This is a genomic window from Acetatifactor muris, assembly GCF_024623325.1.
GTDB lineage: Bacteria > Bacillota > Clostridia > Lachnospirales > Lachnospiraceae > Acetatifactor > Acetatifactor muris.
This window is the reverse complement of record NZ_JANJZD010000013.1, coordinates 1-57671: the sequence shown is the minus strand read 5'-3', so window position 1 is coordinate 57671 and position 57671 is coordinate 1. Positions and strand designations below refer to the sequence as shown.

Sequence of the window (57671 nt, the reverse complement as noted above, 5' to 3'; positions counted from 1 at the left end):
GTACTGATCACTCCGGATAACCAGGAGCAACTGGAAAAAGCCATATTGAGAGTATGTAGAGATAAAAGAGTATTGGAAAAAATGAGCATGGAATCCAGAAAGCTTTATGAGGAAAGATACTCTTTAACAAGCATGTTTGAAAAATATATTTCATTGATAAATGAAATAATGAAAGATAAGTCATTGTGAATTTAGGTGGATTAAGATGATTATTACAAGAGCACCATTTAGAGTAAGCTTTTGTGGGGGAGGCAGCGATCTCCCTTCTTTTTATGAAAAATACGGCGGATGTGTACTTAGTACAACAATACGCAAATACATGTACCTTACATTGCACAATTATTTTTACAAAGATCAAATTGTGTTGAAATACTCTCAGACAGAAATTGTAAAATCATATGGCGATATTCAGCATAAGTATTTTCGGGAATGTCTAAGATCTATGGATATTACCGGCGTTGAAATCAGTTCTGCGGCAGATATACCTGCAGGAACAGGTCTGGGGTCTTCCAGTTCTTTTACAGTCGCTCTTTTACAACTATTGCATACATATAAGGGAGAATTTATCAGCAAATATAAACTGGCAAAAGATGCATGCGACTTGGAAATTAATAAGCTGAATGAACCTATAGGGAAACAGGATCAGTTTGCCGCTGCATTCGGTGGTTTGAATTATTATGAGTTTCTTTCTAATGGTTTTGTCAAAGTTGAACCAATTATCATGCAAGCCAGCAGTTACAAAAGACTGGAAGAAAGACTTCTGATGTTCTATTTGGGAGGTACACATTCCGCATCAAACATTTTAAAAGAGCAATCGGAGAATATGAAAAACATTGACAAGGCAAAAATACAGCGGCAGATGTGTGAGATTACAAGGATATTAAGGGATGAACTGCAAAAAAATAATGTAGAAGCAATGGGCGAGTTGCTCAGAGAAAATTGGGAATTAAAGAAATCGCTGGCGAAAGGCGTTTCGAACACATTGATTGATGGCGTCTATGAAAGAGCAATGAAAGCCGGAGCGACGGGCGGAAAACTTTTAGGCGCCGGTGGTCAGGGGTTTATGTTGTTTTATGTGCCAGAAGACAGGCAGGAGGCTGTAGAGAAAAGCCTTGCGGACTTTCGTAAAATGAATTTTGAAATGGATAATTCCGGTGCATCGATTATTCACGTGGATAGGGACGATTTCTGAAAGGTGAGGACATTTTATGAAAATAAAACAGCTTATTCCCAAATTCTTAAGAGAAGAGATTAGGATGAGAAGACTGAGGAACCGGTTTCCTCATTGCATGATAGACTCTATTAATGTGTCCTTCGATGCAATATTGGAAGCTCGCGTCAACATAGGGCAAAATAGTGTGGTTGAGGCTGGTGTCAAAGTTGGAAGGTATAGTTATGTTGGTTCCTGTACGCATATCATTTCTGCGGAGATAGGGGCGTTTTGTTCCATTGGAAACTTTTGCTCAATAGGAACATGGGAACATCCGCTTTGTTTCTTGACGACGTCGCCAAGGATTTTTAGGGAGATAATAGACGAAGCACATTTATATCATGATAAGCCCAAGCCTGTAACCATCGGAAATGATGTATGGATTGGAAACGGGAGTTATATTAGGGGGGGTAAAAGTTGGAAATGGGGCGGTAATTGGAGCGTGCACCGTGGTGACGCATGATGTGCCTGATTTTGCGATTGTTGTGGGCAACCCGGGCAGAATTTTGCGATATCGGTTTGAAAATGCATCCGTTGATGTTATTAATAAAATGACTTGGTGGAATTGGGAGGACGAAAAAATATTTGCATCCAAAGATATTTTTTGTCAAAAATGGGATGAACTTAGCGGGGAGGATATGAATTAATGGCAGTTTTAGTTGCAGGAGGGGCAGGATTTATAGGAAGTCACCTAGTGGACAGATTACTTGCTGAGGGTGAGGACGTGGTTGTGGCAGATAAGTTGTGTTTTGGCGACAGGAATATAAGGCATCTGTTGGATGACAGTGAACTGGGAAGGAAGGGGCGTTTTCGGTTTTATATGCTGGAGCTTGCAGATCAGGAATGCGTGGACAAAGTGTTTGCGGAGAATAAGATTGATACGGTTTATCATTTGGCAGCAAACTCTGATATTCGAAAGGGCGGTGAGGAACCGGCAGTTGACTGGAGTAACACGCTCAAGACCACAAGGACAATTTTGGAAGGGATGAGAAAGGTAAATGTCAGGAATTTATTTTTTGCTTCAACATCGGCCGTATATGGTGAGCGATTTGATGAAAGACTGAGTGAGACAACCGGCGGATTACAACCCATATCCTATTACGGAGGAGCAAAGCTTGCATCAGAAGCGTTGATATCTTCTTACACGTATATGTGTAATCTTCATTCGGTTGTTTTTCGATTTCCGAATGTCATTGGCCCGCGCCTGACACACGGAGTTATTTTTGATTTTATGAATAAGTTGAAACAATCCCCTCATAAACTTAAGATTCTTGGGAACGGTACCCAATGCAAGCCTTATATATATGTGTCTGATCTCATTGATGCCATAGCACACCTCACAAAGGAATGGAAGTCGGGGCAGGATGTCTTTAATATCAGTGTGAACAGTGCGGGTACTACTGTGACGAGAATTGCGGAGATCGTGGTGGGGGAAATGGGGCTGGATGGAGTGCAATTTGAATATACCGGCGGTGATTGCGGTTGGAAGGGAGATGTTCCCAGATTTGAATATGACATATCCAAAATCCTTGCTACAGGTTGGAAGCCAAGGCATACCTCGGATGAAGCAGTAAGGCAGACTGTAACTGATATGATAGCGGCGAAAATGTAAAATGGAAGTTTATGAGGGGGAATAGTAAATGGATTACACAAGTGGAATCAAGGCATACCTGGAGGAAGAAAAGCGGGTTATCGACAATTTGAATATTGATCATATTAATATGGTGATGAATATCTTTGAAAATGCGCGGCTGCAGGGGCAGCGCATTTTTATCTGCGGAAATGGCGGCAGTGCTTCTACAGCATCTCATTTTACGGCGGATTTTAACAAAGGCGTCAGCGAAAAGCTGGACAAGCGGTATGATTTTGAATGTCTTTCAGATAACATTCCCACAATGATGGCTATTGCCAATGACGTTTCATATGAAGAAGTTTTTCGCGAACTTCTGAAAAATAAGCTACACGAGGGTGATGTAGTGATTGGCATCTCCGGTTCTGGAAACTCTAAAAATGTGGTGAATGCTATTTCTTATGCAAAAGAGCATGGCGCTAAGACCGTAGTGTTTGTGGGATATGATGGGGGAAAACTGATAGGTATTGCGGATCACCATGTTCACATAAACGTGGATAATATGCAGATTACAGAAGATATTCATATGATTCTGGACCACCTGATGATGTATACGCTGACTCATAGGGAATGAGAAGGGAACATACCTTATGAACCAAAAGAGCTTGATTAAGAACTCAATCATATTGTTTATAAAAAATGTTGCTGCAATAGTGGCTCCAATGGTCATGTATAAATATGCTGCAATAAAGCTTGGTGTTGCAAATGTCGGCGCTGTTGAATTTGTTAAATCTCTAAACAGCTATTTTTTATTAATTGCAATGATGGGAATCAGTACTTTTGCAATTAGAGAATGTTCGAAAGTTAGAAACAATCAAAAAGATATAGTACATATAGCGTCTCAACTCTATGCGATCAGCATAGTGACAACTTTTTTTTCTTATGTAATATTTGTTTTTTTGGCAACGTTTGTTGAATTCTTTCATCCATATAAGAGACTAATATACATCTATTCTATAAGCATTCTTCTAACTACCTATGGATTAGAATGGATTTACAATATTTATGAAGACTTTGCAACAATTGCATTAAGCACAGTTATTTGCGAATTTATTGCAGTAATAGGGGTAATACTGTGTGTGCGATCGGTCCAGGATATTGCAGCATATACTTTTTTCCTGATGATTGCGGCAAATGGCTACGATATATACACTCACTTTCATGCACGAAAGCATGTAAGGCTTACCCCTCGTTTATCCAGAGAAAGCGTTCAATATTTTAAGCCAATAGCAATTATATTTTTTACAAATGTTGCGTCAGCAATATATACTAATGCCGATATTACTATGGTAGGCTGGTTGCGTGATGATTCGGAGGTGGGGATATATAGTGCTGCGGTAAAAATTTACAATGTAATTCATGTCATGGTGTCAGTAGGAATTATTGTAGTTATACCTAGATTGACACAATATTTACATAGCTATTTCTGTAAAGAAAAAGGGGCTTATTATGTATTACTGAATAAAGTAGTTAAGGCATTTTATATTTTTGTTATATTTTGCTCGTCTATCTGTGTTTTGTATGGAAATGACATGATACTCTTTGTTTCAGGAGAGGAATTTACAAATGCGTTCAGACCGTTAATTGTATTGGCGGTTACTTTGTTATTTGCCACAGGCAATATGATAATGAGTTCTGCAATATTGATTCCGATGGATAGGGAAAAAGTTACTTTGACAGCAACGGTAACAGGTGCGTCATTGAATTTGATATTGAATTTAGTCTTTATACCTAAGTGGGGGTGCTTTGGAGCAGCAATCACAACACTGGTATCGGAGTTTATGGTTTTTGTTATCACCGTATACAGTAGTCGGGATGTTTTAAGAAACATGAGAATATCCTTAATGAGAGATATTATGCCGCTGACAATCGGATTACTATCAAATGGTACTGTTTATTTCATTGTTAAATTTATACATTGGAGTTCAAGGTATAAATTCTTTTTTGCAGCCATTATTTCCGCATTGCTTTATTATATTACACATTTTGTTTTTAGAAATGAAATAGTAAAAGAAGTAAATCGTTTTCTTTGGGGAAATATAAAATCAAAAAGCAAAAAGAGTTAATGGCGTAGGTACGTTGGCTGTCATGAAATTCTTCAGATTTTGAAAGTATTATTAAATGAAGAGACATGAAATGTAGAGATTCAGAAACAATTTGTTGATTTTAATATGTAAGAAGAGGGCGAAGAAGTAATGTATAAAAACAAAATTTTGCCTTTAATCCTGCCAAAGGGGAAGCAAGGGAAAAAATATTATTGACTTGTGTATAGATGAAATGGCTGATTTGATTATCGCTAAGAATCATTTAAAGAATCAGAATATCTGAAACTATTCATAAAACAGTTCAGGGCAGTAATGCAGAAATGTATTGGGGCATAAATTAATTTAAGGAGCAGGGCAAGACAGTGAAAGTAGTTATAATGGCAGGAGGCAAAGGAACGCGCATTACTTCTGTAACAAAGAAATTTGCTGTGCAATATCCAGAACTATATAATGAAGCACCTGATATACCCAAACCACTTTTACCGATAGATGGAATACCAGTGCTGGAAAGGGAAATATGTTCCCTTCGCGAACAGGGATTTGATAAGATAATTATTACGGTTGGATACCTTTCATCGATTATTATGGACTACTTTGGCGATGGGACTTGTGTCTCACGTGCTACAGGAAAACCATTTGGAGTATCTATTTCCTACTTTAATGAGGCAATTCCGCTCGGAAATGCAGGAGCACTTTATAAAATATATGATGACCTAAAGGATGGTGCTGATGAAGACTTTTTGCTTCTAACTGCGGATTCTGTATTTGATGTAAATATTAGGCGCTTTGTGGAATATCATAAGAAGAAAGGGGGGTGGGCAACACTTTTTACCCATCCCAATTCTCATCCTTTTGACAGTTCGGTAGTTGTTGCTGATATGGATTGCCGGGTAATAGAATGGCTTGCCAAAGAGGATAAAAGACCAGTATACTTTAAAAACAGGATTAATGCAGGATTGCATATATTGAATAGAAAAGTGCTGGACATAGCGGTGAAGAATGGCACAATAGTTCCTGAATTGATTGGGACAAGTAACTCGCAGGGGAGCGTTGTGAAAGTTGACTTGGATCGTCAGCTACTCAAGCCATTGTGTGGGGATAAAAACAGTGGAGCAATATTTTGTTATGATTCACCTGAGTATGTTAAAGATATGGGAACGCCAGAACGGTTTGAGCAAGTATTATGTGACTTCAAAGTAGGAATGATAAAAAGGAAGAATCTTCAGTACAAACAAAGAGCCTTTTTTTTAGACAGAGATGGAACAATAAACAAGTATAAAGGTCTTATAAGAAGTGTAGACCAGATTGAGCTAATAGATGGGGTGGCTGAGGCGGTAAAAAGAATTAATGCTTCGGGGAGCCTGTGTATTATCATCACAAACCAACCAGTGGTTGCAAGAGGAGAAGTATCAGATAAATTATTGGGTGAAATTCATGATAAGCTGGAAACAGAGCTGGGCAGAGCGGGAGCATATATTGATGCTCTTTATTATTGTCCGCATCATCCGGATAGAGGATTTACAGGTGAAATTTCTTCTCTTAAAATAAACTGTAATTGTCGAAAACCTAAGATAGGACTGGTGGTTAAAGCGGCAAAAGATTATAATATTGACTTGACCTCTAGCTGGTTTATTGGCGATAGCAGGAATGATGTACTATGTGGTAAAAATGCAGGAACAAAAACGGTACTGCTGATTGGAAGTGACACAGATAGCAATCAACATGATGGCAATAAAGAAAATGGTCAGTTTGGACAAGATTTAACCTGCAACTCACTCATAGAAGCGGTAGAGCAGATTTTATAGCAATCGATAATGAGATTGGATGTTTGAAAAATGCAGGATGCTATATTATGTCATACTCAGGCAAGGGAGGTAATCAATGAGCAGTACGATAATACAACCCTTGAGTATAATCAGTTCAGAGATGCAATGATAACATATACCTAAGGGAGATTGGATGTAATAGATCAATTATATTCAATAGATGAAATGCCATCTTTCATAAGCGTTGCTGATGCTCTTGAAAATATACGGCAGAGTAAGAAAGTTAGACAATGTATGCCAGAAAAGCATTTAGCCTGCGTTATAAAATAGACTTTTTGATAATACGAGAGGTTTAGAATATGTCGAAACTGGTAAATGGCGAGACGGCAATTGATACTAAAACACCTCTTGAGTGAGGAATTAAGTGGTTAGTTTGGTGACTAAGTATGGACAAATTTAATATGCTAGTGGGTAGCAGTTTGATTGCAACTTCTGAAGCAATGCAAAAAATTGATCATAATGCGAAAGGTATCTTATTTCTGACAGATGAGCGAGGAGTGCTTGCTGGCTGTGTGACAGACGGCGACATAAGGCGCTTTCTCTTGGCCGGAGGGAAAATGTCTGACAACATTATGCAGGCGGCTAATTGTAAGCCTAAATTTGCATATACGCAATCAGAAGCAAAATTGATGTACCATGAACAGAATTATATTGCAATTCCTGTTATAGATGAACAGGGGCGGATGATAGATGTCTATACCCGAGATAAACAAAAAAGCAGAGAGAGGGCAGCATTAGATATTCCGGTAGTAATCAATGCAGGAGGAAAGGGAACCAGACTGGATCCATTCACCCGGGTACTGCCCAAACCGTTGATCCCTGTGGGTGACCTGCCGATTATAGAACACATCATGAAGGAATACCAATCCTATAACTGCAATGAATTTCACATTATTGTAAATTATAAAAGAGATCTGATGAAGGCCTACTTTGCAGACAATGAAAATCATTATAATATTACTTGGTATGATGAGGCAGAGCCGTTGGGTACAGGCGGTGGGTTAAGTCTCCTGCGGGGAAGATTCAGGGATACATTCTTTTTTGCCAACTGTGATGCTCTTCTGACAGCTAACTACGAGAGTATGCTGAGGTTTCATAAGGAAAACAGGAATACCATCACCATGATCTGTGCATACAAAAATATCGACATTCCGTACGGTGTTGTGGAAATGGGCATAAATGGGACAATTAAGGACATGAGGGAGAAGCCGCTCATGTCTTTTTTGACGAATACTGGTATCTATATTGTCGAACCAGAAGTAATCGAAGATATGGAAGATAATGTACCAATCGGTTTTCCTGACATAGTGGAAAGGGAGAGGCAGAAGGGAAAGCGGGTTGCGGCTTTCCCGGTCAGTGAGAAAGACTGGATGGATATGGGGCAACTGCCGGAACTTGAAAAGATGCGGATCAAACTATGTGGAGAATAGTAAATGGAAGATATTGTTCTGATCGGCGGCGGAGGGCACGCGCTAAGCGTAGCAGATGCCATTGTAAACGGTGTGAACTATAAAATTATGGGATATACCGATGTATCTGACACCCATATTCCTCTTCGTTATCTGGGGACGGATGATATACTGAAAAGTTTATTTGAAAGAGGAGTTATGAATGCTGCTATTACCGTGGGTTATCTGGGGAAAAGCAACATAAGGGATAGATTATATTATATGGTAAAACAAACAGGAATTCGACTGCCTGAAATCATCGATCCCAGTGCAGTCATTTCAGCCACAGCGGATATAGGCGAGGGGGTTTTTATTGGTAAGAATGCGGTTGTCAATGCAGGGACAAAAATCGGCAAGATGTGCATTATCAACACAGGGGCAATTATTGAACATAATAACCGGATTGGAGAGTACAGCCATATTGCAGTAGGAGCTGTGCTTTGTGGGGATGTCCATGTGGGAGAGCATACCTTCATTGGAGCAAACGCAACAATTATACAGGGAGTTCAGATCGGGATGAATGTAATCATAGGTGCAGGAAGTATTGTGATTGGAAATGTGCCGGATAACGGCCGGGTTATCGGCGTGGGGTAATATGTAGCCGCCATTTGAAGAAGGCAGCTTTTACAATAAATAAAGATTGTGAGGCTGCATGATGAAGAAGGATATTGTTATTGTAGGTGCAAGTGGGTTTGCGCAGGAAATAAAGTGGCTTATCGACCGGATTAATTCCGCAACACCCTGTTGGAATTTTCTTGGCTACATAAATAATTGTGCCAGTGACGGTAATGTTATTGGAAATGATGACTATTTATGCAATTATTCCAAGGAATTGTATGTTGTCATTGCCATAGCAGATACGGCGTTACGTTGCAGGTTGGCAGCACTATTTCACAAAAACGGATTGCTGAAATTTCCCAATTTGATAGATCCCAGCGTAATAATGTCTGAAGCTATTTTGACTGGAGAGGGAAATATTATATGTGCAGGATCTGTATTAACAGTTGGAATAGAGATTGGTAATTTTTGTATCATTAATCTTGATTGTACCGTAGGCCATGGAGCTGTTGTTGAAGATTTTGTAACTGTGAATCCCAGCGTCAGTATTTCAGGCAATGCCCGACTTTCTAAAGGAGTCAGTATGGGGACAGGAAGCCAGATCCTTCAAGGCAGATGTGTTGGTGAGAATACGGTCATAGGAACTGGTTCGGTAGTTTTAAGGGATATACCAAACGACTGTACAGCCGTGGGTGTGCCGACAAAAGTCATAAAGGACAGGAGAAAGTAACAATGCGGACATTGATTATTGCAGAGGCTGGAGTAAATCATAATGGTAACCTGGAGTTTGCAAAAAAATTAGCTCTAACGGCTAAGAATTGTGGTGCAGACATTGTGAAGTTTCAGACTGCAAAGCTGGATGCACTGGTTTCAAAACATGCCCAAATGGCGGATTACCAAAAGAAAAATATCGGATCGGAAATGAGTCAGCGGGATATGTTAAAAAAGCTATTGCTGACATATAATGAATTTGTTGAACTGTCTGCATATTGTAAAGAAATTGATATGTGCTTTATATCTACACCTTTTGATATGGAAAGTATTTTTTTTTTGGAAGAGCTTGGATGTAATATGTGGAAAATTCCTTCCGGTGAGATCACAAACTATCCCTATTTGGTGAAGATTGCAAATACAAGGAAGGACATTATCCTGTCAACAGGCATGAGCACCCTGCAGGAGGTTGCAGAGGCACTGGCTGTCCTGCGGGAGAACAGTGCCGGTAAGGTCACCCTGCTGCACTGTACCACTAATTATCCTACGCCAATGGAGGATGTGAACCTGAAAGCAATGCTTACGCTGAAGGATAAATTCGGCTGTCCTGTGGGCTATTCTGACCACACCAGGGGAATCGAAGTGCCGATTGCCGCGGTTGCATTGGGGGCTATGGTGATCGAGAAGCACTTTACATTGGACCGTACGATGGAAGGCCCGGATCATAAGGCAAGCCTGGAGCCGAATGAACTGGAGGCAATGGTAAAGGCTATACGCAACATAGAAAAGGCGATGGGTGATGGGGGTAAGGCACCATCTGAATCAGAAAAAGCCAATATAGCCGTTGCCCGCAAAAGCATCATTGCAGCAGCCGACATCAGAGCTGGCGAAATACTGACGGAAGAAAACCTGACTACGAAACGACCGGGAACAGGTATCAGTCCCATGAGGTGGAATGAGGTCCTTGGGACCAGGGCAGTCCGGGATTTTGAAGAGGATGAATTGATAGAAATATGAAAAGAATAGTGGTTCTCACGGCGACAAGGGCGGAGTATGGTCTGCTGAAGCCAATTATGGAAAAATTAAAGTCCGATCCGTATTATGACACGCGGATTGTAGTTACCGGTATGCATCTTTCACCGGAATTCGGCATGACGGTAAGGGAAATAAAGTCAGATAACGTACCGATTGACAAGAAAATAGAAATCGTTCTCAGCTCGGATACACCGGTGGCATTATCAAAAAGCATGGGGCTTGCCCTGATAAGCTTTTCAGAATATTTTGAGGAGTGCAGGCCGGACGCCTTGATGGTTCTGGGAGACCGTTATGAGACGCTGGCAGTATGCTGTGCGGCGATGAATGCCAGAATACCAATTTTTCATTTACATGGAGGCGAGACAACCGAAGGAGCGATTGATGAGGCAATCAGGCACAGCATAACGAAAATGAGTTACCTTCATTTTACAAGTACGGAAGGTTACCGTAAGCGTGTCATCCAGATGGGGGAGGCACCGGACCGGGTGTTTAACATAGGGGCGATGGGTGTTGAAAATGCTTTAAACATCCCATGTATGTCAGTAGTGGAACTGGAGGAAAGCATAGGCTTTGCGCTTGGAGAAAGGTATGCAGTGGGTACTTTTCATCCGGTTACTTTGGAAAAGGCTACTGCCGGAAGGCAGATGGAGGAATTGCTTGCTGCAGTGGATCAGCATAAGGATATACGATATCTTTTTACTGGGGCTAATTCAGATACGGATGGGCGAAACATCAATCAAATGCTGAAAGACTATGCGAAATGTAATGATAATTTCTGCTTTGTGGATTCCCTTGGAATAAAACGCTATCTTAGTGCCTTGAAAAACTCTTTGTTTGTAATTGGCAATTCATCAAGCGGTCTTGTGGAGGCACCGTCATTTAAAATTCCTACCATAAATATCGGAGACCGGCAGCGTGGAAGAATATCCGGTGAAACAGTGATTCACTGTAAACCTGAGCGAGATGCTATTGGGGAAGCCATCCATAAAGCTATGGATGGCTCGTTTAGAGAGGCAATAAAAAAAGCCGGAAATCCGTACGGTGACGGTCACACATCAGAAAAGATTGTAGAGATAATTAAGGACTATTTTGTAAATGACCGGATAGATATCAAGAAGAAATTTTTTGACATTAGTTTTGAAATATAGGGTAGGGAGGTGCATGGTGTGAACGTGCTGGTGATCGGTCTTGGCTCTATGGGGAAAAGACGTATCAGATTATTGCGGGAACTGTATCCTGACTTTGGAATTTTCGGTGTGGACGGGAGGGCAGACCGCAGACAGGAAGCGGAGAAGCAGTCAGGTATTGAGTGCGTGGACTCTGTGGTTGAGGCGGGCAGAAGATTTCCTGTTGCCGCTGCATTTGTATGCACGTCGCCCCTGTCACACAGTTCGATCATTACGGAATGCCTTCAAAACAGATGGAATGTCTTTACGGAGATTAATCTGGTGGCGGACGGTTATGAGAGAAATATGAAGCTTGCCCGGGAAAATGGATGCAGGCTTTTTTTGTCTTCCACTTTTCTTTACCGTGAGGAGATTCGTTACATCAGAAAAAGGGTGGGGAAGGAGCAGCGGTGGAATTATATTTACCACGTGGGGCAGTATCTGCCGGACTGGCATCCTTGGGAGAGCTACACGGATTTTTTCATCGGCGATAAGAGGACAAACGGATGCAGAGAAATCATGGCGATCGAGCTTCCGTGGCTAACCCGGACATTTGGGAAAGTGATCCGGACGCATGTGTTGGCTGATAAAATGACGGGATTAAACATAGATTACCGGGATAATTATATCGTCCAGACGGAGCATGAAAGCGGTAGCAAGGGAGCGCTGATCATTGATGTGGTTTCCCCGGAAGCCGTCAGGAAGCTGGAGATTTACGGAGAGCATAGATACATACAATGGAGCGGAACGCCGGATTCTCTGCAAGAGTATAATGCGGAAACGGACAGGCTAGAACGGGTGGTCTTACAGGAAGCAGAAGAGCATAGGGACGGTTACAGGACGTTCGTGGTGGAGAATGCTTATAAAAACGAGATCAGGGAATTTATAGAGTTAGTGGTGAATGGGCGGCAGCCGGAATACGGTTTTGCGCAGGATCTGGAAATATTGAAGTTGATCGATGCGTTGGAGGAAGAGGCGTGAAATCGTTGAAGATTTGTTTTACAGGTATAGGTTCTATTGCCAGGCGCCATATAAGAAACTTGCGGACGGTCTGCAGAGGGCGGGGGATAGAGTTAAGGGTTGACGCGGTGAGGCGAAGCGCATGGGCTGACAGGAAGGATGACGAGCTTCAGCTTGGCAGAGTATATACGAGTTATGAGGAAATGGACTCCGAATATGATGTAGTTTTTATCACAAACCCTACGGAGTATCATATCGAGACTCTGAAAAATATCATGAAATACGGAAGGAATTTCTTTATTGAAAAACCGGTTTCTTCCGTGAGCCAGATAGAAGAAGCAGTAAAGCTGCGGCTGAAAAAAGATGCCGTTTACTATGTGGCCTGCCCGCTGAGATACAATGCAGTGATTCAATATCTGAAGGAGAATGTGGATTTTGGGAAAGTCATATCCATACGAAGCATTTCATCCAGTTATTTGCCGGAATGGCGTCCGGGTACGGACTACCGGCAGACATACAGTGCAAGCAGAAGGCTGGGAGGAGGCGTTTCCATTGATCTCATTCATGAATGGGATTATCTGACGTTTTTAATCGGAATGCCTCAGAAGATATTTTATCTTTATGGGAAGAAATCGGCACTTGAAATAGACAGTGAGGATTACGCCATCTATATGGCAGAGTATGAGGATAAAATTGTTGAGCTCCATTTGGATTATTTCGGAAGGAAGACCATTCGCCAGGTTATGATCCTGACGGACGAGGATACCGTCTGCGGAGATCTTATAAACAATAGGATAGAATTTATGAAGACAGGGGAAATCATAGATTTTCATGAGAGGCGGGATGATTACCAGATCAGGGAGCTGGAACACTTTCTGGATATGATTGAGGGCAGGGCAAAATCTGACAGTGATATTGGACATGCGGTCGAGGTATTGAAGCTGACGCAGGGGAGGATAGAGGTAGAAAAATGAGAATACTTTTTACGATTTGTGGAAGAGCGGGGTCTAAGGGAATCAGGAATAAAAATATCAAATTGTTTGTGGGGAAGCCGCTTCCGTATTATACGCTGTCTGCAATAGATCTTTATCTGGAGAAGCATGGTGAAAATGAATGTGACATAGTGGTAAATTCCGACAGCCAGGAACTTCTTTCTATGATGAGCAGTAACGGAATCCGTCCTGTTGAGCTGATTGAGCGAAACAGGGAGTTGGGCGGGGATACGATTAGCAAGATAGACGTGATGCATAACTGTCTGGATATTATGCAGAGTCGGAAGAAATACGAATATGACACTGTGGTGGATCTGGATATAACATCCCCGCTTCGCAGAATAATCGATATAGAAAACCTGATAGAAACACATATCCGCACCGGGGCAGATGTGACTACCTCTGTTGTGGTGGCAAGAAGGAATCCTTATTTTAATCAGTTGAAAAGAACGGAAAAGGGATTCCGTAAGGTTTGTGCATCGAACTTTACCGCCAGACAACAGGCACCGGATATTTATGACATGAATGCGTCCTTATACGCGTATTGTCCTGAATATTTAAGATCGGGCAGGCAGGTGTTGGACGGGTATGTAGAGGTAATAGAAATGTATGATACGGGCATTCTGGACTTAGATCATGAGAATGATCTGGAACTGATGGAGGTCATTGCGGAGTATCTTTTTAAACATAAGGATGAGTTCAGGGAGATTTATGAGAATTGTTAGAGGTGGAATCAGGTATGTTTAATCTGGATGAATTCATATGCACATATGTAACAAAGCGCCCGAGGTCCATGTTCGAGGCGGATATTTCTGATAACAGCGATGAGCTTTCAGATGCAATAGAGGGAAAAAGCGTCCTTGTCATCGGCGGGGCGGGAAGTATAGGGTCATCCTTTATCCGGGCAATTCTAACCTTTCGGCCCTCGGAGCTGGTGGTTGTGGATACCAATGAGAACACGCTGACGGAGCTGACGAGAGATTTACGGTCTTCCGGAAGCTATGTGCCGAGTGTTTTTCTTCCGTATCCCATGGACTACAGTTCCGTTACTTTTTGGCGGATGTTCAGGGCACATAGGGGATTTGATATTGTGGCGAATTTTTCTGCCCATAAGCATGTCCGTTCCGAGAAGGACATTTATTCGGTGGAAGCATTGCTACGAAATAATGTGATCCATGCCAAAGGCTTGCTTGACCTGCTGGAGTCCTGTCCGCCAAAAGTTTATTTTTGTGTTTCAACGGACAAGGCGGCAAACCCTGTGAATATAATGGGAGCAAGCAAGCGGATTATGGAGGACCTGATCTTTTCCTATTCGTCTTCTTTTCCGGTAAAAACGGCAAGGTTTGCCAATGTGGCATTTTCAAACGGATCATTGCCCCAGGGATTCCTGGAGCGGATTAACCGGGGGCAGCCGCTGTCGGCCCCTTCGGATGTAAAGCGGTATTTTGTATCGCCTCAGGAGTCGGGCCAGATTTGTATGCTGTCTGCCATGCTTGGCGGAAATCGTGCCATTTTCTTCCCGAAGCTTCAAGAGCAGCAGATGATGACATTTGACAGGATCGCAGAAGAGCTGCTGATCTCCATGGGTTATGAGATTGACTGTTGTGGCAGCGATCAGGAGGCCATAGAGAAAAGCAAAAAGTGGCAAGCAGGGATGCCGTATCCGGTGCATTTCAGCCCCTCGGACACAAGCGGGGAGAAGGCGTTTGAGGAATTCTATGTGGAGGGGGAAAAGGTAGATCTGGAGCGGTTTCGAAGCCTTGGGGTGATTACGGATAAGCCAGTACCGGATAAGTCTGCCGTGACGGATTTGATTACCTGTCTTGATGAAGCGTTTGCATCCGTGCATTGCAGTAAGGCGGAGATTGTAAATATCGTCAGGGGGTACCTGCCGAATTTTGAACATCTGGAGACAGGAAAGAGCCTGGATGGAAAGATGTAGCGAAAAAGTATTTTTAACTGCCTTTGGCGGTTTACACCCGTAGCAAAGGTTGCTTTACGGGCAGGCATTCAGTTTCACAGGCCAGGGGGTGGCTTGAAAATTAGGCTCAGGGCAAAGAAAGATTGCATGGAAAGAGGGGATATATATGATTCCATTGGCGGTGCCGGATTTAACGGGCAATGAGAAGAAATATCTGGATAACTGTATTGATACGACGTTTGTAAGCTCTGTGGGTGAATATGTGACCCGGTTTGAGAAAATGGTTGCGGAAGCCACCGGAAGCAGGGATGCAGTAGCAACGTCGGCGGGAACAACAGGGCTTCATACAGCATTGCATGGGGCAGGAGTTAAATATGGGGAACTTGTGATCCTTCCTGCATTTACCTTTATTGCCAGTGCGAATGCTGTTAGACACTGCGGGGCAGATCCGTGGCTGATGGATGTGAAAGAGTCTACCTGGTGTTTAAGTCCTGAGCTTGTAGCGGCTGAAATAGGGGAGCACTGTGAAAAGCGGGGGGACGGATTGTATTACCGGGAGAGCGGTAAAAGGGTGGCGGCATTAATGCCGGTATATACTCTCGGAAACATTCCGGATATGGCTGCATTTCGTGCCGTTGCTGATGAGTATGGTTTGCCGTTGATTGTTGACGCCGCCTGTGCGATCGGAGCGACTTATAATGGCCGGCCTTTTGGCTCTTTGGCTGACCTGAGTGTGCTGAGTTTTAACGGCAATAAAACAATTACCTGTGGGGGCGGCGGGGCGGTGGTGGGAAACTGTGAAGAGCAGATAAGCCTTGAACGCCACCTTACGACGACGGCCCGCGTATGGCCTGATTATGATTTCGATATGGTGGGATTCAATTACAGGATGACCAATCTCCAGGCGGCTGTTGGATGTGCACAGTTGGAGAGGCTGTCTGAATTTGTAGCTGCAAAAAGAAGAGTGCGTCAGTACTATGAGATGGAATTAGGAGAGTTAACTGAGGCTGGAATAACTTTTTTCCCTGCTACAGAAGGAAGCTCCTGCTGGTTTTCAGGGATTGTACTGCCGGAAGGGGAGACGCTGAAAACAGCAAAGACTGTATGCTCCTGTTTAAAGGAGGACGGGATTGAGGCGCGTACCTTCTGGAAACCGGTACATCTTCAAAAGCCGTATAAAAATTGTCCCAAGAGCGATGTAAGTGCTTCGGAAGGCCTTTGGCAGAGGATCATTACGCTGCCCTGCAGCACAAGTATTTCGGAGGAAGAGCTGACGAGGGTGGCTGCAGGGGTGAAGAAGGCAGTTAGGTGGGGCTTGGGCAAGGGGTGATTTATGGCGCTTCTATTAAGAATCAGTCTTGCGGAGCCGAGCTGCCTTGTAGTGCAAGCAACATTTCCCGCAGGCGGGCAATCTCAGCCCTGTCTCAGCATCCTTGTCAGCAATATCAGCATACGCTCTATCCAGTGTCTCTTTGGTCTCTCTCAGCTTCACGCTGGGCAGTTTGATCAATGGCTTTGTTACTTGCAGCACCTTCTCGTGATAGTCAGGATGTTTATGGAAGATATGCTTCGACGCATGGAGCAGGAGTCGGATGTAGTCAAAGGACTCCTGCGAGGTCAAATAACCGGCTGTCGTATCTTCCTCTAAGATTACAATAACCTCCTTTACGAAAGCTGTCAATTTCTCTTTTGTTAGTGGAGTCACATGATATAGCTTCGGCCGCAGGCGTAGCAGGGTATAGGGGAGGAAGAGGTAGAGGTGCCTTCTGCGGATCTGTTCAAGGGTATAGGTTTATATTTTGACTGCAGGAACCGAATAAATATGTTCGGAATGGTCCGAAAAGACCAGGCGGTAGCGGAGACTGTCCGGGAGGGCGGTGTTCCGGCCGGGATAGATGACGACGGAGCGGGGAAAGCGGAGGACTATTTCGTCTGCGGCAGGGTCAGGTGGAGCCGTGTGCTGCAGGGAAAAATGCAGGCCATAGGAGAGCATGCGAAGAACTATCTGGGAGTCATTACGCATCTGGCATTCCAGGTGGTAGTAGTCGGTATCCGTTACCAGCAGGGTAATGGGGGTACCGGGGGATATTTCTTTCCGAAGGCTTCTCGAAAGAGTGGGAAGAGCTGTTACGGCATAGTATAGACGATAGCCTTAAGAATCTCATTCCAAAGCCGGTCGCCAGATATGCTGCTGGTGTTGTTGGAGCAGTTGTTCGCGTTGCTGTTGACGTCAGTATGGGTGCCGGAGTTGGTGCCGTGCTTCGTGTTGTTGCTATTGCGCATGTAAAAGCCTCTCTTTCTTTTGTGATATGGTAATGATATCGATAGGACGGAAAATCTGTCTGCATGGGACAGAATAGACTTTAAATAATTGAAGAACGCAGCGACGTGCCCTTGAATTTTTTGGAAGCTTAGTAGTCTTATGATGTAATTGTGAAAAACTGTATTTATTATAATAGATTATATATATGCACCAGGGAGGATTTTTAATGAGCAGATTCAACAACGCGACCCTACTAATCACCGGCGGAACCGGCAGCTTCGGGCATACGGTTCTGAAGCATTTTTTATATTCGGACATCGGGGAAATCCGCATCCTTTCCCGGGATGAGAAGAAACAGGACGATATGCGCCATGAGCTGCAGGCGGAGCATCCTGACGTGGCGAAGAAGGTGAAATTCTATATCGGAAACGTGAGAGATCCGCAGTCCGTGCATGACGCCATGCCGGGGGTGGATTTTATTTTTCATGCGGCGGCCTTAAAGCAGGTGCCTTCCTGTGAATTTTTCCCTATGGAGGCCGTATATACGAATGTAGAAGGAACCAATAACGTCCTCCATGCAGCTACGGAAGCAGGGGTGAAGCGGGTAGTATGCTTAAGCACGGATAAGGCGGCTTATCCCATCAACGCTATGGGGACCAGCAAGGCCATGATGGAGCATGTGGTCAGGGCCAATGCGCGGGTGGCGGCGGAGCGGGGGAAGACAGTGATTTGCTGTACCAGGTACGGGAATGTGATGTGCTCCAGGGGGTCAGTGATCCCACTTTTTATTGACCAGATCCGGAGAGGGGAGCCGATTACGGTCACCAATCCGGAGATGACGCGCTTTTTGATGAATCTTGATGAGGCGGTGGAACTGGTGAAATTTGCTTTTGAACATGCAGAGCCCGGGGATCTGTTTATCCAGAAAGCGGATGCTTCCACCATAGGGACTCTGGCAGAAGCTGTGCAGAAGCTATTTGGAGATACGGGAACTAACATTATCGGTACGAGACATGGTGAGAAGCTCTACGAGACACTGATGACAAGAGAGGAACGACTGAGAAGTGAAGACATGGGACAGTATTTCCGTGTGGCTGCAGATAACCGAGATTTGAATTACGATAAGTACTTTGTCAAAGGTCAGGTTCAGACGGAAGCAGAAGAAAGCTACACCTCTCATAATACGAATCTGCTTGATGTGGAGGGTGCAGTGAAGAAGATTCTTACAACAGATTATGTAAAAGAAGAATTGGCAAAGATTGGGAAACAGGTGTAATACCAGAGCTGATGAATTTACAGCATAAGTAATCCATACTGTTTATAATAGGAGATGACTACACTATGGACAAAGACAAGGTACAGTGGAAAGAAAACGGAAAAATCAAGCTGATGATTATCGTTGGAACAAGACCTGAAATCATCAGACTTGCCGCTGTAATAAAGAAATGCAGAAAATATTTTGATACATTATTGGTCCACACCGGTCAGAATTATGATTATAATCTGAACGGTGTTTTTTTTAAGGATCTGAAATTAGAAGAGCCGGAGCTGTATCTTAACGCAGTCGGTGAAGACCTTGGCGAGACAATGGGGAATATTATTGCGGCAAGTTATAAAGTTATGGCTGAACTGGAACCGGAAGCCGTACTTGTTCTTGGTGACACAAATTCCTGTCTTTCCGTTATTGGCGCAAAACGTCTCCACATTCCAATTTTTCATATGGAAGCTGGCAATCGGTGTAAGGATGAATGCCTGCCGGAAGAGACGAACCGCCGCATTGTGGATATCATCTCAGATGTAAATCTGGCCTATTCTGAGCACGCAAGGAGATACCTTGCAGATTGTGGCTTACCGAAAGAACGCGCTTATGTCACTGGAAGCCCTATGGCGGAAGTGCTGACAGAGAATCTGGAAGCTATCAAATCATCTGATATTCATCAGAGATTAGGCCTGGAGAAAGGGAAGTACATCCTTCTTTCCGCACATCGAGAAGAGAATATTGATACTGAGCGGAATTTTACTTCTCTTTTTACAGCAATTAACAGGATGGCTGAGAAATATGATATGCCGATTTTGTATTCCTGTCATCCGCGGTCTCGTAAGCGGCTGAAGACTTCCGGGTTTCAACTGGATACACGTGTAATACAACATGAGCCTCTGGGCTTTCACGATTATAATTGTCTGCAGATGAATGCATTTGCTGTGGTTTCAGACAGCGGCACTTTGCCGGAGGAGAGCAGTTTTTTTACAGCAATTGGGTATCCGATTCCGGCTGTATGTATTCGAACTTCTACGGAGCGTCCTGAAGCGTTGGATAAGGCCTGCTTTATCCTTTCCGGCATTGACGCAAAAGGGCTTCTCCAAAGTGTAGATACAGCAATAGAGATGGTCAGAGAAGAACAGAATGGCGGTGCGGTTCCAGTACCAGATTATATTGATGTCAATGTCTCTGATAAAGTCGTGAAGATTATTCAATCTTACGTTGGTGTTGTTAATAAGATGGTTTGGAGAAAAGAAATCTGAGGATAGTAGAAATGAATATACTTGTGACTGGTGCGGCCGGATTTGTAGGCCGCAATCTTGTGGAAAATCTGAAAAATATCCGGGATGGAAAGAACAAAACAAGACCAAATATTTTCATTGAAGAAATTTATCAATATGATCTTTCTTCAACACCGGAAGAACTTGATGATTACTGCGGAAAAGCAGATTTTGTTTTCAATCTCGCAGGAGTAAACAGACCTGAGGATCCGGAAGAGTATAAGAAGGGTAATTTCGGCTTTGCATCAACCCTTTTAGATACGCTTAAGAAACATAATAATAAAGCTCCTGTTATGCTGTCCAGCAGCCTGCAGGCTACACTTGCGGGGCGTTTTGGAACTTCGGAATATGGCCTCAGCAAAAAAGCAGGTGAAGAGTTATTTTTCCGGTATGGGGTAGAGACTGGCGTCAGAGTATTAGTGTATAGATTTCCCAATCTGGTCGGAAAATGGGTACGCCCAAATTACAACAGTGCCGTTGGAACTTTCTGCAATAATATTGCCAATGAACTTCCGATAACAGTAAATGATCCGAACGTTGAACTGGAAATGCTTTTTATAGATGATCTGCTGGATGAGATGTATGATGCGATAGAAGGGAAAGAGCATCGCTGCGAATATCCTGCGGCAGGGGAGACTATTGATGGAGTTGAGTACGATGGACTGACACCGAGGTGGTGTGTGAATGGGAGATATTGTGCGGCGACAGTTACGCACAAAGCCACGCTTGGCCGGATTACAGACTTGCTGTATACATTCCATGACCAGCCGCTGAGTCTTGTCATGCCGACAATTCCAAAGGGATCTTTTGAAAAAAAGCTTTATTCAATGTATCTGAGTTATCTGCCAAAAGAAAAGGTTGTTTTTGATTTGAAGATGAATTGTGATATTCGCGGCAGTTTCACGGAGCTGCTGAAAACCAGTGCTCATGGTCAGATTTCAGTAAATATCAGTAAGCCTGGAACTATGAAGGGGCAGCACTGGCATAATACGAAGTGGGAATTTTTCATCGTGGTTGCAGGGCATGGACTCATTCAGGAACGAAAGCTTGGAACAGATGAAGTAATTGAATTTGAAGTAAGTGGGGATAAGATTCAGGCAGTACATATGCTTCCCGGATATGCGCATAATATCATCAATTTGTCTGAGACGGAAAATCTTGTGACAGTGATGTGGGCGAATGAAATATTTGATCCAAATCATCCGGATACATTTTATGAGCCGGTTTAAGGTATTGGTACTTAGTAAAATGGCTCATTTTAAATATCCTGATAGACTATGTTCAAAAGCATATATTCTATTGAATGCTCTGCAGCCGAGTCTGTATTCCAGGGGAATATTCCCATCTTACTTCAATTGAAACCTGTGCTTTTTATTCCAAACTATTCAATTGCATGGGATTTCAGAAGATGGAGAGGTTTTCTAATGAGGGCTATAAGGAAGAGCTGAAAGAGGCATACCGGACTTTAAAGGAATATATGCGGTATGTGGATAAAGTCAGGGCATTCGCAAAGGATATGAGCAGAGGTGAAGCATATGAGGGAAACAGATGAAGATACTTTAAGCAAATGGCTGAAACTTGCCGGCAATGTGAAGAATATAGAAGATTTTATAAAAGAAGGCCCGCAATTGTAAGATTTGTCTCTAATTAGATTGTCTCCCATTCACAAAAGTCTTGTTATTTCTAATGTTTTTATCAACGCGATTTCGCGATAACCATCACTTAAAACCTTATAATATTATAAAGAATCCCCCGAATCTGCAATTTAGGATTGGAATTGAGTAATGAATCTGCTATAATACTAAAAGTTCTGGATATTTTTAACTGTTCAGCCAAAGACTAAGAAGCAGGATATTTATAAAATCGGAAGGGATGGAAGCATGCTGAATAATAAATCTATTTTGATTACAGGCGGCACAGGGAGTTTCGGCAAAGCATTTACCAGGTATATTCTGGGGCATTATGACCCCAGAAAGATTATCATCTACTCCCGCGATGAATTTAAGCAGTTTATCATGCAGAATGAGCTGAAGGAATATGCCTCAAAGCTGCGTTTTTTCATTGGCGATGTGCGTGATAAGGAGAGACTGCGCAGGGCTTTTGAGGGAGTGGATTATGTGATACATGCGGCGGCTCTGAAGCAGGTCCCTGCCTGCGAATACAATCCGGCCGAGGCGATTAAGACCAATATCAACGGGGCCCAGAATGTGATAGATGCGGCTCTGGACAGCGGTGTGAAGAAAGTGGTGGCACTGTCCACGGACAAAGCGGTGAATCCGGTGAATCTGTACGGCGGAACCAAACTGGTGTCCGATAAACTGTTTATTGCGGCCAATGCCTATGCCGGTGCGAAGGATATCTGTTTTTCCATTGTACGGTATGGAAATGTGGCCGGAAGCAGGGGATCGGTAATTCCGCTCTTCCATAACATTGTTGAGAAGGGCGGTACCGAGCTGCCCATTACGGATTATCGCATGACCCGTTTCTGGATCAGCCTGCAGCAGGGGGTGGAGCTTGTGGTGAAGGCGCTGGAAGAAGCAAAGGGAGGCGAGACCTTTATTTCGAAGATTCCTTCTTTTAAGGTGACCGACCTGGCGGAGGCGATGCTGCCGGGGTGTAAAATGTCGGAGGTGGGAATTCGAGAGGGAGAAAAGCTGCATGAAATCATGGTGACGGTGGAAGACTCCATGAATACGTATGAATATGACAGGCATTTCATCGTATATCCCCAGATGGTCTGGAGTGAGAGACAGCGTGCTGTCCCCACGGGGAAAAAGGTTCCGGAAGGGTTTTCATACAGTTCGGGCAATAATACAGAGTGGCTCGATGTGGAAGAGATTCGTGAATTGTTGAAATCAGTTCGATATGAGTGAGGGGAAATGTCGGACAGGCTATGAATAATGGGTAAGAACGGGAGGAAGTTCTATATGGAAGAAAGAGAAATTAATCTGATAGATTTACTGGTCGATATTATGCTGCACTGGAGAGGCATCCTTGTATTTATGCTGATTGCGGGAATTGCCATGGGCGGATTCAGTTATGTGCGGTCCGGACGTAACAGCGGCTCAGCGGTTTCTCCAAAGGGCAGCGATCCGAAAGAGGAGTGGGAGGATGCGGAGGCATACAGAGAGTTTCTGGAGGAAGAACTGACAGAGCCGGAGAAAATAAGTGTATATTCTGTCCTGCAGAGTGAAAAGCAATATCAGGATACTCTGGATTATATCAACAATTCTGTTCTGATGCAGGCGGACCCGCAGAAGGTAGAGAAGGCAGAGCTGATTTTCAACGTAGCGGCAGAGGATCCCGGAATGACTATCAGCCTGACCAATCTGTACGACGCATTGACCACCGGAACGGGATTTTACGAGTGGCTTGCGGATAAGAATGACATGTCTTCTTTCGAGGTCAGCGAATTGATCAGTGTCAGAAGACAGTCAGGAATTCTGGTGATCGAAGGCAGCGAACCGGAGATTGTAGGAAAAGATACATTAAAAATTACCATTCTGCATGCCGACCAGAAAAAGTGCAGGGCGCTGGCAGCGTCTGTAATAAAGTATCTGGACAGTCAGCATGACAAACTGGTACAGACGGTTGGTGAATATGAGATAGAGCTGGTGGATCAGATCTTTTCAACAGTGATGGATGTGGGCCTGACGAATCAGCAGAACAGTTACAACAATACGGTGCTTTCCCTGATGTCATCTGTTGCCAGTGCAAAGGAAGCGTTTACCGATGATCAGAAAGCACTTTATTATCTGATGAAGGGCGAAGATGTGGAAGAGAGTAAGGAGGATGAAAAAGAAGAGGAAACCTCCGACTCTGAAACGGAAACAGCTGAACAGAAGTCTGTCCGGCCGGCAGCGCCTTCAGTCAGCCTGAAGTATGTGGTATTGGGGATGTTCCTGGCAGTGTTTGTTTATGCCTTTGTGCTGTTCTGCAGGTATGTTTTCAATGGGAAGCTTCGTGCCACGGACAATCTGGGAGAGCTGTATGGAATTTCACAGCTGGGACTGATTCCCGGAGAGCAGGAGAAGAAAAAGTTTCTGGGCTTTGTGGACAGATGGATTTTGTCATTGCGGGATCGGAATAAGCGGAAATTCACCGCAGCGGAAGCAATGGAACTGGCGGCAGCCGCCGTTAAGATATCCGCGGGGAAGAATATGCTTGACACAGTCTACATGATCGGATGTAACCTGAAGGAAGGCGCATTGGAATTGTGCGGGCAGGTAAAGGCAAAACTGGAGCAGGAGAATATTCAGGTACAGGTATTGGACAATGTACTTTATAATGCAGAGACTCTGGAACAGCTGGAAGCAGCCAAAGGGGTTGTGCTGGTGGAGAAAGTCGGTTCCACCTTATACACAGAGATTGCAAAAGAGCTGGAACTGCTGAAACGGCAGGAGATTCGGGTTCTCGGAGGAATTGTTGTGGAATAGCGCAGAAATCATTTTACAGGAAAGCAGTTCTGTTTCAGGAAAGGAAGAGAAAGCATGAAACGCGAAGGCCGACTGCGGGTAAACTGGTGTAGAATATGGTATATGCTGTGCTTTTTTGCCCTGGGTATCATTGATCAGAGGAGAGGAAGCGCGCCTGGAAACGTGCAGATGACTGCAGCAAATCTGACAGGTCTGGTGATTGCGGCAATGTTAATGCCTTCTCTGCAGTTAAAGCGGTTTCGGCATGTAATATATGGAATCTGGACAATCATAGCTGCGATTGGAGGAAGTGCCGCATGTACATGGGGCTGGGAGCATTATCTGTACAGGGACCAGTGGGTGAGCGCAGTGCTTGTGATTGCGGTGTGGGGATACCTGCTTCTTTATATTCTGCATCTTTGCGTTTCCAGTGAGAAGGAGGCGCAGATACTGCGCAGAAAAGTGGTGAACCCCTTTTTCTGGTGTATGGAGGCTCTGTTCCTTTTCATGCTTTTTTCAGCGCACGAAGGATATATGCCTTTGATGCTGCTGGTTTTAGCAGGAGGATTTTATCTGATAGGGATTCCGAAAGCGGCACGGGAGGACTTTTTTCAGGGGATGTTAAACGGAATTATCTGCTGGTTTTTTGTGCAGCAAATCATTGCGTTTGGCTTCAGACCTTACGATTACGTCCGCTATCGCGGCTTGTATTCCGGAGAGACTCAAAACGGGCTGTTTTATATGATTGCCTATTGTGCATTCCTTGTAAAGTGGCTGTGGCTGAAGGAAAGCGGCAGACACCGGGTCTGGTCATGGATCCATTTTTTCCTGGCGGCGGGATGTGTCAGCTTTACTTTATTTACAGGCGGCCGTTCGCCTTTAGTGGGGATAGCTTTGGCCACGGTGGTGGTACTGATATGGTATGATATTGTCTGGCGGAAGTCTTTTTACAGATTGCTGCTGCACGGTGTTTTGGGGCTGGCCTGCGTGGTTGTCACTTTTCCTGTGGTTTATGGATGCATTCGGTATCTTCCCACAGTTCTGCATCACCCTGTCTGGTTTGAAGGGGAATACAACGGAAATAATGTAATGTATAATGACCCCTGGGACAGCCCAAAATACATTTCTTTTGAGACGGCAGTTGACATTAATATAGGACGCATTCTCCAGGTAATCGGTATTGATATCAGGAAATGGACTTCCGAGATACCGGGCAGTGCATGGGTAATGAGAGTATATGCTCAGGAGTCGGGGGAACTGGAAGAATCGGGTGAACAGGGAGAGCCGGGAGATACGGAAGAAAATCCTTTCAATCTGCCGGATACGGAGAGAGGAAATTCTGTAGATGTGCGGAAGGTGATTCATGTTTACTGCATTCAGCATTTGAATTGGAGAGGACATGCCCAAAGGGCCGGATTTTATATATTCGAGGGACTTCTGATAGAACATGCTCACAATATGTTCCTGGAAATCGGGTATAACCATGGGATACCGGCAGGCTTATTGTTTGTGGGAATTTATTGTTACAGCCTTATCTGGTCATTCAGGAAACGCCGGCTGGAAGGGATGTTGTGTGTAACTTTTTTGCTGGCAATTCTGGGTTACGGTATGTTTGAAATGGCTGTTGTGACGGGACAGATAACGGTATCTTTAATGGGGATATTATTCTGCCTGGCAGGGGAAAAGGACAGAGAGCCGGAGACTGCTGGGGAAAGTCGAAAAACAGAGAAAGAAGCTGTCATGGAAATGTGTCAGATGGAAAAATTCAGTGTGTGAGAATACCTCTGCGCGTGTGCAAGTGCGCCTGCGGAGGTATTTTTATATAGTTGTTTTCCTTAAAATGAATATGTTAAAAAATATTCGTCTGACAGGAGGAAAACAAAAGATGACCAAAGGGAAGGTGTACGGCTATGTGAGAGTGTCAACGGCGCAGCAGCATCAGGACAGGCAATATATTGCCATAAAAAAGTATGGTGTGCCGGAGGAAAATATTTTTGCAGACAGACAGTCTGGAAAGGATTTTGAACGGCCGGGCTATAAGAAAGTGGTAGAAACATTGCAGGAAAATGACACGTTGGTCATTAAAAGCATCGACCGTCTGGGACGGAATTTTGATGATTTGCTTGATCAATGGAGACATATTACAGTGGAAAAACAGGCGGGAATCATTGTGCTGGATATGCCGATGCTGAACTGTGGACTGGATGATCAGCTTATGGCCCGGGCAATTGGACAGATTATGTTGATTGTTCTCTCCTATCTGGCGGAAAATGAACGGATTACCACAAGGCAGAGACAGGCGGAAGGGATTGCAGCGGCGAAGCTGCGGGGAGTGAAATTCGGAAGGCGGGCCAAGGAAATCCCGGTGGAATTTGAAAATGTGAAAGCGATGTGGCGGGAAGGGCGCTGCTCAGCAACTGCAGCCGCCAGAATGTTGGGGGTGGATTTTCATACATTTAAAAAATGGATTTGCGAAGGGAGGTAAAAAAGTTCGACTATTCCCTTTTTGCATTCCACATGTTAATATAAGAAAGCCAATAGAAAATGGAGAAGGAAACTTCAGGAACGGAGACAGGTCAGATGAAGAAAACGGTTATTATTATCAATGGAAACGGCGGTGTGGGGAAAGATACCCTGTGTCTGCTCGCGGGCAGACATTTCAGGGTGCGAAATGTGTCGTCGGTTACTCCCATCAAGGAGATTGCCGGAAAATATGGAGGGTGGAACGGAGAAAAAGATCCCAAATCCCGAAAATTTCTGGCGGATTTAAAGGAATTGTTTGTGAACTATAACGACCTGCCTTTTCAATATCTTTGCAGGGAATATGAGGACTTTATGCAAAGTGGCGAAGAGCTGATGTTTGCCCACATTCGGGAAGGAGAGGAGATTGAGAAGCTGAGAAACCGGATCAAGACACCCTGTGTTACGCTGCTGGTCACCAGACAGCAGAATGCGCAGGTCAGCTGGGGGAATGCTTCGGATGACAATGTGGGCAGCTTTCACTATGATTATGTGTATGCGAATGACAGAAAGCTGGAAGAGGCGGAAGAGGATTTCTGCAGATTTCTGAGAGAGATTTTGGCAGAAGAAAAGGCTTGAGGAGGTGGATTGTGAGGGAATGTTATAGTATGGCTAAAACGGAAAAAGAAATTATGGAAGTCCTTTGGGAAGCAGGCGGACCTGTTCAGACAGGCGTGCTGCTGGAGCAGATGCGGGCCAGAGGAAGGGACTGGAAGCGTCAGACACTGAATACGCTGCTGGCCCGGCTGGATGAAAAAGGAATTGTCAGTCGCACTCATGCATTTGTGCAGGCGTCTCTGACCAGAGAGGAACTGCGGCAGAAGGAGACGCAGGATATTCTGGATGATTTTTACGGAGGGAAAATCGGAAACTTTTTTGCTGCTTTGACAGGTCATATATGTCTGAAGGATGAAGAGGTGGATAAACTGAATGACTTGATTGAACAGCTGCGTGAGCAGTAGAAAGGCAAAGACAAATGATTTATCTGCTGCTGATAACGTTTGCCGGAGGTATGCTGTTTTCCAGTTACCTGATCTGGCAGAAGATGTTTGATAACTGCCTGACAGAAGCCATGAAATACAGAGCGCTGCTGTTAGTGCTTTTGGATTATCTGGTGCCATGGGTCTGGCTGAAACGGCCGTATGAAATGTTGTTCACTGTATTTTCGGGTGGGGAAACGGTGAACCATACAGGGGTAAAAGGAATCAGCCGTGTGGCGGCCTGTCTGGCAGAACTGCCGGGAGCGAACGAAGGATGCCGGATTCTCGGAGCCGGGAACAGAAAATGGATTTTGCTGGCAGGAATAGTGTGGGGATCCGGTGTAATTGTATTATCAGCAGCAAAAATGGTACGGTATTTTTATGAGAGAAAGCTTATTATGGCTCTCACCGGGGAATGTAATGATGACGGCCTGGAAAAGCTGGTGAAGGAATCAAAGGAAGAACTGGGCTATAAAGGCCGGGTAAAACTGCTCAGAATCCCAGGTGAGAAAATTTCGCTTGCCATGGGTGTGAAGGCTCCGGCTATTATTCTGCAGGAGACAGATACGGTGCGGGAACAGAATTTCATTCTGCGGCATGAGATGCTGCACACCGTCAGAAGAGATGCACTCTTCATGCTGTTTTTGGAATTGCTTTCCTGTCTGCATTGGTTTAACCCTTTGATTTATATTCTGAGAAGAAATTTTGCATTTGTGAAAGAGACATCCTGTGACGAATGGGTGGTCCGAGGGTGCACAAAGGAAGAGTGCACGACATATGCAAAACTGATTACAGACAGTCTGGGAAGACGAAGACGGAATCTGATGATCGGCAGTGAACTTGGAAAGGATTACAGACATGCCAGCCGGAGAGTGAAACTGATTATGCAGAGAAAGGAAATAAGCCGGCTGAAAAAATGTGTGGCTGTCAGCTTCTTTGTACTGTTTCTGGCGGCTGATTCTCTGACAGCACTTTTATATCCTGCATTCTTCCTGTGAACAGAGGAATGCAGGGGATTTTGTCGATATTTGTCGATGGCTTTTTCTTTACATGTGATGATGTCGGCATTATAATTGTATTCATAAAAGGGGAAATGAAATTGGCGGCTTCCGGGATACCGGGGCTGCCAATTTCATTTTAGAAGTATTTTCTGATTGGAATTATTGGGAAAACCTGCTATAATAAACCATTAAGAATGGATACCATATATGTATGATTATCGATTCCGGTGTGAACAGTAACAGAAATACAATTAACAGGCATTGAAGATAATTGAAGATAAAGGAGATTGGTATGAGTGAAGTTAAGACAGGAGCCGGCAAGAAAAGAGCGTTGATAACAGGAATTACAGGACAGGATGGTTCTTATCTGGCTGAACTTCTGCTGGAGAAGGGGTATGAAGTACATGGGATTGTGCGGAGAGCTTCCATATCCAATACGGCTCGCATTGAACATTTGCTGGCGGAGAATGCTGTCACACTGCATGATGGTGACCTGTCAGATTCTTCATCGCTGATTAATATCATCAGTATGGTACGGCCGGATGAAATTTATAATCTGGCGGCCCAGTCTCATGTCAGAGTTTCGTTTGAGGTGCCGGAATATACGGGAGATGTGGATGCCATCGGCGTGCTGAGAATTCTGGAGGCGGTCCGGGTTCTGGGACTGGCCGGGAAGACCAGGATTTATCAGGCATCTACTTCGGAGCTTTATGGAAAGGTGGAGGAAGTGCCTCAGAGAGAGACCACTCCCTTTCATCCTTACAGCCCATATGCAGTGGCAAAACAGTATGGTTTCTGGATTGTCAGAGAATATCGCGAGGCATATGATATGTTTGCCGTGAATGGTATTCTGTTCAATCATGAATCCGAGCGGCGGGGGGAAAATTTTGTCACCCGCAAGATTACGCTGGCTGCGGGGCGGATTGCCGAGGGGCTGCAGGACTGCCTGGAGCTGGGGAATCTGGATTCGCTGCGGGATTGGGGATATGCCAGAGACTATGTGGAATGTATGTGGCTGATGCTGCAGCATGATATCCCGGAGGATTTTGTCATCGCCACGGGAGTACAGCATACAGTCAGAGACTTTGCGGAGAGGGCTTTTCGGGCAAATGGTATTCAGATTCGCTGGGAGGGAAAAGGAATTGAAGAAAAAGGCTATGATCTGGCTACAGGCAGAGTTGTAATTCGGGTGAATGTGGCCTGGTTCCGGCCTACGGATGTGGACAATCTCCTGGGAGATCCGTCCAAGGCCAGGACCGTACTGGGCTGGAATCCGCAGAAAACCAGCTATGAGGAGCTGGTGCGGATTATGGCGGAGCATGATCGTGCGCTGGCCAGAAGGGAAGCGAAGATAAAGCGGGCATTGGAGGAAGCGTAATATGAAATATGACTATTTAATCGTGGGTGCCGGCCTGTTTGGAGCGGTATTTGCCCGGGAAGCGGCAGGAAAGGGCAGAAAATGCCTTGTGGTGGAGAAGAGAAATCATATTGCAGGCAACATTTACTGCGAGGAAATTCACGGGATTCAGGTGCACAGATACGGAGCGCATATTTTTCATACATCAGATAAGAAAGTGTGGGAGTATGTCAATGAATTCGCGGAATTCAATCATTATATCAATTCTCCCATAGCCCGTTACAGAGATGAGCTCTATAACCTTCCTTTTAATATGAATACTTTCAGCAAAATGTGGGGAATTGTCACGCCACGGGAAGCCCGGGATATCATTGCGGCGCAGATTGCCGACCTGCACATTACCGAGCCGAAGAATCTGGAGGAGCAGGCGTTGTCTCTGGTGGGGAGAGATGTATATGAGAAGCTGATCAAGGGTTACACAGAGAAGCAGTGGGGCCGTGACTGTAAGGAGCTGCCCTCCTTTATCATCAGGCGGCTGCCTCTGCGTTTTACCTACGATAATAATTATTTCAACGACAGATATCAGGGGATTCCGGTGGAGGGATATACCAGGCTGGTGGAGAAGCTGCTGGAAGGAACGGAAGTGCGGTTGAACACAGATTATCTGGAGCATCGGGAAGAATTGAACGGTCTGGCAGATAAAATTATTTATACCGGGATGATTGACCAATATTATGATTACTCTCTGGGAGTGCTGGAGTATCGCTCGGTTCGTTTCGAGACGGAGGAGCTTGAGACGGAGAATTACCAGGGCAATGCGGTGGTGAATTATACAGAGCGCGAAGTGCCGTATACCAGGATTATTGAGCATAAGCATTTTGCTTTCGGTACACAGCCGACCACAATTATTTCCCGGGAATATTCCAGTGAGTGGAAAAAGGGAGACGAGCCCTATTATCCGGTGAACAATGACAAAAACGACAGCCTGTACGCACAGTACCGCGCCATGGCGGACCGGGAAGAGCGGGTCATTTTCGGCGGCAGGCTGGGCAGCTATAAATATTATGATATGGATAAGGTAATTGCCGCTGCTCTGGAATTGTGCGGGAAAGAGCTGTAAGAGGGATAAACGGATGAACATCATTTTGTTATCGGGGGGAAGCGGGAAACGCCTGTGGCCTCTGTCCAATGATATACGCTCCAAACAGTTTGTCAGAATGCTCACCAGCGAAGGCGGTGAGACAGAATCCATGCTGACCAGAGTTTACCGTCAGATTACAGCGGTTGACAGGGAGGCAAGGATTACAGTGGCTTCCAGCAGGAAACAGGCCAGCATGATTAAAAATCAGCTGGGAGACAGAGTCAGGATTTGTGTGGAACCCTGCCGCAGAGATACCTTTCCCGCCATCTGCCTGGCTGCCTGCTACCTTCGGGATGTGGAGAGGGTCAGCGAGGATGAGATTGTGGTAGTGTGTCCTGTGGATCCTTATGTGCAGGATTCTTACTTTGAAGCCTTCAAAGAGCTGGAGAAGCTGGCGGAGAAAGGGGATGCCAACCTGGTTCTGATGGGAATGGAGCCCACTTATCCCAGCGAAAAATACGGCTACATTATCCCGGAGTCTCCGGAACGGGTAAGTCATGTGAGAGCTTTTCAGGAAAAGCCGGACGCGGATACCGCACAGAAGTATATAGAGCAGGGCGCGTTGTGGAATGGCGGTGTGTTTGCCTTTAAGCTGGGGTATCTGCTGGATAGGGCCCGCGAGAGAATGGGATTTGCGGGCTATGATCAACTGTATGAACAGTATGAAGAGCAGGAGAAGATCAGCTTCGACTATGCGGTGGCTGAACGGGAACATGCGATTCAGGTGCTTCGCTATCCGGGGGAATGGAAGGATCTGGGAACCTGGAATACGTTTTCCGAGGCTATGAGCGGGCATACTCTGGGGCGGGTGACGCTGAACGATACCTGTGAAAATACCCATGTGATCAACGAGCTTAATATTCCGATCCTCTGCATGGGATGCAAGGATATGGTGATTGCCGCCAGCAGTGACGGCATTTTGATTTCAGATAAGGAACAGAGCAGTTATATCAAGCCTTATGTGGAGAAGCTGGAGCAGCAGGTGATGTATGCGGAAAAGTCATGGGGCAGCTTCACGGTTCTGGATGTGCAGGAGGACAGCCTGACCATCAAGATTGTACTGCTGCCCGGACATGGGCTGTATTATCATAGTCATGAAAACAGGGATGAAGTGTGGACTGTCATGAGCGGCAGCGGGTATGCCGTGATTGACGGCGAGAAGAGAAAGGTAGGCCCCGGGGATGTGATATCCATGCCTGCGGGCTGCAGGCATACCATAGTTGCGGACAGCGAGCTGAAAGTGACAGAAGTACAGCTGGGACGCGATATCCGGGTGGAAGATAAACGAAAATATGAAATGCCGCCCGAGGCTGACGCAGAGCGGGAATAACAGGTCTGTAGGGATAGAGTCAGAGAAGGCAGGAGGATGAAGCAATGGAAAAACTGGCGATTTTCGGCGGCTGCCCGGTACGGGAGAAACCGATATTTTACGGAAGACAGTGTATTGAACAGGATGACATAGACGCTGTGGTGGAGACTCTGAAGAATGACCTGATTACCTGCGGGCCCAGGGTGGAGGAGCTGGAAAAGAAGCTTTGCGAAGTCACAGGGGCGAAATATGCCGTTGTTGTGGCCAACGGGACAGCTGCGCTTCACCTGGCGGCGCTGGCGGCCGGATTTGGACCGGGAGATGAAGTGATTGTCAGTGCCATCACTTTTGCAGCATCTGCCAATTGTGTGCTTTATTGCGGCGCAAGACCGGTATTTGCCGATATCAGACCGGATACTTATAATATTGACCCGGAAGCGGTGAGAAAGCTGATTACGCCCCGGACGAAAGGTATAGTGGCTGTAGATTTCACCGGACAGGCTGTGGAGCACGATGCACTGCATGAGATTTGCAGAAAGCACAATCTGACTTTCATTGAGGATGCGGCCCATGCCATCGGCACGAAATACAGAGGACAACCCATCGGAAGCATTGCTGACATGACCTGTTTCAGCTTTCATCCGGTGAAGACGGTTACCGGCGGAGAAGGGGGCGCAATTACCACCAACGACGAAGTGCTGTACCGGAGGCTGATGAGAGTCCGCACTCATGGAATAACGCGTAATCAGGAGGAAATGGTTCACCCTGATGATGCAAAATGGTATAACGAACAGGTGGAGCTGGGATATAATTACCGCATGACAGACTTTCAGGCAGCGCTGCTTCTGAGCCAGCTGAATAAGCTGCCTAAATTTTCCGCCCGGCGGAAAGCGATTGTAAAAAAGTATGATGAGGCTTTTTCTCAGATGCCGGAGATTGTGGTGCAGAGAGAACTTCCCGAGTCCGATACCACCAGGCACCTCTATATTCTGCGGCTGAATCCTGAGAGGCTGAACTGCAGCAGAAGAGAATTTTTCGATGCGCTGTATGCGGAGAATACCTGTCCTCAGGTACATTATCTGCCGGTTTACTGGCATTCTTATTATGAGAAGCTGGGGTATGAGAAGGGATTGTGCCCCACTGCGGAGAAATATTATGAGGAAGCCATGAGCATTCCTCTTTATTACGGACTGACGGACGAAGATGTGGAAGACGTTATCATGGCGGTGAAGAAAGTTGTTCAATTTTACCGAAGGTAAGGTGGATTTTCAATGTGCTATGCCGGCGTGGGGGAAAGCTGAATCGGAGAAGAAAGCAGCGAAAGGAAGACTGTATGAATTGTACAGAGACAATGCGGAAAAAGAACAGATTCATTGACTGGGCGGTATTCACCGTGGTGCTGGTGTTGTTCTCAGCATTGACACTGACCCTGTTCGGCAGGCAGGTGTATGGAGATCTGGAGCATTATCATTCGGATATGAAAGCGTACATTCTGGAAATGCAGGGGCTGGACAGCGGTTACAGCTTTCCCTATCCTGTATTTTTCAAATTGGCTGCATTGATTCATTTTGCTGCATCGCCGGAGATGGCTGTGGCCATCTCCGCCATGTTGCTGAACAGTCTGAGCCTGGTGATTACGAAGCTGGCTTTTAACCGTCTGTTATGTGGAGACGGAAGAAAAATGGCCTCTGGAAGCACAGGGACAGACAAGGGCGGGGAGGATACAGGCCTGTCTGTTCCTGTGGGAATTGCAGTGAGCCTGTTTTCTGCGTCTCTTTTTTTCATCTCCATGTTGTATCCCCCCGACGGCATTTACCTGCCGGGTATTAAATTCAAAAATATAGGTGTCTTTTCGCCCAATCCTTTTCATAATGCTACCTACATGGCAGCCAGACCATTTGCGATTCTGGCCTTTTTGTGGTATGGGAAACTGCTGCCAGTGTATGAGAATGGAGTGATACTCCGGGCAGGAAAGGGAAGAGAAATTCTCTGCGGCGGAGAAGGGAAAAAGCAGGCGGCACTAAAGGATTACATGCTTTTTTCCCTGTTTCTGTTGATTGCAACCATGACAAAACCCAGTTTTACACTGGTGATGGTGAGCACTGCCGGATTGATTATGCTGTATCGTCTGATTCGGGCGAAATTTCAAAACTTTGTTCCCACAATACAGCTGGGTGTGTGTTTTATCCCCACTTTTACAGCGCTGCTGTATCAATACAGAGGTGTATTCATGCCGGAAGACGGCGAAGAGGGAGGAATCGGCTTCTGCTTTGGAGAAGTTTGGGCGCAATATTGTGACAACATTCCGCTGGCTGTATGCCTGGCAATCGGATTTCCGCTGCTGGTACTTGTGCTGAATTTCAGAGAGTGCAGGAAGAACAGCCTTTTCCGTTTTTCCTGGCAGCTGTATCTGGTGGGATTTGCGGAGGCCTTTCTGCTTTATGAAAAGGGCTTCCGCAAGGTGGATTTTAATTTTTCATGGGGATACATGTATGGTATCTTTTTCTGCCATTTTGGGGCATTGCTGCTTTTGCTGCAGAAAACTGCCGGCAGAAGCACCGGAAATTCCGGAAAGAAGGAAAGACTTCTCCTCATTTTGCAGTGGCTGGCTTATCTGTGGCATCTGGCCTGCGGGATTTATTATTTCTGGGGGATCTTTCTCGGAGGAACTTATTACTGAGACTGTCGCTCAGAAGAGAGAGGCCCCTGGCACAGCAGGGAAGCATGGCAAGTCCATAGGGAAAGATATAGCGGGCGTTGGCCTCCCACAGCATATGGAACAGAAAGCCGCCCAGCATGCCTATAAGCCCCAGATAAGCCGGGAGTTCAGCGTTGTAAGAATATTCCGCAGAACAAGCTGGTGTTGGTTTCCTGCCCTGTCGAAAGGATGCAAGGCAGAACCAGAAGGTACCCAGATACAGAATATTCTGGTAGAGGTTGCAGTAGAAAATCAGATATTTACTGCCATTCCCTTCATAGAGGGAGACAAAGAAAGGCTTTCTGCCGCCAAAGGTGGCCATTGTAGCCTGACGGCAGGCATAAGTGCCGTCAACCCATTGAGACAAATATTTATTCATATAGAATCTGACAGCATAGCCGGGATTTTCCTGAAAATGGGCCAGACGTTTCCGGATAGCTTCTCGACTGATGGCTGTGGCCGTTTCTGTGTTCATTCCAGCATTTTGATAGGTATCAAAGTTAAAACCATTATACCAGCCATCTGCCCGAGAGGATTCCTGCATTCCCATAGCAAAATAGGAAATGGCAGGAACACCGGAGCTGATGGTACTGCCGGAGCGATATTCATAGAATTTCTGTATGCAGGGCAGAATGGCCAGGGAACAGGCCATACAGAGAGCTGCCAGCAGAATCATAGCCGGACGTCTGTGTGAAAATCCCCGGAGAGCCATTACGATCACTGCCGCGATAATGAAGATTAAAGAGTTTTTCCGGAGCATCACGCTTAGTGTAAAGAAAAACAGGCTGCCTGCCGCAGTCAAGAACCGATGATATGCTGCGAAATAACGATTGGACAAAGTGGTCTCAGGGGCCTGTGGTGCCTGGCTGTTCTCATCTGTGAGAAGCCTGGTAAGCAAATAGAACCCCACAGATATGGCCGCGAAAGACGGAATTTCCCCATAGATAAAGGACATATATATCAGCAGGGGAAAGTTAAGACCTGCCAGAACCAAATACAGGCAATCTGCTTTTGCATCCTTCCACAGAAGATGGACTGTCTGTTCCTGAAAGAAAATGATGACACATCCTGCCAAAAGGTAAATGAGCTTGATAAAATGATAGGCCGGCATATGGAAGGGGAACAGATTCCATATCCGAATCAGAGGTTCCAGGAAAGCTACCAGTCCTGTTTGCTGCGGATAATAGGATAGATAAGATTGCGTGGGATGGATGACAGAGGTATCTCCTGCTGCCAGTTGGCAGGCAATCTGGTATACAGAATAGCTGTCACTTGTGGGAACAGATTTACTGAACAGAATCAGGATAATGCCGAATATCATGCACCAGCACAGAACAACAAGACGCAGAAGCCGGCGGACTGCAGGAAGAGTATTCCCGGAGACCTGGATAACAGCATAAATTACTGCACCGAGAAGGGCGGTTCCCGGCAGCGTTATGAGGAGGTTATCCCATTGGAATAATACCAGCTGCGTCTCCATGTCCAGGGAATAGCAGGTGAAAAGCAGCCCGGAAACGAGGAGCATACCAGTGAGAAACAACAGGAGAATTTTAACGGAACGCAGAGAAAAAGTGTATACAGTTTGTCTTATCATAATAAAATCCCCATATTTCCTTAATTACACAAAGTGGTTTAAATCTGTTATAACATATTATTTGTGTAAAATCCAGAAAGATTTGATATACAAATATAAGGAATGCTTATCAGGAATGGCTGCATTCTAAATATATTTTTATAAAAAAGTGGCTGACACTGTATGAAAGTGGTATAATCTATTATATTTATATTTTTATGGCAGGATATTTGTGGGAATGGATTCAGATGGAGTGAACGAATGGATAAAATTGCAGTATTAATTCCCTGTTATAACGAAGAACAGACTATCGAAAAAGTAGTGCGGGATGTCCGGGAAGCGTTGCCGGAAGCAGTAATCTACGTATATGATAATAATTCTACAGACAGGACAGCAGAGCTGGCGAAAGCGGCGGGAGCATGTATTTGCCATGAGTACAGACAGGGAAAGGGAAGTGTCATCCGCAGGATGTTCCGTGAGATTGAGGCGGAATGTTATCTGATGATAGATGGTGACGATACCTATCCGTTGAACTGTGCCAAAGAGATGACGGACAAAGTGTTGAATCATAATGCGGACATGGTGGTGGGGGACAGGCTTTCTTCCACTTACTTTACAGAGAATAAACGTCCGTTTCATAATTTTGGCAACAGTCTGATGCGCTTTGGGATTAACAGACTGTTTCATACGGATATTAAAGACATTATGACAGGGTATCGGGCGTTCAGCTATGGATTTGTGAAAACGTTTCCTGTGTTCTCCAAAGGATTTGAGATAGAGACGGAAATGACTATTCATGCGGTAAATTACAATATGCAGGTAGAGAATGTGGTTGTGGAGTACAGGGACAGGCCGGAGGGCAGTGTGTCAAAGCTGAATACCTACAGCGACGGGATGAGAGTGATACGCAAGATGCTGCAGCTGTACAGAAACTACCGGCCTCTGCACTTTTTTGGCATGATCTGTCTGGTGCTGGTAGCGTTGGCACTTGCATTTATGATGCCTATTTTCAGTGAATATTTTCGAACAGGTCTGGTACCCAGATTTCCCACGCTGATTGTGTGCGGATTTATGATATTGGCGGGAATTCAATCCTTTTTTGCCGGTATGATTCTGGAGGTTATGACGGCGAAGGACAAACGTGACTTTGAGTACAGACTCACCAGGATTACAGCTGAAAAGTCGGAAAAAACACAGTGCCCCGGCAAGTCGGAAGGAGAAAAATGATTGTATTTCCCTTTTTACTGTTCATGGGTAAAAGGGGAGACAGGAGTATGTCTGATGAATCAATACATTGATAAAAAAGCAGGTATCTGCCTGCGCCTTATGACGCAGGAGGATACGGATTTCATCATAGCCTGGCGGAACACTGATGAGGTGAGGAAAAACTTCATTTATCAGGAACGATTCACCAGAGAAGGGCATGAAAAATGGATTCAGAATATGATATGCACCGGCAGAGCCATACAGATGATGATCTGTGAAATCGGCACTGGGAAGCCGTTGGGCAGTGTGTATATACGGGATATTGACAGGCAGCACAATAAGGCGGAATACGGTATATTTATCGGAGAGGCGCAGGCCAGGGGACGCGGCGTGGGCACTGCCGCCGCAAAGCTGATGCTCCGCTATTGTTTTGAAGAAGAGGGACTGCACCGAATTTATCTTCGGGCGCTTTCTGATAACCTGCAGGCCATCGGCAGCTATGAGAAAGCGGGGTTTATCAGAGAGGCCTGCCTGCGGGATGATGTGCGTATAGATGGCCAATACCGGGATATTGTATGGATGGCTGCCATAAATCCGCTGCAGGGTCTGGACCGTGTATAGACGGCGGCGCAGACAATGAATGCATCGGTTTTGGAACGGAAATAAGAGGCATATGAAATGGAAAAAATGAAAAAAATCAGTTTTGTGATTCCCTGTTACCGGTCGGAACAGACGCTTGAGCAGGTGGTGACCGAAATCAGAGAAAAAATGAATACCATGAAGCAGTACCAGTATGATATTTTCCTGGTAAATGATTGTTCCCCTGATAATACACGGGATGTCATCCGAAAACTGTGTGAAGAAGACGGGAAAGTCAAGGGAATTGACTTTGCCAGAAATTTCGGACAGCATTCCGCATTGATGGCAGGGCTGCGTTATTCGGATGGCGATTATGTGGTCTGCCTGGACGATGACGGCCAGACACCGGCGGATGAGGTGGACAGGCTGCTGGAAAAGCTGGAGGAAGGCTTTGACGCCGTGTATGCCAGATATGAGCACAAGCAGCATTCCGGGTTCCGAAATCTGGGCAGTAAGATGAATGAGCGCATGACCCGCACTATGCTGGGGAAACCGGCGGACCTGTATATTTCCAGCTACTTTGCTGTGAAAAGATTTGTGGTGGAAGATATGATTCGCTACGAGAATTCGTATCCATATGTAATCGGCCTGGTACTGCGGGCCACGAAGAATATTGCCAATGTGCCGGTGAACCACAGGGAACGCAGTGTGGGGACATCCGGTTATACATTGAAGAAATTGTTTTCTCTGTGGTTTAACGGATTTACTGCTTTTTCGGTGAAGCCTCTGAGAATTGCCACAGCGCTGGGCGCGATAAGTGCGGTTGCCGGTTTTTTGTATGGAATCTATACGATAATAAAGCGTTTTCTGAATCCGGATGTGCCTATGGGCTTCAGTTCTACCATGGCTGCCATTGTGTTTTTCGGCGGCATGATGATGCTGATGCTGGGGCTGATCGGAGAGTACATCGGGCGGATTTACATCAGCCTGAACAATTCTCCTCAGTATGTAATCAGAGAGAAAATGAATCTGGAGTAGTGTGAATTTGCAGAGTGAGAGGAAAGATGGAAAAAATAGTTGTCTGGTGGAAAGAGGATAATAGAGGAATTACGCTTGTAAAAGCCCTGCTTCTGGCCGCTCTTCCGGTATTCTGCTGTCTGGTATACTGCGCGGCACAGGGATTTACCATAGGCCAGGTCTATCTGCCTGTCTCTGAATGGAATGATGAGCTGTTTTATTATAAGCAGGTGGAGGGAATCATTCATTATGGGTATCCCCAGGGATATTTTGGCTTTAATGAAAGCCATGCGCTGAAGCTTTCCTTTGCGGCCTGGAGTCCTGTGCTGGTGTTCCCGTGGATTATCTGGGGACTGATTTTCGGCTGGAATCTGATGTCCCCCATATACTGCAACATTTTTCTGATGGCGCTGTGCTGCTTCCTTTTTGTGTGGCTTGTGCGGCCTGCGTGGAAGCAGCTGGGCGTTCTGGCGCTTTTGTTTTGTCTGTATACCCCCTTTGTGCGTTATATGCTTTCTGTAATGCCGGAGGTCATTTGCTTCAGTATGCTGATTATTTTCTATTCGCTGGCTGTTAATTATCTGCGCCGGGAGAAGGGGTATAAACTGGTGCTGCTGTTCCTGCTGGCGGCCACAATGACATTGATGCGGCCCTATCTTGCTCTGTTTCTGCTGCTTCCGGCCTTTCTCTGGATCCGAAAAAGCAGGTGGAAGGGAGCAGCAGGGGCATTTGCGGTATTGACAGCGGTAGTGGGAGTGTATGCCTGCATCAAGCATTACCTGGGAGCCGAATACTTTGCGCCGCTCTTTTTCACGGACTGGGCTTCTGCTTTCTTTGAGCAGGGATTGTGGGGCGGAATTCGTTTTACCCTGGGAAAACTGTTTTATATGGGGCGGGATTTCCTGAATCATATGCGCCAGGGCTTTTCCACAGGACTGGCTTCAGGGGCATTTTTTGTCTGCCATCTGGTGTGCATGATGGTGCTGACGGTGCAGAGTGTCAGAGACTGGTACAGGCTGCGGAAGGGAGCCTGGAAGCTGGAAAACGAAGAGAAGGAAATGAAGATTCAGTTCATAATCCAGGCACATCTGGCGTTCTGCTTTTTTTCCATGTTGTTTGCGCTGTTGCTTATGTATAAGCTGACAGAGGGCAGTAAGCATCTGTTAACCTTTATTGCGGCAGCAATATTCCTGATTGCTCTGATGGAGACGAAATTCTATAAAAAGGCAGCAGTACTGGGAGTTACTTTTGCCTATTTCTTTTTTTACATGGGGCTGGACCCTTATGACTATCAGGTACCGTTTGTGCAGGAGGAGCGACTGGCTTCTCTGGAAGTATGGGACAATACGCTTTCCGGACGTCTGGAATTGAAGGAAGAGAATGTGCCGAATTATGAAAATGTGGTAATCTGGGTATTTAATGATACTGTGGAAGGGATAAATGTAAATACACAGTGGCAGCTGCTGTACGCATTGCCGGAGGGCTTTGGCATCAGCTGCTGTATGCCGGGCTATGTGCTGGAGCACTTTGATACGCTTCAGAGCAGATATCTCTGTGTGGTGCCCGGAGGGCCTGTGGAAGAGAAGTGCATTCAGGCGGGGTATGATAAAATTGTGGAGCAGGAAAATGCAGTGCTCTATCAGAGGTACTGACAGAGCACTGCGTTTCCTGAATTAAATGTTGTCAGCCATCTCTTCATGGATAAAGTACATAAGTGTGGTGGCCAGAAGCAGGCGCCCCTTTTCGTTGGGATGGCAGGTATCCGACAGGTACTCTCCCAGATTTTCATCTGTAATGATATAATTGTTATAATTGTCGATAAATGACAGGTTTAATTCTTCAGCCAGTTCCAGAGATGCGCTGATATAGGCGGGAAAAATATCGCCGTCAGTACCGTTTTTGTCCATTCCCCGGTTGAAATAGCCGGTGTGGGTAGGCGTAACCAGAATGAAGCCGGCATCGGGAAAAGCTGTCTGCAATTTGGTAATACAGGTGCGCAGACCGCCTTTGAAAGTTGCTGTGTCATAAGGATCCTCGAGGTTTTCTATCCGGGAGCCGCTGAAATAGTCATTAAAACCGTAGTTGATAATAAAACAGAGATTTTTTCGTCTGAAATTCCCGGCTTCTTCCCCCCCGGGGGTGAAGAGGGTACCGGAATCAGAAGGAGAAGTATTCTCTGCCAGGAAGTCATCGATAATATTTGGAAAATCCTGTGTGCCCTCGCCGTGGGAGGCACCGCTGGACCCGCCTATGGCGAAATTATAAACTGCAGCATCGGACAGTCCGGCCACATAACCGGGAATGGAGGAGCTGCCCGGGAAATTGCCAAGGACACTGTCCCCGAAGAATACCAGGCACCAGTCGGACAGATCAGGGTAAAAGGTCGGTGAGGCTTTTTCGCGGGCTATCAGGTCACGGAGAGAAGTCCAGCAGGAATCTTCGTTTTCGGGTGTAATCTGATAAAGGCTGTCACAGAAGACAGACAGGAAAATTTTCTGCGTGATGATTTCATTGGCATCAAAGAAGGTATCCGTATAATTGTCGGGATTTACCATCAGCCAGTATTCCGCACCAGGGAAAAAGACTTTGACATTTGGATAAGCGCAGAGCTCGACTGTCAAAGTGTGGTAAAGGGTAATAAGCGTATTCAGCCTGTCCTCCTTCAGATTCAGCCAGTACTCAATATAAGGATATGGAAGCAGTATCTCGAAAGTAATATCAGGATGCGCTTCCATATAGGAATACAGATGATTCTGAAGGCCGGAACTCCAGTCAGCAGGATTTTGTCTGACGGTTGTCCAGAGAAGCTCCGGATCCAGGCAGAGATAAAGGTTGGTGACGGCATTACCGGAATTCAGAATGCAGTCCAGATATGCGGAAAGCTCTGCAGTGTCCAAAATGGCGTGGGAGGTAACAAGAGCATTGATTCCGCGGAAGGAAGAAAAATCTTCTTCCCGAAACTGACCGGGGGAATGCATGGAAAGAAGAACGGCTTCGTAATCTTCTTCGGACAACCTTATGAGATCATCATCCATTCTGCCATCGTCTGTCTGCGGATTATTACCTGAGAAGACAGTTTTGCTGTGGCAGCGGTACAGGACCAGGCCGACAAGTCCGGCTGCAATAAGCAGGAGTATGCCTGCAATCAGAATAATGTGTTTGCTGCTTTGCTTGTGCATGAATCATTCTCCTTAGATTTTATAATGACCTTTATTTTAACATATTCAAAATGAGATGAAAAGAGTGGAGGGAAATTGAAGCAGAAAATAATATTTCGCAAAATGAATCATATGGTTTTGGCGGCAGACAGATTTCCTCTTTGGATTATAGGGTTTGTGATGATGGCAGTAAACTTTTTCCCGTTTTTAAAGTTGGGAAAGGGGTGTGTCTTTCCTTATCATGACCAGCTGGACGAGACATTGCTGACTTATGCGCTGAATGGGAAGTATCTGGGAACGGGAGTGAAAGTGTTTCCGGAGCTTTTGGGCGGCGTGAATGCCAGCGGCATGCAGCCGGCAGCGGTATTGTTTGTCCCATTGTATCATTTCCTGGATATGTACAGCGCATTTTTGATTCAATACAGTGTGGTTTTTGCGGCGGCTTTCTTCGGGATGTATTTCTGTGTGAAAGAGATGACAGGAAGCAGTATTCTCTCGCTGGCGGCGGGAGGGTGTTTTTGTATGCTGCCCACGCCTCCTGTGTATGGGCTGTCTATTGCCGGAGTGCCGCTGGCGTTTTACTGCTTTCTGTGTCTGTATCGGAAGAAGAATATAGTGGTGAGCGGGCTGCTGCTTTTGCTTTTTGGCCTGACTTCCCATCTGGTACTCATCGGATATGTGATATTGGGTTTCTGGGGATTGGCGCTGATCTGGATGCTTGTCGGAAGGCAGCGGAATAAATGGCTCTGGTTGGGATTTGTATGGCTTACAGGTATCTATGTGACAGTGAATCGAAATCTATTCCTGGAATTGTTCCTGGGACAGGGCAGCTATGTCAGCCACAGAGAAGAAATGGTGAATTATGCCCTGCCAGTGTGGGAGACAATCTGTAATGTGTTTCTGAACAGTGCCCAGCACGCGGAGTCACTGCATAAGTATCTGATTCCGCCCATTTTACTGATGCTTTTTTTGGCGGGACTGCAACTGAGGAAGATGGAGCCTGAGAGAAAAAGGCGCTATATTGCCGCTGCGGCAGGTATAGTGATTCTGGCAGGGATTGCATTGTTTTATGGCATGTGTAAGTCACAGCCGGTTGTGGATTTCAAGAATCATCAGACAGGGTTTCTGAGGTATTTTCAGCTGGAACGGGTTTACTGGCTGTACCCGGCAGGCTGGATTCTGGAGTTTGTGCTGTGTTGTTCTCTATGGGGGGATGAGTTTTCGCAGAATTCCCAGGAGCCGGAAAACGGAGCAAAAGAAAATCTGCATGGGATTATCAGCTCATTGCCGGTGAAAAGTCTGGTTCTGTGTATTCTGCTTTATCCGACACTGCAGGAAATCAAGGAAAATTCTTATTTCTACATGAATGTAAATCAGATGAACAATGGCTCCGGAATTACGGGATATATTTCCTGGGAGAGCTATTATGCCGAAGAATTGATGCAACAGCTGGAAGAAGCCATTGGCCGCGGTCCGGAAACGTATAAGGTGGCTCATCTGGGAATGAGCCCCGCCCCTGCGCTGATGCATGGATTTTATACAGTGGATGGTTATTCCAACAATTACCCGCTGGAATATAAACATCGCTTTCGGCAGGCAATTGCAAAGGAACTGGAAAAAAGTGAACAGACCAGACTTTATTTTGACGAGTGGGGAAGTCGATGCTATCTGTTCAACGGGGCAACCGGAAATGCGTGGATGCTGGGCAAGGCGCACAATGTTGTATATGAACAGCTGGAATTTGATTGGAAGGCGCTGGAGGAACTGGGCTGTGAATACCTTTTTTCCTGTGGAGAGATATTAAACGCAGAGGAACTGGGACTGAGGTTTATGGGCTATTATGAGACGGAGACGAGTTATTGGGGGATTTGGCTGTATGAAGCTGCTGCGTATGAATAGAATGATAATGGCTGCGATTCTGGCTGCCGTAATGCTGCTGCTGGCATTTTATAAGATGGGAATGGGCTTCGAGACCAATGATGACAGGTGCATTATTGAAATGTTGGCGGGAACAATTACACAGGTTCCGGATGCACATGTTCAGGTAGTAAACTATTTGCTTGCAGTCCCTTTGATGTGGTTATATAGAATTACATGGCAGATTCCGTGGTATGGAATTTGCCTGATTTTATTTCAAAATGGTTGATTATCTCAAAAAAGCCTTGATTTACGGGCATACAAGCAGGATTTCAAGCTGAATTTACTACCAATTTACTACTTTTGAGGGAAAGAGCCTTGATATGCCGCCCGGAACCCTGCCAGCCCAGCCACCAGCACACAGCATTGAGAAAGAATAAATGAAAACTGAATACGACGCATACGCGGCGTTTCTCTATCCCAACACGGGAGAACAGGAACGCCGCTTTTTTTATGCCCTCATGTTACGCAGTAGGGGCAAAAAGAGCCTTGCTATATGCGGCTTTGCGGGCGCACTTTTGCCGGGGACAGGGATTTATACCTAACCCCGGCAAAATGGCGTTCTATCGCGTAACAAATCCACAACCAAAGGAGTGATGAAGCTATGGCAGTTTTCCGAGTGGAGCGCAACAAGGGCTATACCGTTATGAGCAACCACCATTTACGCAACAAGGAGCTGACCTTAAAGGCAAAAGGGCTTTTATCGCAAATGCTGTCACTTCCCGAAGATTGGGACTACACCCTTGCGGGGCTGTCACAGATCAACCGGGAAAGTATCGACGCTATCCGTACCGCCGTATGGGAGCTTGAAAAAGCCGGATATATCAAGCGGCGGCAGGGACGGGACGAGAAAGGCAAAATGACCGCCATTGAATACACCATTTATGAACAGCCCCAGCCGCCGGACGACACCCCGCCGGGATTGGATAACCCGACATTGGAAAATCCAACACCGGGCAATCCGATATTGGAAAATCCGACACCGGGTAAACCGACGACGGAAAATCCAATGCAATTAAATAAAGATATACAAAGAACTGACTTACCAACAAAAGAAAAAATAAATACGGATTTACAAAGTACCCATTCCATTCCTATCCTTTCCCCTAACCCCTCTCCTTTGGAGCAGGAAGCGGCTGCGCCGCCGGAACGGAAACGAAAGGAAGCGGAAGCACAGACCGCTTTTGAAATTTACCGGGAGATCATCAAGGACAATATCGACTATGACATTCTCATACAGGATATGAAGTTTGACGGGGACAGGCTGAATGAGATTGTAGACCTCATGCTGGAAACCGTCTGCACCCGGAGAAAGACAATCCGCATTGCCGGGGACGACTACCCCGCCGAGCTGGTGAAAGCAAAGTTTATGAAGCTGGACGCTGAACATATCCGCTTTGTACTGGACTGCATGAAAGAGAACACAACCAAAATCCGCAACATCAAGCAGTATTTACGGGCGGTGCTTTTCAATGCCCCGTCCACAATCGGCAATTATTACACGTCCCTTGTGGCTCACGACATGGCAAGCGGCGCACTTGCGCCACAGGAGCCGCACGACCCCTATTCATTCAAACCGGGCGAAAGCCTGTAACCACCCACAACCACAAAAGGAGGATTTTATTATGGCACAGAAAATGACGGGAGCATTGGTATTTGACGAGCGCACAGACCGCTATGACATTCGCTTTGACCTTGCCAGTTATTACGGCGGGCTGCATTGCGGGGAATGTTTCGACGTGTTCACACGCGGCAAATGGAAGCCGACCCGTATTGAAATGAACATGGCGCAGGAATGGTACTTGGTGGGTATCAGAGCCGACGACTTAAACGGGCTGCGGGTGCGTATCTGACCGCCGCCCCATAGATTACCCCGAAAGGAGGGACAGACCCCATGCAGGACGAAATCAACGAAAAAACCGTTGCCCTGTATATCAAGACCGGGAAGCTGACCGCCGAAGTGCTGCAAAAGGCAATCAAAAAGCTGCTCTCACAGGCAAAGAAAGAGCTTGACAGACAGGCAATCCCCCACGGGAAGCAGACCCTAAAGCAGCTTATGAAGCAGAATACAGGCGTTTCCAACATTGAGATCACAAAGGACAACATCAAAGCCTTTGAGAGTACAGCGAAAAAATATGGTATCGACTTTGCGCTGAAAAAGGACGCGACGGAAACCCCGCCCCGCTACCTTGTATTCTTTAAGGGCAGGGACGCGGACGCGCTGACCGCCGCTTTCAAGGAGTTTTCCGCAAAGAAGCTGACGCAGGATAAGAAGCCCTCAATCCGAAAGGCATTAGCCGCTTTCCGGGAAAAGGCAAAGGAGCTGAACGCCAGCCGCCAGCAGACCAAAAACAAGGACAGGGAGGTATCGCTATGAAGCCGGAAATCAAAAAGCTGCTTATTCTCAATCTCCCGTATCTGCTCTTTGTGTACCTGTTTGACAAGGTGGGCGCGGCTGTCCGGCTTTCCCCCGGCATGGACGCAAGCGCAAAGATATTACATCTTGGGGAGGGCTTTACCGCCGCCTTTGCCAGTGCCGCGCCCAGCTTCCACCCCGCCGACCTGCTGATCGGCGTTGCCGGGGCGGTGATTATCCGGCTTGCCGTTTACCTAAAAGGCAAGAACGCGAAGAAGTACCGCAAAGGCATTGAGTACGGTTCCGCCCGCTGGGGAACCGCCGACGATATAAAGCCGTACACAGACCCGGTATTTGAGAACAATATCCCCTTAACACAGACGGAACGGCTCACCATGAACAGCCGCCCGAAGCAGCCGAAATATGCAAGAAACAAAAATATCCTTGTGATCGGCGGTTCCGGCAGCGGCAAGACAAGGTTTTTCGTCAAACCGTCGCTTATGCAAATGCACAGCAGCTATGTTGTCACAGACCCGAAAGGCACTGTCTTAATCGAGTGCGGGAAGCTCTTACAGCGGGGCGGCTATCGGATAAAAGTGCTGAACACAATCAATTTCAAAAAGTCCATGCGCTACAATCCCTTTGCCTATCTGCGGAGCGAGAAAGACATTTTGAAGCTGGTAAATACCATAATCGCCAACACTAAAGGCGACGGGGAGAAATCCGGGGAGGATTTTTGGGTGAAGTCGGAACGGCTTTTTTACTGCGCCCTTATCGGCTATATCCACTATGAAGCCCCGGAGGAAGAAAAGAACTTCACGACGCTGCTTGAAATGATAAACGCCAGCGAAGCCCGCGAGGACGACCCGGAATTTCAAAGCCCTGTTGACCTCATGTTTGAACGGCTGGAAGAAAAAGACCCGGAGCATTTCGCTGTCCGGCAGTACAAGAAATTCCTGCTATCGGCGGGCAAGACGCGAAGCTCTATCCTCATTTCCTGCGGTGCGCGGCTTGCGCCATTTGACATACGGGAGCTGCGGGAGCTAATGGAAACGGACGAAATGGAGCTTGACACGCTGGGGGACAGAAAGACCGCCCTGTTTGTCATTATCAGCGACACCGACGACACCTTTAACTTTGTCGTGAGTATTCTCTACACACAGCTATTCAACTTGCTTTGCGATAAAGCAGATGATGAATACGGCGGGCGGCTTCCCGTCCATGTAAGGTGCTTGCTTGATGAATTTGCCAATATCGGGCAGATACCGAAGTTTGAAAAACTCATAGCAACCATACGGAGCCGGGAAATCTCCGCTTCAATCATCTTGCAGTCACAGAGCCAGCTAAAAGCCATTTACAAGGACAACGCCGACACAATCACGGGGAATTGCGACACGACCCTTTTCTTGGGCGGCAAAGAAAAAACAACCCTTAAAGAAATGTCGGAACTTTTAGGCAAGGAAACCATAGACAGCTTTAACACCTCTGAAACGCGGGGACGGGAGCTTTCCCACGGGCTGAACTATCAAAAGCTGGGGAAAGAGCTTATGACACAGGACGAGATCGCCGTTATGGACGGGGGCAAGTGCATTTTACAGGTGCGCGGAGTGCGCCCGTTCTTTTCGGATAAATTTGACATCACAAAACACCCGAAATACAAGTACCTTTCCGACGCAGACCCGAAAAACGCCTTTGACATGGAAAAGCACATCAAACGCCGCCCCGCCATTGTGAAGCCGGAGGAAGAATTTGCCTACTACGAGATTGACGGGGAGGGCTTACAGGAGGACACAGACCATGAGTGAACACCCCGGAACTGACAGGCGGCGGTTTACGGTGCTTGTCAACCCAAAAATCCGGGAGGAACAGCGGCGGGAAGCTGCCCTGCGGAAATTTATTAAGGATTGTGAACGGCTCTACGAGAAGAACCGGGCGCATTTACAGGAGGACGCAGACCATGAAGAAAGGTATCAGTAAAGAAATGGAGATACGGGAGGTTATGAAGTGGCAGCTACTTATAGCCGGGGCGGTTGACGCTGCTATTAAGGGGACAGAAAGCTATATCCGGCACATGGAGCTGACCCACCAGCAGGGAGAAAGGAGGGATTGCAGTTAAGAACAGAAAAACCGGGCATGAGATACGCGCCCCTTGCGCCGTGGAAATGTGGATAACAGGCTATGGGACTATGGAAAACGCCATTCACAGCACATGGAAAAGCCAAAGTGCGGCTTTCCCACGTCCTGCAAACAGCGTTTCCCACAGCCCCAAAAGAGCAGCCAGTTACCCACATTCCCACACCGCCGACTGCTACGGAAAAAGACCCTTTCCTACCTGTCATTCATAAAAAGATTTTTAAGGAGCTGATCGGAAATCAAGAACGTAAACACGGGCTACATGGTACGCGCCCCTACCGTGGGGCGTACCGCCCAACCCCTTACAACTGAATACCGCCGCGCCGCAGAACTTACGCAGCGCGGGGACGCCGCCTTTCATACAGGGCGGTTTTTTTATGCGGCGGCGACCAAAACGCTGACCGCCTTTTGTCCGCTTGCCGGACAGCCGCAGACGCGGCAGAAAGGATATATTCATGGCATTTTTCAATAGCGCAGTAGACGTTTTGCAGACCCTTGTTGTAGCACTTGGAGCCGGACTTGGCATTTGGGGCGTGATCAATCTCATGGAGGGCTATGGCAATGACAATCCGGGCGCGAATGCTCATGTACGGTAAAGAAGCAAGCAACCGAAAACAAGAGATAGACCGCCAGCACCACACTATTCCGAACCAAAAGAAGCTAAAGACCAAAAGACAAGCATTGTGGAAATGTGCATAACAGGCTATGGAATCATGGATAACTCTATTCACAGCACATGGAAAAGCTAAAGTGCAGCTTTCCCACATGCTGCAAACAGAGTTACCCACAATTCCATAAGATAGCCAGTTATACACATTCCCACAATGCCGACTACTACGAAATCCCCCCTATCTTTCATATCTTTTTATAAATTCTTAAATTTTCATTAGGGTATTGCATTATCACCCACAAAATGTTAAGATATTTATACACCCACAAAATGTTAAGATAAAAGGAGGACAAAATGGCGCAGCAAATTTCTGAATCCGAATTGGTACTAATGAAAATCATCTGGAAGAATGGAGGGGCGGCTTTATACTCCCTCATCATGGAGGAATTGGAAAAAGATAAAAACGAATGGAAGAACAACACCGTACTCACGCTGCTTTCCCGTTTAGGAGAAAAAAAGTTCTTGAAAGTCAAAAAAATCGGCAGGAAAAATGAGTATGTGGCTACGGTAACAGAAGCTGAATACCAGACCATGCAGACCCACAGCTTTCTTGATAAAGTCTATGGCGGGAATGTGAAAAACTTAGTATCAACCTTGTTGCGGCAGGATATTCTTTCGGCAGACGAATTGAAAGAGATTGAAAGATTTTGGAGAGAAGAAAATGAGTGAATTTATAAAAATATTATTGTCGCTGTCTGTTTCCGGCGCACTGTTACTGCTTCTCATTTTGGGATTGAAGCCGCTGTATAAAAACAAATTCAGCAAGCGTTGGCAGTATTATATCTGGATAGTTGTTGCTTTGCGTTTTCTGCTTCCCTTTACTCCCGACACTACGATTATTGGAAGTCTGTTTGAAAAATTCGACACAACAGCAATAACAAATGAAATCCCTACAAACCCCAATGTACCCGTTCCCGCAGATACGGGTAACAGCAAAGCAGAGCCGATACAGACAAACCGGGAAATAACCACCGCTGCCATGCGTGAGCCAGTTGACAAATATGTCTGCCTGTTTTTTATCTGGTCAGCATTGGCACTGGTTTTATTTGTCCGCAAAGTAACGGTTTATCAAGGCTTTATCCAATACATCAAAGCAGGAAATAAAGAAGTATCAGATATAAAAATCTTGAATCTGCTATCTGATTGTGAAGAAAAACTGAAAATTAAGACAAGGGTAGAATTATCCTGTAATCCGCTGATTGCTTCCCCTATGCTGATTGGTTTCTTTCGACCAAGAATCATTTTGCCTGTTGGCGAATGGGAAGATAAAGAGTTGTCTTATATCTTTGTGCATGAGCTGATTCACTACAAGCAGAGGGATATGTTTTATAAATGGCTGATACAGATTGTTGTGTGCGTCCACTGGTTCAATCCTTTTGTATATCTGCTAGAAAAGGAAGTGAATAAATCTTGTGAATTGTCATGTGATGAAAAAGTCATATCCATACTTAATGAAAAAGCAAAGCGTGAGTATGGGGACACACTGATTTCTTTTTTGAAATCAAACAATCTTTACAAAAGTTCTTTAGCTTCCGTTACATTGACAGAGGGAGCAGAACAATTAAAAGAAAGGTTAGGTGCGATTATGAAATTTAGGAAAAAATCAAAAGCGATTATTGCTATCACTGCTATTTTTACGGCTGCTGTTTGCGTTTGCTTTTTTGTAACCGGCGCATATGCCGCCCCTTCTGCTGCTAATGATATGAAAACATGGAAGGACAGTGAAATACTGAATGAAATATTGACAGAAGACGGAGTATACTACATTTTTTGTGATGGTGCAGGGGAAGATGACAAGCCGCTTTCTTCTGTTTCTGCCGGAAGCATTAAGTTTGTATTGGTACGAAAAGATAGTTATACCTCTATCGGACCATTTGACAATATGGAAACGCTTATGGAAGATGTTGCCGAGCAGTGTGAGTATATGAACACTCTTACACAGGAAGAAAAGAAATTAGTCATGGAAGCTGTCGCAGATATTTGTGGAAATGTCGAATCAGATAATAAAAATTCAATTTTTGAAATGGAATTGGATAGATACTATGATGATACAGACCCGTTTGTAAATGAAAGGCTATTCTGTGTATCCGAGGATATAAGTACTTTAAAAGCAAAAATCTCTTTTCAAATGGACGGAAAAAGTGGACTTGTTGAAATAAGAGATAATGAAACAGATGAACTTATCTGGGCAAATACATGGAATGAGAATATTGAAAATGATACTTTTACAATTTCATTAAATAATATTTTGAAAGAAAATGAGTATGTTATAAGATTTGTTGGAACTGAAATAAATTATGCAAAAATTGAAGTTATTTTCGAGAGTGGTTTAGTGCGAGAAAGGGAACGTCCACGTAAATCAAATTAAGGAAAATAATAGCTTCTATATTTATATTCTGCCAGTTGTAGTCAAGGGGCGACAGTCTAAAATACTATCGCCTCTCTGAATTATAAAAAGTAACCAATAACCATGCACCGCCCCATGTGGGAGAAAGGGGGAATATTTATGCCTTGCACAGAAGCATACAAAGAACATATCATGTATACGTTCAACGGCTTTTGCAAGACCGTCATACGCTTTGCGGCACTCAACGCATGGCGTGACAGAAGCAGACGGCGGCAAAAAGAAATATCCCTTGAATACCTCACAGAAGAAAAATTTTACCCTTTAGGCACAACAGACGAATATTTTGAAGCACCCTATGAAGAATACCCCATAACGATATGCGGTCAGACAGTTATCCTCACCAATGGGGAGCTTGCCGCTGCCCTGTTATCCTTGCCAAAGAAAAACCGGGAAATCATTTTCCTTTACTTTTTCGGGGATTATACACAACAGGAAATCGGGGAAATGTATGGACGCTGCCGGAGTACAACCGGGTATCAAATCCGCAGGACGTTAAAACTCCTGCAAAGGAAAATGGAGGTGCTTTCACATGGGGAATCCGAATCTTTTGCCCTATGAAACGATTGTCCGGGCGACCAGCGGAGAGCCGGAAGCCGTTGACAAAGTTTTGCAGCATTACGGCAAGCAAATCCGACTTGCTTCCCTTGAAAACGGACACATCAACAAAGACACCGAGGACAGCATAAAACAGCGTCTTGTCACTGCCCTATTTAAGTTTCGGTTTGATGAACAGCCATACAAAAAAACTGAATAACCGCCGCCCATCACAGCGGCACACCATGACAGGAAATCAAAAAAAGATTTCCTGTTTTTTTGCGCTCATTTTTGGCATTTTCAAAAATCGCCAGTATTGCGCCGTGCAAAGGGGGATTAGAAAGAAATCTTCTCTCCCGTTTGGCAAATCCGCAAGCTGTCCGTGGAGGGCGGACAAAGAGAAAATGTGTCCTGTTTGTTTGGCAGTTTTCAATTTTTGGTGGTGTGGGAAATGAAAGGAAAATGAAGAAATTTCCGCAAATCACCGTCAATTTTGCTTTGCGTGGTGTTGTAGGTATTAGGGGGAGAAATGTTTCCGCAGCTTTGGCAGAATCCCTGCCCCGTCCGTCGAGGGTATCAGAAAATTCCATGAGAAATTTTCGCCGGAACGCAACAAACCAGCCCCGGAAAGCTGGATAGTAAGTGAAGATACCACACAGCGCAGTTTCTTAGAGCAAGATTCTACCACAGTACCAAATTTCGCTAATCGCTCATTTTGTCCTATGGGAATCTTGTTGGGGTTGCCACCCCAAGCCCGCCTTTTTGCGGCTTGCGCCGCTTGAAAAATCCCCGAAAAAATATTTTCGGATTTTTCAAAAAACACTTCCGCTTTGCCCCCTGTTTTTCTCCTATTGGTGAGAGGGCAAACCATAAAAAGAAAGGAGCTGAAAGCCATGAAAAGATACAACACGCCCCACCGCCACCGGGTAATCAAGACACGCTTGACCGAGGAAGAATACGCCGAGTTTTCCGAGCGTGTCACCCTCTGCAAAATGAGCCAAGCCGAGTTTATCCGGCAAGCCCTTATTAAGTCAAGCATACGCCCGGTTATCACCGTTTCCCCGGTCAATGATGAACTGCTTTCTGCCGTTGGGAAACTCACAGCCGAATACGGGAAAATCGGCGGCAACTTGAACCAGATTGCCCGCTGTCTGAACGAGTACGGCGCACCCTATAACGCCCTCTCCCAAGAGGTACGAGCCACCACAGCGGAGCTTGCCGCCTTGAAGTTTGAAGTCTTGCAGAAAGTAGGTGAAGCCGTTGGCAACATTCAAACATATCAGCTCTAAAAATGCCGATTACGGAGCTGCCGAGCAGTACCTAACCTTTGAGCATGACGAGTTTACCATGAAGCCCACACTGGACGGAAACGGGCAGCTTGTTATCCGTGACGATTACCGCATTTCCTCTTTGAATTGCGGTGAGGAAGATTTTGCAATCGCCTGTATGCGTTCCAATCTGAAATACGGCAAGAACCAGAAACGGGAGGACGTAAAGAGCCACCATTACATTATCAGTTTTGACCCCCGTGACGCACCAGACAACGGCTTGACCGTAGACCGGGCGCAAGCGTTGGGCGAGGAATTTTGCAAGACACATTTCCCCGGACACCAAGCCCTTGTATGCACCCACCCGGACGGGCATAACCACAGCGGCAACATCCATGTGCATATCGTAATCAATTCCCTACGGATTGCGGAAGTGCCATTGCTGCCGTACATGGAAAGACCAGCCGACACAAGGGAGGGCTGCAAGCACCGCTGTACGGACGCAGCTATGGAGTATTTCAAAGCGGAAGTCATGGAAATGTGCCACCGGGAAAACCTCTATCAGATTGACTTGCTGAACGGGAGCAAGAACCGCATTACCGAGCGTGAGTATTGGGCGAAACGGAAAGGACAAGCCGCACTGGATAAGGAGAACGCTTCCCAAGCCGCCACGGGAGAGCCGCCCAAACAGACCAAGTTTGAAACCGACAAGGAGAAATTACGGCGCACAATCCGAGCCGTCCTGTCCTCTGCCGTTTCCTTTGAGGATTTTTCCGGGAAGCTGCTACAACAGGGCGTGACCGTCAAGGAGAGCCGGGGGCGGCTATCCTATCTCACGCCGGACAGGACGAAGCCCATCACCGCCCGGAAATTAGGTGATGATTTTGACCGTGCCGCCGTACTGGAAGCACTCACCCAAAACGCACAGAACGCCGCCAGAGCCGCCGAAAAGCCCCTACCCAAACAGGAATACCCCCGGAGCATAAAAGACCGCTTACAGCGCAACAAAGCCGCTGTAAACGCCCCGAAAAATGACGGAGTACAACGCATGGTAGACCGGGAAGCGAAGCGAGCCGAGGGCAAGGGTATAGGATATGACCGCTGGGCGGCTGTTCACAATCTAAAGCAAATGGCGGCTACCATGAGCGTTTACGAGGAATCCGGCTTTTCTTCCCCGGAGGAATTGGAAGCCGCCCTTGCCGCCGCCAGCGCAGAGCTGTCAAACGTCCATGCGGAACTAAAAGCCGTGGAAAGCACTTTGCGGGAGAAAAAGGACTTGCAGAAACAGCTATTGGCGTACATCAAGACCAAGCCCGCCCGTGACGGGCTGAAAGCACAGAAAACAGAGAAAGCCCGCAAGAGCTACCGGGAGCAGCACGAAAGCGAGTTTATCATTTCCGAATCTGCCGCCCGGTATTTCAAGGCACAGGGAATCCAAAAGCTGCCAGCTTCCAAGACCTTACAAGCGGAGATTGAGCAGCTTACCAAAGAGAAAAACGCCCTTTACAACGAGTACCGGGAGAAGAAAGAGAACGTCCGGGAATTGCAGACCGTGAAAAGCAATCTTGACAAGATATTACGCCGTGAGCCGGAACGGGGAAAGGGGCGGGAAAATGAACGGTAAACGCCCCTACATGGACTACCCACAGTACAGAGCCGCCCGCCGCCTTGTGCATGAGTGCTGCAACTACGATAACGGCAACTGTATCTTGCTGGATAACGGCGAGCCTTGCGTATGCGTCCAGAGTATCAGCTATTCCCTTTTATGCCGCTGGTTCATTGCCGCCGTGCTGCCATTGGACGGGAAACTGGAAGCCGCCCTGCTCCACCGGGCAGACAGGAAACGCTGTACCGAGTGCGGCGGGTATTTTCTCCCCAAGTCAAACCGGGGGAAATACTGCCCGGACTGCGCCGGACGCATGAAAAGAATCAAAGCCGCACAGCGCAAGCGGAAACAGAGGGATAAATGTCACGCTTTAGGATATTCCAGACCCCCATAAATCAAGGCTTTTTTGACCGCCCTCAACGGGTAGCCGATACATTTATCCTTTACCCCCGAAAATGCCGTTTTAACTGCGTAACAGAAGCCACAGACAGGAGGTGAGAACCATAACCGAATACATCACAGCCGACACCATATTGCCCCGTTTTCTGCCCTATCCCTATTTTCTGCTGAAAATGGACTTGTCGCATACTGCAAGGCTGCTCTATGGGCTGCTTCTTGACCGTTCCACCCTCTCACAGAAGAACGGCTGGCAGGACAGCGAGGGCAGGACGTATATTGTCTATCCCGTTTCGGAGATAACGGAAATGCTGGATAAAGGCAGCACCGCCATAAAAAGCGCACTGAACGAGCTGGACGCTGCCGGGCTTCTGGTGAGGGAACGCCGGGGCTTCTCCGCACCGAACCGTCTTTATGTGAAAATACCGCAAATGCCAGTGGTACAGTTTTCCGACCATATGACCGCCATACAGCCGGAAAACCGACCCTCTGATAGCCGGAAAAGCGACCCTCATAAGGACGGAAAACCGACCTTTGCGTTGGACGGAAAACCGACCCCTAACCAACTTACTATAAACCAACTAAAAGAGAACCAACGAAAAGGAGTGAGTGGGGAGCAGCCCGCACCCTTTGGCAGATATAAAAACCTTTTCCTCTCCGAATCCGAGTATGCGGAGCTGAAAGGGGAATACCCGGACAGGCTGGAACGGTTCATTGAGGAATTGAGCGAGTTCATAGCCGCCTATGGGAAAGTGTACGCCAACCATGCCGCCGCTGTCCGTATGTGGGCAAGACGTGACAGGAAAGGCACAGGAAAGAAAGGAATCCCCGATTATTCCTACAAAGAGGGCGAGAGCCTTTGACCACATAAATACAACGCCCCGTAAACAGGGCGTAAAAGACCATGAACAAGGAGGACGATTTTATGAGCGATTATGATAACGCCATTTTCCGGCTTGCCACGGCACAGGAAGCAGAGCCGGAGGACTACACGGGCGAGGACGGGCTTTTATATTGCGGGAGCTGCCGCCAGCCCAAAGAAGCCTACTTCCCGGAGGGCAAAACCTTTTTCGGGCGTGACCGCCACCCGAAAGAATGTGACTGCCAGCGGAAACGCCGGGAAA

At 46.1% G+C, this 57671-nt stretch carries 60 protein-coding genes and 1 pseudogene (1 of these 61 running past the window's edge); 57 read left to right on the top strand and 4 right to left on the bottom strand.

What is annotated here, in order from left to right; translation table 11 throughout:
• The 18 genes from NSB25_RS13785 to NSB25_RS13700 form a co-directional block, all read left to right on the top strand.
• Positions 1–189, top strand: the final stretch of a protein-coding gene (locus NSB25_RS13785) for a glycosyltransferase family 4 protein (RefSeq protein WP_103240224.1). Its footprint begins 1005 nt before the window's first position; only the last 189 of its 1194 coding nucleotides appear in the window; its start codon lies beyond the left edge, outside the window; the stop codon is at positions 187–189.
• 16 nt (positions 190–205) lie between these two features.
• Positions 206–1192, top strand: coding sequence for a GHMP family kinase ATP-binding protein (locus NSB25_RS13780; RefSeq protein ID WP_103240223.1), 987 nt, complete (start codon positions 206–208; stop codon positions 1190–1192).
• A gap of 16 nt (positions 1193–1208) precedes the next feature.
• Positions 1209–1673 (top strand): LbetaH domain-containing protein, encoded by a 465-nt coding sequence (locus NSB25_RS13775; RefSeq protein WP_103240222.1) that lies wholly within the window; start codon positions 1209–1211, stop codon positions 1671–1673.
• On the top strand, positions 1660–1857 hold the full coding sequence (locus tag NSB25_RS13770; protein ID WP_146040063.1) for an LbetaH domain-containing protein: 198 nt from the start codon (positions 1660–1662) through the stop codon (positions 1855–1857). Before NSB25_RS13775 ends, NSB25_RS13770 begins: the two co-directional genes overlap by 14 nt.
• Positions 1857–2822, top strand: a complete 966-nt coding sequence (locus NSB25_RS13765; RefSeq protein ID WP_103240220.1) for an NAD-dependent epimerase/dehydratase family protein — start codon at positions 1857–1859, stop codon at positions 2820–2822. The genes NSB25_RS13770 and NSB25_RS13765 overlap by 1 nt, the downstream gene beginning before the upstream one ends.
• Positions 2823–2850: 28 nt before the next feature.
• Positions 2851–3414 carry an SIS domain-containing protein gene (locus NSB25_RS13760; RefSeq protein WP_103240219.1) on the top strand — a complete coding sequence of 188 codons (564 nt, stop codon included), beginning with the start codon at positions 2851–2853 and terminating at the stop codon, positions 3412–3414.
• 16 nt (positions 3415–3430) lie between these two features.
• Positions 3431–4906 carry a flippase gene (locus NSB25_RS13755; RefSeq protein ID WP_103240218.1) on the top strand — a complete coding sequence of 492 codons (1476 nt, stop codon included), beginning with the start codon at positions 3431–3433 and terminating at the stop codon, positions 4904–4906.
• A gap of 341 nt (positions 4907–5247) precedes the next feature.
• Positions 5248–6690 carry an HAD-IIIA family hydrolase gene (locus tag NSB25_RS13750; RefSeq protein WP_103240217.1) on the top strand — a complete coding sequence of 481 codons (1443 nt, stop codon included), beginning with the start codon at positions 5248–5250 and terminating at the stop codon, positions 6688–6690.
• A gap of 578 nt (positions 6691–7268) precedes the next feature.
• Complete coding sequence (locus NSB25_RS13745) at positions 7269–8141, top strand: sugar phosphate nucleotidyltransferase (protein WP_330406129.1); 873 nt, start codon at positions 7269–7271, stop codon at positions 8139–8141.
• Between the two features lie 3 nt (positions 8142–8144).
• Positions 8145–8753, top strand: a complete 609-nt coding sequence (locus tag NSB25_RS13740) for an acetyltransferase (RefSeq protein WP_103240216.1) — start codon at positions 8145–8147, stop codon at positions 8751–8753.
• A gap of 58 nt (positions 8754–8811) precedes the next feature.
• Positions 8812–9447, top strand: a complete 636-nt coding sequence (locus tag NSB25_RS13735; RefSeq protein ID WP_103240215.1) for a NeuD/PglB/VioB family sugar acetyltransferase — start codon at positions 8812–8814, stop codon at positions 9445–9447.
• A 2-nt stretch (positions 9448–9449) separates the two neighbouring features.
• Complete coding sequence (neuB, locus tag NSB25_RS13730; protein WP_103240214.1) at positions 9450–10445, top strand: N-acetylneuraminate synthase; 996 nt, start codon at positions 9450–9452, stop codon at positions 10443–10445.
• On the top strand, positions 10442–11611 hold the full coding sequence (gene neuC / locus NSB25_RS13725) for a UDP-N-acetylglucosamine 2-epimerase (RefSeq protein WP_103240213.1): 1170 nt from the start codon (positions 10442–10444) through the stop codon (positions 11609–11611). Before neuB ends, neuC begins: the two co-directional genes overlap by 4 nt.
• 18 nt (positions 11612–11629) lie before the next feature.
• Positions 11630–12610, top strand: a complete 981-nt coding sequence (locus NSB25_RS13720; RefSeq protein ID WP_103240212.1) for a Gfo/Idh/MocA family oxidoreductase — start codon at positions 11630–11632, stop codon at positions 12608–12610.
• Positions 12607–13563: a Gfo/Idh/MocA family protein gene (locus NSB25_RS13715; protein WP_242982449.1), complete on the top strand. Its 957-nt coding sequence runs from the start codon at positions 12607–12609 to the stop codon at positions 13561–13563. The genes NSB25_RS13720 and NSB25_RS13715 overlap by 4 nt, the downstream gene beginning before the upstream one ends.
• Positions 13560–14306 (top strand): acylneuraminate cytidylyltransferase family protein, encoded by a 747-nt coding sequence (locus tag NSB25_RS13710; protein ID WP_103240211.1) that lies wholly within the window; start codon positions 13560–13562, stop codon positions 14304–14306. Before NSB25_RS13715 ends, NSB25_RS13710 begins: the two co-directional genes overlap by 4 nt.
• A 14-nt stretch (positions 14307–14320) precedes the next feature.
• Complete coding sequence (locus NSB25_RS13705; protein ID WP_103240210.1) at positions 14321–15523, top strand: polysaccharide biosynthesis protein; 1203 nt, start codon at positions 14321–14323, stop codon at positions 15521–15523.
• A gap of 145 nt (positions 15524–15668) precedes the next feature.
• On the top strand, positions 15669–16832 hold the full coding sequence (locus NSB25_RS13700; protein WP_103240209.1) for a DegT/DnrJ/EryC1/StrS family aminotransferase: 1164 nt from the start codon (positions 15669–15671) through the stop codon (positions 16830–16832).
• 15 nt (positions 16833–16847) lie between these two features.
• On the opposite strand, the gene NSB25_RS13695 is transcribed toward NSB25_RS13700, so the two are convergent.
• Positions 16848–17207 carry a hypothetical protein gene (locus NSB25_RS13695; protein WP_146040062.1) on the bottom strand — a complete coding sequence of 120 codons (360 nt, stop codon included), beginning with the start codon at positions 17205–17207 and terminating at the stop codon, positions 16848–16850.
• Between the two features lie 117 nt (positions 17208–17324).
• Here NSB25_RS13695 and NSB25_RS13690 point away from each other — a divergent pair, with 117 nt between their 5' ends.
• From NSB25_RS13690 to NSB25_RS13610, 17 genes are all read left to right on the top strand, one after another.
• Complete coding sequence (locus NSB25_RS13690; protein WP_146040061.1) at positions 17325–17645, top strand: hypothetical protein; 321 nt, start codon at positions 17325–17327, stop codon at positions 17643–17645.
• A gap of 346 nt (positions 17646–17991) precedes the next feature.
• Entirely contained in the window at positions 17992–19041 is a 1050-nt protein-coding gene (locus NSB25_RS13685; protein WP_103240206.1) for a polysaccharide biosynthesis protein, read from the top strand.
• A 65-nt stretch (positions 19042–19106) separates the two neighbouring features.
• Entirely contained in the window at positions 19107–20288 is a 1182-nt protein-coding gene (gene wecB, locus NSB25_RS13680) for a non-hydrolyzing UDP-N-acetylglucosamine 2-epimerase (RefSeq protein ID WP_103240205.1), read from the top strand.
• An 11-nt stretch (positions 20289–20299) separates the two neighbouring features.
• Complete coding sequence (locus tag NSB25_RS13675; protein ID WP_103240204.1) at positions 20300–21535, top strand: polysaccharide biosynthesis C-terminal domain-containing protein; 1236 nt, start codon at positions 20300–20302, stop codon at positions 21533–21535.
• A gap of 179 nt (positions 21536–21714) precedes the next feature.
• Positions 21715–21858 carry a hypothetical protein gene (locus NSB25_RS13670; RefSeq protein WP_172455133.1) on the top strand — a complete coding sequence of 48 codons (144 nt, stop codon included), beginning with the start codon at positions 21715–21717 and terminating at the stop codon, positions 21856–21858.
• A gap of 328 nt (positions 21859–22186) precedes the next feature.
• A complete protein-coding gene (gene pseB, locus NSB25_RS13665) occupies positions 22187–23179 on the top strand; it encodes a UDP-N-acetylglucosamine 4,6-dehydratase (inverting) (protein ID WP_103240202.1) in 993 nt (330 codons plus the stop codon).
• 54 nt (positions 23180–23233) lie between these two features.
• Positions 23234–24742, top strand: coding sequence for a hypothetical protein (locus tag NSB25_RS13660; RefSeq protein WP_103240201.1), 1509 nt, complete (start codon positions 23234–23236; stop codon positions 24740–24742).
• A gap of 54 nt (positions 24743–24796) precedes the next feature.
• Positions 24797–26497 (top strand): hypothetical protein, encoded by a 1701-nt coding sequence (locus NSB25_RS13655; RefSeq protein ID WP_103240200.1) that lies wholly within the window; start codon positions 24797–24799, stop codon positions 26495–26497.
• A gap of 109 nt (positions 26498–26606) precedes the next feature.
• Positions 26607–27206 (top strand): recombinase family protein, encoded by a 600-nt coding sequence (locus tag NSB25_RS13650; protein WP_103240309.1) that lies wholly within the window; start codon positions 26607–26609, stop codon positions 27204–27206.
• 95 nt (positions 27207–27301) lie between these two features.
• Complete coding sequence (locus tag NSB25_RS13645; protein ID WP_103240308.1) at positions 27302–27820, top strand: hypothetical protein; 519 nt, start codon at positions 27302–27304, stop codon at positions 27818–27820.
• An 11-nt stretch (positions 27821–27831) separates the two neighbouring features.
• Positions 27832–28203, top strand: coding sequence for a BlaI/MecI/CopY family transcriptional regulator (locus NSB25_RS13640; protein WP_146040060.1), 372 nt, complete (start codon positions 27832–27834; stop codon positions 28201–28203).
• A 14-nt stretch (positions 28204–28217) separates the two neighbouring features.
• Entirely contained in the window at positions 28218–29219 is a 1002-nt protein-coding gene (locus tag NSB25_RS13635) for a M56 family metallopeptidase (protein WP_103240198.1), read from the top strand.
• 295 nt (positions 29220–29514) lie between these two features.
• Entirely contained in the window at positions 29515–30600 is a 1086-nt protein-coding gene (gene gmd / locus NSB25_RS13630; RefSeq protein WP_103240197.1) for a GDP-mannose 4,6-dehydratase, read from the top strand.
• Between the two features lies 1 nt (position 30601).
• A complete protein-coding gene (glf, locus tag NSB25_RS13625; protein WP_103240196.1) occupies positions 30602–31699 on the top strand; it encodes a UDP-galactopyranose mutase in 1098 nt (365 codons plus the stop codon).
• A gap of 13 nt (positions 31700–31712) precedes the next feature.
• Positions 31713–33050 carry a sugar phosphate nucleotidyltransferase gene (locus NSB25_RS13620; RefSeq protein WP_103240195.1) on the top strand — a complete coding sequence of 446 codons (1338 nt, stop codon included), beginning with the start codon at positions 31713–31715 and terminating at the stop codon, positions 33048–33050.
• Positions 33051–33094: 44 nt separating this feature from the next.
• A complete protein-coding gene (gene pseC / locus NSB25_RS13615; RefSeq protein ID WP_103240194.1) occupies positions 33095–34288 on the top strand; it encodes a UDP-4-amino-4,6-dideoxy-N-acetyl-beta-L-altrosamine transaminase in 1194 nt (397 codons plus the stop codon).
• Positions 34289–34362: 74 nt separating this feature from the next.
• Entirely contained in the window at positions 34363–35709 is a 1347-nt protein-coding gene (locus tag NSB25_RS13610) for a hypothetical protein (RefSeq protein ID WP_146040059.1), read from the top strand.
• On the opposite strand, the gene NSB25_RS13605 is transcribed toward NSB25_RS13610, so the two are convergent.
• Positions 35621–37321, bottom strand: a complete 1701-nt coding sequence (locus tag NSB25_RS13605) for a hypothetical protein (RefSeq protein WP_146040058.1) — start codon at positions 37319–37321, stop codon at positions 35621–35623. The genes NSB25_RS13610 and NSB25_RS13605 overlap by 89 nt on opposite strands.
• Before the next feature lie 240 nt (positions 37322–37561).
• Here NSB25_RS13605 and NSB25_RS13600 point away from each other — a divergent pair, with 240 nt between their 5' ends.
• The 4 genes from NSB25_RS13600 to NSB25_RS13585 are packed head-to-tail and all read left to right on the top strand — an operon-like array spanning position 37562 to position 41754.
• The gene (locus tag NSB25_RS13600; RefSeq protein ID WP_103240189.1) at positions 37562–38527 is read left to right on the top strand and encodes a glycosyltransferase family 2 protein; all 966 of its coding nucleotides are present in this window, start codon (positions 37562–37564) and stop codon (positions 38525–38527) included.
• 54 nt (positions 38528–38581) lie between these two features.
• Positions 38582–39127, top strand: coding sequence for a GNAT family N-acetyltransferase (locus NSB25_RS13595; RefSeq protein WP_146040057.1), 546 nt, complete (start codon positions 38582–38584; stop codon positions 39125–39127).
• 57 nt (positions 39128–39184) lie between these two features.
• Positions 39185–40123 (top strand): glycosyltransferase family 2 protein, encoded by a 939-nt coding sequence (locus NSB25_RS13590; RefSeq protein WP_306817609.1) that lies wholly within the window; start codon positions 39185–39187, stop codon positions 40121–40123.
• 26 nt (positions 40124–40149) lie between these two features.
• On the top strand, positions 40150–41754 hold the full coding sequence (locus tag NSB25_RS13585) for a hypothetical protein (protein ID WP_172455132.1): 1605 nt from the start codon (positions 40150–40152) through the stop codon (positions 41752–41754).
• A 21-nt stretch (positions 41755–41775) separates the two neighbouring features.
• On the opposite strand, the gene NSB25_RS13580 is transcribed toward NSB25_RS13585, so the two are convergent.
• Entirely contained in the window at positions 41776–43281 is a 1506-nt protein-coding gene (locus tag NSB25_RS13580; protein ID WP_103240185.1) for an SGNH/GDSL hydrolase family protein, read from the bottom strand.
• Between the two features lie 75 nt (positions 43282–43356).
• On the opposite strand from NSB25_RS13580, the gene NSB25_RS13575 reads away from it, so the two are divergent.
• From NSB25_RS13575 to NSB25_RS13515, 13 genes are all read left to right on the top strand, one after another.
• On the top strand, positions 43357–45159 hold the full coding sequence (locus tag NSB25_RS13575; RefSeq protein ID WP_146040056.1) for a DUF6044 family protein: 1803 nt from the start codon (positions 43357–43359) through the stop codon (positions 45157–45159).
• Complete coding sequence (locus tag NSB25_RS13570) at positions 45152–45406, top strand: hypothetical protein (protein WP_146040055.1); 255 nt, start codon at positions 45152–45154, stop codon at positions 45404–45406. The genes NSB25_RS13575 and NSB25_RS13570 overlap by 8 nt, the downstream gene beginning before the upstream one ends.
• A 375-nt stretch (positions 45407–45781) precedes the next feature.
• Complete coding sequence (locus NSB25_RS13565) at positions 45782–46771, top strand: DUF6017 domain-containing protein (RefSeq protein ID WP_103240182.1); 990 nt, start codon at positions 45782–45784, stop codon at positions 46769–46771.
• Positions 46772–46802: 31 nt separating this feature from the next.
• The gene (locus NSB25_RS13560) at positions 46803–47030 is read left to right on the top strand and encodes a DUF5348 domain-containing protein (protein ID WP_103240181.1); all 228 of its coding nucleotides are present in this window, start codon (positions 46803–46805) and stop codon (positions 47028–47030) included.
• A gap of 41 nt (positions 47031–47071) precedes the next feature.
• Positions 47072–47554 carry a PcfB family protein gene (locus NSB25_RS13555; RefSeq protein WP_103240180.1) on the top strand — a complete coding sequence of 161 codons (483 nt, stop codon included), beginning with the start codon at positions 47072–47074 and terminating at the stop codon, positions 47552–47554.
• Positions 47551–49338: a VirD4-like conjugal transfer protein, CD1115 family gene (locus tag NSB25_RS13550; RefSeq protein WP_103240179.1), complete on the top strand. Its 1788-nt coding sequence runs from the start codon at positions 47551–47553 to the stop codon at positions 49336–49338. The genes NSB25_RS13555 and NSB25_RS13550 overlap by 4 nt, the downstream gene beginning before the upstream one ends.
• Positions 49331–49510, top strand: coding sequence for a hypothetical protein (locus NSB25_RS13545; protein ID WP_016284615.1), 180 nt, complete (start codon positions 49331–49333; stop codon positions 49508–49510). The genes NSB25_RS13550 and NSB25_RS13545 overlap by 8 nt, the downstream gene beginning before the upstream one ends.
• Positions 49491–49649 carry a hypothetical protein gene (locus NSB25_RS13540; protein ID WP_172455131.1) on the top strand — a complete coding sequence of 53 codons (159 nt, stop codon included), beginning with the start codon at positions 49491–49493 and terminating at the stop codon, positions 49647–49649. The genes NSB25_RS13545 and NSB25_RS13540 overlap by 20 nt, the downstream gene beginning before the upstream one ends.
• Before the next feature lie 472 nt (positions 49650–50121).
• Positions 50122–50262, top strand: coding sequence for a Maff2 family mobile element protein (locus NSB25_RS13535; protein WP_002586628.1), 141 nt, complete (start codon positions 50122–50124; stop codon positions 50260–50262).
• 368 nt (positions 50263–50630) lie between these two features.
• On the top strand, positions 50631–51005 hold the full coding sequence (locus tag NSB25_RS13530) for a BlaI/MecI/CopY family transcriptional regulator (protein ID WP_103240178.1): 375 nt from the start codon (positions 50631–50633) through the stop codon (positions 51003–51005).
• On the top strand, positions 50998–52704 hold the full coding sequence (locus NSB25_RS13525) for a DUF4624 family lipoprotein (protein WP_103240177.1): 1707 nt from the start codon (positions 50998–51000) through the stop codon (positions 52702–52704). Before NSB25_RS13530 ends, NSB25_RS13525 begins: the two co-directional genes overlap by 8 nt.
• Before the next feature lie 138 nt (positions 52705–52842).
• Positions 52843–53301, top strand: coding sequence for an RNA polymerase sigma factor (locus NSB25_RS13520; protein ID WP_103240176.1), 459 nt, complete (start codon positions 52843–52845; stop codon positions 53299–53301).
• Positions 53273–53497: a helix-turn-helix domain-containing protein gene (locus tag NSB25_RS13515; RefSeq protein WP_103240175.1), complete on the top strand. Its 225-nt coding sequence runs from the start codon at positions 53273–53275 to the stop codon at positions 53495–53497. Before NSB25_RS13520 ends, NSB25_RS13515 begins: the two co-directional genes overlap by 29 nt.
• Positions 53498–53507: 10 nt before the next feature.
• On the opposite strand, the gene NSB25_RS13510 is transcribed toward NSB25_RS13515, so the two are convergent.
• A complete protein-coding gene (locus NSB25_RS13510) occupies positions 53508–53867 on the bottom strand; it encodes a hypothetical protein (protein WP_146040054.1) in 360 nt (119 codons plus the stop codon).
• Positions 53868–54170: 303 nt separating this feature from the next.
• Here NSB25_RS13510 and NSB25_RS13505 point away from each other — a divergent pair, with 303 nt between their 5' ends.
• The 5 genes and pseudogenes from NSB25_RS13505 to NSB25_RS13485 form a co-directional block, all read left to right on the top strand.
• Positions 54171–54566: a plasmid mobilization protein gene (locus NSB25_RS13505; protein WP_103240173.1), complete on the top strand. Its 396-nt coding sequence runs from the start codon at positions 54171–54173 to the stop codon at positions 54564–54566.
• The gene (locus tag NSB25_RS13500; RefSeq protein ID WP_257479265.1) at positions 54538–56169 is read left to right on the top strand and encodes a relaxase/mobilization nuclease domain-containing protein; all 1632 of its coding nucleotides are present in this window, start codon (positions 54538–54540) and stop codon (positions 56167–56169) included. Before NSB25_RS13505 ends, NSB25_RS13500 begins: the two co-directional genes overlap by 29 nt.
• Positions 56159–56545 carry a cysteine-rich VLP domain-containing protein gene (locus tag NSB25_RS13495; RefSeq protein ID WP_257479264.1) on the top strand — a complete coding sequence of 129 codons (387 nt, stop codon included), beginning with the start codon at positions 56159–56161 and terminating at the stop codon, positions 56543–56545. The genes NSB25_RS13500 and NSB25_RS13495 overlap by 11 nt, the downstream gene beginning before the upstream one ends.
• 121 nt (positions 56546–56666) lie before the next feature.
• On the top strand, positions 56667–57410 hold the full coding sequence (locus NSB25_RS13490; RefSeq protein WP_330671175.1) for a replication initiator protein A: 744 nt from the start codon (positions 56667–56669) through the stop codon (positions 57408–57410).
• A gap of 62 nt (positions 57411–57472) precedes the next feature.
• Positions 57473–57671, top strand: a pseudogene (locus NSB25_RS13485) (ATP-binding protein); the annotation flags it as partial.

Coding starts and splice junctions, on each gene's coding strand:
- NSB25_RS13780 (WP_103240223.1), top strand. CDS start 206: ATGATTATTACAAGAGCACCATTTAGAGTAAGCTTTTGTGGGGGAGGC.
- NSB25_RS13775 (WP_103240222.1), top strand. CDS start 1,209: ATGAAAATAAAACAGCTTATTCCCAAATTCTTAAGAGAAGAGATTAGG.
- NSB25_RS13765 (WP_103240220.1), top strand. CDS start 1,857: ATGGCAGTTTTAGTTGCAGGAGGGGCAGGATTTATAGGAAGTCACCTA.
- NSB25_RS13760 (WP_103240219.1), top strand. CDS start 2,851: ATGGATTACACAAGTGGAATCAAGGCATACCTGGAGGAAGAAAAGCGG.
- NSB25_RS13755 (WP_103240218.1), top strand. CDS start 3,431: ATGAACCAAAAGAGCTTGATTAAGAACTCAATCATATTGTTTATAAAA.
- NSB25_RS13745 (WP_330406129.1), top strand. CDS start 7,269: ATGTCTGACAACATTATGCAGGCGGCTAATTGTAAGCCTAAATTTGCA.
- NSB25_RS13740 (WP_103240216.1), top strand. CDS start 8,145: ATGGAAGATATTGTTCTGATCGGCGGCGGAGGGCACGCGCTAAGCGTA.
- NSB25_RS13735 (WP_103240215.1), top strand. CDS start 8,812: ATGATGAAGAAGGATATTGTTATTGTAGGTGCAAGTGGGTTTGCGCAG.
- neuB (WP_103240214.1), top strand. CDS start 9,450: ATGCGGACATTGATTATTGCAGAGGCTGGAGTAAATCATAATGGTAAC.
- neuC (WP_103240213.1), top strand. CDS start 10,442: ATGAAAAGAATAGTGGTTCTCACGGCGACAAGGGCGGAGTATGGTCTG.
- NSB25_RS13710 (WP_103240211.1), top strand. CDS start 13,560: ATGAGAATACTTTTTACGATTTGTGGAAGAGCGGGGTCTAAGGGAATC.
- NSB25_RS13705 (WP_103240210.1), top strand. CDS start 14,321: ATGTTTAATCTGGATGAATTCATATGCACATATGTAACAAAGCGCCCG.
- NSB25_RS13700 (WP_103240209.1), top strand. CDS start 15,669: ATGATTCCATTGGCGGTGCCGGATTTAACGGGCAATGAGAAGAAATAT.
- NSB25_RS13690 (WP_146040061.1), top strand. CDS start 17,325: ATGTTCGGAATGGTCCGAAAAGACCAGGCGGTAGCGGAGACTGTCCGG.
- NSB25_RS13685 (WP_103240206.1), top strand. CDS start 17,992: ATGAGCAGATTCAACAACGCGACCCTACTAATCACCGGCGGAACCGGC.
- wecB (WP_103240205.1), top strand. CDS start 19,107: ATGGACAAAGACAAGGTACAGTGGAAAGAAAACGGAAAAATCAAGCTG.
- NSB25_RS13675 (WP_103240204.1), top strand. CDS start 20,300: ATGAATATACTTGTGACTGGTGCGGCCGGATTTGTAGGCCGCAATCTT.
- NSB25_RS13670 (WP_172455133.1), top strand. CDS start 21,715: ATGGAGAGGTTTTCTAATGAGGGCTATAAGGAAGAGCTGAAAGAGGCA.
- pseB (WP_103240202.1), top strand. CDS start 22,187: ATGCTGAATAATAAATCTATTTTGATTACAGGCGGCACAGGGAGTTTC.
- NSB25_RS13660 (WP_103240201.1), top strand. CDS start 23,234: ATGGAAGAAAGAGAAATTAATCTGATAGATTTACTGGTCGATATTATG.
- NSB25_RS13655 (WP_103240200.1), top strand. CDS start 24,797: ATGAAACGCGAAGGCCGACTGCGGGTAAACTGGTGTAGAATATGGTAT.
- NSB25_RS13650 (WP_103240309.1), top strand. CDS start 26,607: ATGACCAAAGGGAAGGTGTACGGCTATGTGAGAGTGTCAACGGCGCAG.
- NSB25_RS13645 (WP_103240308.1), top strand. CDS start 27,302: ATGAAGAAAACGGTTATTATTATCAATGGAAACGGCGGTGTGGGGAAA.
- NSB25_RS13635 (WP_103240198.1), top strand. CDS start 28,218: ATGATTTATCTGCTGCTGATAACGTTTGCCGGAGGTATGCTGTTTTCC.
- gmd (WP_103240197.1), top strand. CDS start 29,515: ATGAGTGAAGTTAAGACAGGAGCCGGCAAGAAAAGAGCGTTGATAACA.
- glf (WP_103240196.1), top strand. CDS start 30,602: ATGAAATATGACTATTTAATCGTGGGTGCCGGCCTGTTTGGAGCGGTA.
- NSB25_RS13620 (WP_103240195.1), top strand. CDS start 31,713: ATGAACATCATTTTGTTATCGGGGGGAAGCGGGAAACGCCTGTGGCCT.
- pseC (WP_103240194.1), top strand. CDS start 33,095: ATGGAAAAACTGGCGATTTTCGGCGGCTGCCCGGTACGGGAGAAACCG.
- NSB25_RS13610 (WP_146040059.1), top strand. CDS start 34,363: ATGAATTGTACAGAGACAATGCGGAAAAAGAACAGATTCATTGACTGG.
- NSB25_RS13605 (WP_146040058.1), bottom strand. CDS start 37,321: ATGATAAGACAAACTGTATACACTTTTTCTCTGCGTTCCGTTAAAATT.
- NSB25_RS13600 (WP_103240189.1), top strand. CDS start 37,562: ATGGATAAAATTGCAGTATTAATTCCCTGTTATAACGAAGAACAGACT.
- NSB25_RS13595 (WP_146040057.1), top strand. CDS start 38,582: ATGAATCAATACATTGATAAAAAAGCAGGTATCTGCCTGCGCCTTATG.
- NSB25_RS13590 (WP_306817609.1), top strand. CDS start 39,185: ATGGAAAAAATGAAAAAAATCAGTTTTGTGATTCCCTGTTACCGGTCG.
- NSB25_RS13585 (WP_172455132.1), top strand. CDS start 40,150: ATGGAAAAAATAGTTGTCTGGTGGAAAGAGGATAATAGAGGAATTACG.
- NSB25_RS13580 (WP_103240185.1), bottom strand. CDS start 43,281: ATGCACAAGCAAAGCAGCAAACACATTATTCTGATTGCAGGCATACTC.
- NSB25_RS13570 (WP_146040055.1), top strand. CDS start 45,152: ATGAATAGAATGATAATGGCTGCGATTCTGGCTGCCGTAATGCTGCTG.
- NSB25_RS13565 (WP_103240182.1), top strand. CDS start 45,782: ATGGCAGTTTTCCGAGTGGAGCGCAACAAGGGCTATACCGTTATGAGC.
- NSB25_RS13560 (WP_103240181.1), top strand. CDS start 46,803: ATGGCACAGAAAATGACGGGAGCATTGGTATTTGACGAGCGCACAGAC.
- NSB25_RS13555 (WP_103240180.1), top strand. CDS start 47,072: ATGCAGGACGAAATCAACGAAAAAACCGTTGCCCTGTATATCAAGACC.
- NSB25_RS13550 (WP_103240179.1), top strand. CDS start 47,551: ATGAAGCCGGAAATCAAAAAGCTGCTTATTCTCAATCTCCCGTATCTG.
- NSB25_RS13545 (WP_016284615.1), top strand. CDS start 49,331: ATGAGTGAACACCCCGGAACTGACAGGCGGCGGTTTACGGTGCTTGTC.
- NSB25_RS13540 (WP_172455131.1), top strand. CDS start 49,491: ATGAAGAAAGGTATCAGTAAAGAAATGGAGATACGGGAGGTTATGAAG.
- NSB25_RS13535 (WP_002586628.1), top strand. CDS start 50,122: ATGGCATTTTTCAATAGCGCAGTAGACGTTTTGCAGACCCTTGTTGTA.
- NSB25_RS13530 (WP_103240178.1), top strand. CDS start 50,631: ATGGCGCAGCAAATTTCTGAATCCGAATTGGTACTAATGAAAATCATC.
- NSB25_RS13525 (WP_103240177.1), top strand. CDS start 50,998: ATGAGTGAATTTATAAAAATATTATTGTCGCTGTCTGTTTCCGGCGCA.
- NSB25_RS13520 (WP_103240176.1), top strand. CDS start 52,843: ATGCCTTGCACAGAAGCATACAAAGAACATATCATGTATACGTTCAAC.
- NSB25_RS13515 (WP_103240175.1), top strand. CDS start 53,273: ATGGGGAATCCGAATCTTTTGCCCTATGAAACGATTGTCCGGGCGACC.
- NSB25_RS13510 (WP_146040054.1), bottom strand. CDS start 53,867: ATGGAATTTTCTGATACCCTCGACGGACGGGGCAGGGATTCTGCCAAA.
- NSB25_RS13505 (WP_103240173.1), top strand. CDS start 54,171: ATGAAAAGATACAACACGCCCCACCGCCACCGGGTAATCAAGACACGC.
- NSB25_RS13495 (WP_257479264.1), top strand. CDS start 56,159: ATGAACGGTAAACGCCCCTACATGGACTACCCACAGTACAGAGCCGCC.